Annotated in this window: 54 protein-coding genes and 5 tRNA genes; 37 read left to right on the top strand and 22 right to left on the bottom strand. The window is 35.9% G+C overall.

From position 1 onward, the window contains the following. The 5 genes from REB14_RS17850 to REB14_RS17830 form a co-directional block, all read right to left on the bottom strand. Window positions 1-251 (bottom strand): GIY-YIG nuclease family protein (locus REB14_RS17850; RefSeq protein ID WP_309522870.1); only part of this gene is annotated, 251 nt, incomplete at its 3' end. A gap of 85 nt (window positions 252-336) precedes the next feature. Next, window positions 337-600, bottom strand: coding sequence for a GIY-YIG nuclease family protein (locus tag REB14_RS17845; RefSeq protein ID WP_079240737.1), 264 nt, complete (start codon window positions 598-600; stop codon window positions 337-339). A 49-nt stretch (window positions 601-649) separates the two neighbouring features. Continuing rightward, window positions 650-723 (bottom strand) — tRNA-Arg (locus REB14_RS17840). Window positions 724-765: 42 nt separating this feature from the next. Next, a tRNA-Pro gene (locus REB14_RS17835) sits at window positions 766-840 on the bottom strand. Between the two features lie 15 nt (window positions 841-855). Then, window positions 856-940, bottom strand: a tRNA-Ser gene (locus REB14_RS17830). A gap of 136 nt (window positions 941-1,076) precedes the next feature. Between REB14_RS17830 and REB14_RS17825 the strand changes: the two genes are divergently transcribed. From REB14_RS17825 to REB14_RS17810, 4 genes are all read left to right on the top strand, one after another. Further along, window positions 1,077-2,102: an N-acetylmuramoyl-L-alanine amidase gene (locus REB14_RS17825; RefSeq protein ID WP_079240739.1), complete on the top strand. Its 1,026-nt coding sequence runs from the start codon at window positions 1,077-1,079 to the stop codon at window positions 2,100-2,102. Between the two features lie 72 nt (window positions 2,103-2,174). Further along, window positions 2,175-3,575 carry an aspartate ammonia-lyase gene (gene aspA, locus REB14_RS17820; RefSeq protein WP_079240740.1) on the top strand — a complete coding sequence of 467 codons (1,401 nt, stop codon included), beginning with the start codon at window positions 2,175-2,177 and terminating at the stop codon, window positions 3,573-3,575. Between the two features lie 86 nt (window positions 3,576-3,661). Then, a complete protein-coding gene (locus tag REB14_RS17815; RefSeq protein ID WP_309522869.1) occupies window positions 3,662-4,516 on the top strand; it encodes a glycosyltransferase family 2 protein in 855 nt (284 codons plus the stop codon). A 119-nt stretch (window positions 4,517-4,635) separates the two neighbouring features. After that, complete coding sequence (locus tag REB14_RS17810; RefSeq protein WP_309522868.1) at window positions 4,636-5,676, top strand: hypothetical protein; 1,041 nt, start codon at window positions 4,636-4,638, stop codon at window positions 5,674-5,676. Window positions 5,677-5,697: 21 nt separating this feature from the next. On the opposite strand, the gene REB14_RS17805 is transcribed toward REB14_RS17810, so the two are convergent. The 7 genes from REB14_RS17805 to REB14_RS17775 form a co-directional block, all read right to left on the bottom strand. After that, window positions 5,698-7,197 carry a lipopolysaccharide biosynthesis protein gene (locus tag REB14_RS17805; protein WP_079240743.1) on the bottom strand — a complete coding sequence of 500 codons (1,500 nt, stop codon included), beginning with the start codon at window positions 7,195-7,197 and terminating at the stop codon, window positions 5,698-5,700. Window positions 7,198-7,205: 8 nt separating this feature from the next. Next, window positions 7,206-8,000, bottom strand: a complete 795-nt coding sequence (locus REB14_RS17800; RefSeq protein WP_079240744.1) for an FkbM family methyltransferase — start codon at window positions 7,998-8,000, stop codon at window positions 7,206-7,208. A gap of 267 nt (window positions 8,001-8,267) precedes the next feature. Beyond that, entirely contained in the window at window positions 8,268-8,933 is a 666-nt protein-coding gene (locus tag REB14_RS17795; protein WP_079240745.1) for a DUF2461 domain-containing protein, read from the bottom strand. Window positions 8,934-9,080: 147 nt separating this feature from the next. Further along, window positions 9,081-10,310, bottom strand: coding sequence for an ABC transporter permease (locus tag REB14_RS17790; protein ID WP_309522867.1), 1,230 nt, complete (start codon window positions 10,308-10,310; stop codon window positions 9,081-9,083). Between the two features lie 23 nt (window positions 10,311-10,333). Next, on the bottom strand, window positions 10,334-11,083 hold the full coding sequence (locus REB14_RS17785; protein WP_079240747.1) for an ABC transporter ATP-binding protein: 750 nt from the start codon (window positions 11,081-11,083) through the stop codon (window positions 10,334-10,336). Window positions 11,084-11,131: 48 nt separating this feature from the next. Then, window positions 11,132-12,400, bottom strand: a complete 1,269-nt coding sequence (locus REB14_RS17780) for an efflux RND transporter periplasmic adaptor subunit (protein ID WP_309522866.1) — start codon at window positions 12,398-12,400, stop codon at window positions 11,132-11,134. A 3-nt stretch (window positions 12,401-12,403) separates the two neighbouring features. After that, entirely contained in the window at window positions 12,404-13,714 is a 1,311-nt protein-coding gene (locus REB14_RS17775; protein ID WP_079240749.1) for a TolC family protein, read from the bottom strand. A 227-nt stretch (window positions 13,715-13,941) separates the two neighbouring features. On the opposite strand from REB14_RS17775, the gene REB14_RS17770 reads away from it, so the two are divergent. The 8 genes from REB14_RS17770 to REB14_RS17735 all read left to right on the top strand — a co-directional run bounded on the left by REB14_RS17770 (window position 13,942) and on the right by REB14_RS17735 (window position 22,136). Then, window positions 13,942-15,648, top strand: coding sequence for a DEAD/DEAH box helicase (locus REB14_RS17770; protein WP_079240750.1), 1,707 nt, complete (start codon window positions 13,942-13,944; stop codon window positions 15,646-15,648). A gap of 151 nt (window positions 15,649-15,799) precedes the next feature. Continuing rightward, window positions 15,800-16,438: a DUF47 domain-containing protein gene (locus REB14_RS17765; protein WP_027374906.1), complete on the top strand. Its 639-nt coding sequence runs from the start codon at window positions 15,800-15,802 to the stop codon at window positions 16,436-16,438. Between the two features lie 13 nt (window positions 16,439-16,451). Then, window positions 16,452-17,594 carry an inorganic phosphate transporter gene (locus REB14_RS17760; RefSeq protein ID WP_079240751.1) on the top strand — a complete coding sequence of 381 codons (1,143 nt, stop codon included), beginning with the start codon at window positions 16,452-16,454 and terminating at the stop codon, window positions 17,592-17,594. A 102-nt stretch (window positions 17,595-17,696) separates the two neighbouring features. Then, window positions 17,697-18,668 (top strand): polyprenyl synthetase family protein, encoded by a 972-nt coding sequence (locus REB14_RS17755; protein WP_034697588.1) that lies wholly within the window; start codon window positions 17,697-17,699, stop codon window positions 18,666-18,668. 73 nt (window positions 18,669-18,741) lie between these two features. Then, a complete protein-coding gene (locus REB14_RS17750; RefSeq protein WP_079240752.1) occupies window positions 18,742-19,692 on the top strand; it encodes a GSCFA domain-containing protein in 951 nt (316 codons plus the stop codon). Then, window positions 19,693-20,214 carry a DUF4269 domain-containing protein gene (locus tag REB14_RS17745; protein ID WP_309522865.1) on the top strand — a complete coding sequence of 174 codons (522 nt, stop codon included), beginning with the start codon at window positions 19,693-19,695 and terminating at the stop codon, window positions 20,212-20,214. A gap of 5 nt (window positions 20,215-20,219) precedes the next feature. Continuing rightward, the gene (locus tag REB14_RS17740; RefSeq protein WP_079240754.1) at window positions 20,220-20,987 is read left to right on the top strand and encodes a TatD family hydrolase; all 768 of its coding nucleotides are present in this window, start codon (window positions 20,220-20,222) and stop codon (window positions 20,985-20,987) included. Between the two features lie 3 nt (window positions 20,988-20,990). Then, window positions 20,991-22,136: a hypothetical protein gene (locus REB14_RS17735; protein ID WP_309522864.1), complete on the top strand. Its 1,146-nt coding sequence runs from the start codon at window positions 20,991-20,993 to the stop codon at window positions 22,134-22,136. A 46-nt stretch (window positions 22,137-22,182) separates the two neighbouring features. Here the strand turns inward: REB14_RS17735 and REB14_RS17730 are convergent, their stop codons facing one another. After that, complete coding sequence (locus REB14_RS17730) at window positions 22,183-23,487, bottom strand: DEAD/DEAH box helicase (RefSeq protein WP_079240756.1); 1,305 nt, start codon at window positions 23,485-23,487, stop codon at window positions 22,183-22,185. Between the two features lie 634 nt (window positions 23,488-24,121). Between REB14_RS17730 and REB14_RS17725 the strand changes: the two genes are divergently transcribed. Together REB14_RS17725 and REB14_RS17720 are read left to right on the top strand one after the other, a co-directional pair. Continuing rightward, complete coding sequence (locus tag REB14_RS17725) at window positions 24,122-25,267, top strand: autotransporter outer membrane beta-barrel domain-containing protein (protein WP_309522863.1); 1,146 nt, start codon at window positions 24,122-24,124, stop codon at window positions 25,265-25,267. Window positions 25,268-25,279: 12 nt separating this feature from the next. Next, the gene (locus REB14_RS17720) at window positions 25,280-26,998 is read left to right on the top strand and encodes a T9SS type A sorting domain-containing protein (RefSeq protein WP_079240758.1); all 1,719 of its coding nucleotides are present in this window, start codon (window positions 25,280-25,282) and stop codon (window positions 26,996-26,998) included. Window positions 26,999-27,055: 57 nt separating this feature from the next. Here REB14_RS17720 and REB14_RS17715 read toward each other — a convergent pair whose 3' ends face one another. From REB14_RS17715 to REB14_RS17700, 4 genes are all read right to left on the bottom strand, one after another. Then, a complete protein-coding gene (locus tag REB14_RS17715) occupies window positions 27,056-27,547 on the bottom strand; it encodes a DUF6438 domain-containing protein (RefSeq protein ID WP_079240759.1) in 492 nt (163 codons plus the stop codon). A 342-nt stretch (window positions 27,548-27,889) separates the two neighbouring features. Continuing rightward, window positions 27,890-28,873 carry a GTPase ObgE gene (obgE, locus tag REB14_RS17710; RefSeq protein WP_079240760.1) on the bottom strand — a complete coding sequence of 328 codons (984 nt, stop codon included), beginning with the start codon at window positions 28,871-28,873 and terminating at the stop codon, window positions 27,890-27,892. 64 nt (window positions 28,874-28,937) lie between these two features. After that, complete coding sequence (locus REB14_RS17705) at window positions 28,938-29,516, bottom strand: adenylate kinase (RefSeq protein WP_079240761.1); 579 nt, start codon at window positions 29,514-29,516, stop codon at window positions 28,938-28,940. Between the two features lie 152 nt (window positions 29,517-29,668). Then, window positions 29,669-30,223 (bottom strand): phosphoribosyltransferase, encoded by a 555-nt coding sequence (locus REB14_RS17700; RefSeq protein WP_034697447.1) that lies wholly within the window; start codon window positions 30,221-30,223, stop codon window positions 29,669-29,671. A 213-nt stretch (window positions 30,224-30,436) separates the two neighbouring features. Between REB14_RS17700 and REB14_RS17695 the strand changes: the two genes are divergently transcribed. Further along, entirely contained in the window at window positions 30,437-30,571 is a 135-nt protein-coding gene (locus REB14_RS17695) for a hypothetical protein (protein WP_262487978.1), read from the top strand. Between the two features lie 50 nt (window positions 30,572-30,621). Then, on the top strand, window positions 30,622-32,211 hold the full coding sequence (locus REB14_RS17690; RefSeq protein ID WP_309522862.1) for an ABC-F family ATP-binding cassette domain-containing protein: 1,590 nt from the start codon (window positions 30,622-30,624) through the stop codon (window positions 32,209-32,211). A gap of 227 nt (window positions 32,212-32,438) precedes the next feature. Here REB14_RS17690 and REB14_RS17685 read toward each other — a convergent pair whose 3' ends face one another. The 5 genes from REB14_RS17685 to REB14_RS17665 form a co-directional block, all read right to left on the bottom strand. Further along, window positions 32,439-32,957, bottom strand: a complete 519-nt coding sequence (locus REB14_RS17685) for a hypothetical protein (RefSeq protein WP_309522861.1) — start codon at window positions 32,955-32,957, stop codon at window positions 32,439-32,441. A gap of 87 nt (window positions 32,958-33,044) precedes the next feature. Beyond that, window positions 33,045-33,590, bottom strand: a complete 546-nt coding sequence (locus REB14_RS17680) for an AAA family ATPase (RefSeq protein WP_309522860.1) — start codon at window positions 33,588-33,590, stop codon at window positions 33,045-33,047. Window positions 33,591-33,622: 32 nt separating this feature from the next. Next, window positions 33,623-34,549 carry an alpha/beta fold hydrolase gene (locus REB14_RS17675; RefSeq protein WP_309522859.1) on the bottom strand — a complete coding sequence of 309 codons (927 nt, stop codon included), beginning with the start codon at window positions 34,547-34,549 and terminating at the stop codon, window positions 33,623-33,625. 245 nt (window positions 34,550-34,794) lie between these two features. Next, window positions 34,795-35,244, bottom strand: a complete 450-nt coding sequence (locus tag REB14_RS17670; RefSeq protein ID WP_309522858.1) for a hypothetical protein — start codon at window positions 35,242-35,244, stop codon at window positions 34,795-34,797. Between the two features lie 14 nt (window positions 35,245-35,258). Continuing rightward, entirely contained in the window at window positions 35,259-36,047 is a 789-nt protein-coding gene (locus REB14_RS17665) for a hypothetical protein (RefSeq protein ID WP_309522857.1), read from the bottom strand. Between the two features lie 211 nt (window positions 36,048-36,258). Between REB14_RS17665 and REB14_RS17660 the strand changes: the two genes are divergently transcribed. The 21 genes from REB14_RS17660 to REB14_RS17560 all read left to right on the top strand — a co-directional run bounded on the left by REB14_RS17660 (window position 36,259) and on the right by REB14_RS17560 (window position 54,007). Next, window positions 36,259-37,545, top strand: a complete 1,287-nt coding sequence (locus REB14_RS17660; RefSeq protein ID WP_209785668.1) for an adenylosuccinate synthase — start codon at window positions 36,259-36,261, stop codon at window positions 37,543-37,545. Between the two features lie 203 nt (window positions 37,546-37,748). Next, the gene (locus tag REB14_RS17655) at window positions 37,749-38,036 is read left to right on the top strand and encodes a hypothetical protein (protein ID WP_309522856.1); all 288 of its coding nucleotides are present in this window, start codon (window positions 37,749-37,751) and stop codon (window positions 38,034-38,036) included. A gap of 255 nt (window positions 38,037-38,291) precedes the next feature. Beyond that, window positions 38,292-39,134, top strand: a complete 843-nt coding sequence (locus REB14_RS17650) for a hypothetical protein (protein WP_079240768.1) — start codon at window positions 38,292-38,294, stop codon at window positions 39,132-39,134. A gap of 164 nt (window positions 39,135-39,298) precedes the next feature. After that, the gene (locus tag REB14_RS17645) at window positions 39,299-40,072 is read left to right on the top strand and encodes a ParA family protein (protein WP_002981269.1); all 774 of its coding nucleotides are present in this window, start codon (window positions 39,299-39,301) and stop codon (window positions 40,070-40,072) included. 69 nt (window positions 40,073-40,141) lie between these two features. Next, on the top strand, window positions 40,142-41,032 hold the full coding sequence (locus REB14_RS17640) for a ParB/RepB/Spo0J family partition protein (RefSeq protein ID WP_034697457.1): 891 nt from the start codon (window positions 40,142-40,144) through the stop codon (window positions 41,030-41,032). Then, entirely contained in the window at window positions 41,033-41,671 is a 639-nt protein-coding gene (locus tag REB14_RS17635) for a DUF5683 domain-containing protein (protein ID WP_079240769.1), read from the top strand. It begins immediately after the preceding gene. Between the two features lie 63 nt (window positions 41,672-41,734). Then, the gene (dapB, locus tag REB14_RS17630; RefSeq protein ID WP_079240770.1) at window positions 41,735-42,436 is read left to right on the top strand and encodes a 4-hydroxy-tetrahydrodipicolinate reductase; all 702 of its coding nucleotides are present in this window, start codon (window positions 41,735-41,737) and stop codon (window positions 42,434-42,436) included. Between the two features lie 134 nt (window positions 42,437-42,570). Continuing rightward, on the top strand, window positions 42,571-44,217 hold the full coding sequence (lepB, locus tag REB14_RS17625) for a signal peptidase I (protein WP_309522855.1): 1,647 nt from the start codon (window positions 42,571-42,573) through the stop codon (window positions 44,215-44,217). A 59-nt stretch (window positions 44,218-44,276) separates the two neighbouring features. Next, window positions 44,277-44,900, top strand: coding sequence for a WbqC family protein (locus REB14_RS17620; protein WP_185103729.1), 624 nt, complete (start codon window positions 44,277-44,279; stop codon window positions 44,898-44,900). Between the two features lie 87 nt (window positions 44,901-44,987). Beyond that, window positions 44,988-46,670, top strand: coding sequence for a S8 family serine peptidase (locus tag REB14_RS17615; RefSeq protein ID WP_309522854.1), 1,683 nt, complete (start codon window positions 44,988-44,990; stop codon window positions 46,668-46,670). A gap of 124 nt (window positions 46,671-46,794) precedes the next feature. Then, the gene (locus REB14_RS17610) at window positions 46,795-47,286 is read left to right on the top strand and encodes a lipocalin family protein (protein WP_034697462.1); all 492 of its coding nucleotides are present in this window, start codon (window positions 46,795-46,797) and stop codon (window positions 47,284-47,286) included. 25 nt (window positions 47,287-47,311) lie between these two features. Continuing rightward, entirely contained in the window at window positions 47,312-48,001 is a 690-nt protein-coding gene (locus tag REB14_RS17605; protein ID WP_034697463.1) for a YiaD family glycine zipper/OmpA-like lipoprotein, read from the top strand. A 107-nt stretch (window positions 48,002-48,108) separates the two neighbouring features. Further along, window positions 48,109-48,996 (top strand): decaprenyl-phosphate phosphoribosyltransferase, encoded by an 888-nt coding sequence (locus REB14_RS17600; RefSeq protein ID WP_079240773.1) that lies wholly within the window; start codon window positions 48,109-48,111, stop codon window positions 48,994-48,996. After that, entirely contained in the window at window positions 48,993-50,312 is a 1,320-nt protein-coding gene (locus tag REB14_RS17595; protein WP_309522853.1) for an FAD-binding oxidoreductase, read from the top strand. Before REB14_RS17600 ends, REB14_RS17595 begins: the two co-directional genes overlap by 4 nt. Beyond that, entirely contained in the window at window positions 50,312-51,037 is a 726-nt protein-coding gene (locus REB14_RS17590; RefSeq protein WP_079240775.1) for an SDR family NAD(P)-dependent oxidoreductase, read from the top strand. The genes REB14_RS17595 and REB14_RS17590 overlap by 1 nt, the downstream gene beginning before the upstream one ends. A gap of 3 nt (window positions 51,038-51,040) precedes the next feature. Further along, the gene (locus REB14_RS17585) at window positions 51,041-51,628 is read left to right on the top strand and encodes an HAD-IB family hydrolase (RefSeq protein ID WP_079240776.1); all 588 of its coding nucleotides are present in this window, start codon (window positions 51,041-51,043) and stop codon (window positions 51,626-51,628) included. A 24-nt stretch (window positions 51,629-51,652) separates the two neighbouring features. Further along, a complete protein-coding gene (locus REB14_RS17580; protein ID WP_309522852.1) occupies window positions 51,653-52,120 on the top strand; it encodes a hypothetical protein in 468 nt (155 codons plus the stop codon). Window positions 52,121-52,122: 2 nt separating this feature from the next. Further along, the gene (locus REB14_RS17575; RefSeq protein ID WP_079240778.1) at window positions 52,123-53,298 is read left to right on the top strand and encodes a cysteine desulfurase family protein; all 1,176 of its coding nucleotides are present in this window, start codon (window positions 52,123-52,125) and stop codon (window positions 53,296-53,298) included. Between the two features lie 84 nt (window positions 53,299-53,382). Then, window positions 53,383-53,700 carry a thioredoxin gene (trxA, locus tag REB14_RS17570; RefSeq protein WP_027374941.1) on the top strand — a complete coding sequence of 106 codons (318 nt, stop codon included), beginning with the start codon at window positions 53,383-53,385 and terminating at the stop codon, window positions 53,698-53,700. A 126-nt stretch (window positions 53,701-53,826) separates the two neighbouring features. Continuing rightward, a tRNA-Asp gene (locus REB14_RS17565) sits at window positions 53,827-53,900 on the top strand. Between the two features lie 33 nt (window positions 53,901-53,933). Continuing rightward, window positions 53,934-54,007 (top strand) — tRNA-Asp (locus REB14_RS17560). The last annotated feature ends 18 nt before the right edge of the window (window positions 54,008-54,025 follow it).

The following is a 54,025-nucleotide window of genomic DNA, read 5'->3' as shown; positions in this document are numbered from 1 at the left end:
ATCCCTGTTATATTTATAAGTTTTTGAATTCTGGATTTACTTTTCCATGCTTTGATTTGTCTTTCTCTTTTATATGCTATTGATTTGGATTCGAAAGTTTCAAAATAAACAATAACCCAATCTTTAGCTTTTGATGTAAATCCTTTGTGATCAGATAAGTGTTTTCTCAATCTTTCCTGTAAAGATTCTGAAGAATGCCCAATGTAGAATTTTTCTAAGGTCTTGGAATGAAGTATATAGCAAAAATACATGGAACTAATATAAACAAAAAAGACTCACTGTTTCCAGTAAGTCTTTAAGTGAGCGCGAAAGGATTCGAACCTTTGACCGTCCCGATTACAAATCGGGATGCTCTATCCCTGTTATATTTATAAGTTTTTGAATTCTGGATTTACTTTTCCATGCTTTGATTTGTCTTTCTCTTTTATATGCTATTGATTTGGATTCGAAAGTTTCAAAATAAACAATAACCCAATCTTTAGCTTTTGATGTAAATCCTTTGTGATCAGATAAGTGTTTTCTTAATCTTTCCTGTAAAGATTCTGAAGAATGCCCAATGTAGAATTTTTCTAAGGTCTTGGAATGAAGTATATAATACATGGAACTAATATAAACAAAAAAGACTCACTGTTTCCAGTAAGTCTTTAAGTGAGCGCGAAAGGATTCGAACCTTTGACCGTCTGCTTAGAAGGCAGATGCTCTATCCAGCTGAGCTACGCACCCTTAGAAGTTGATTCTCGCTTAGTAAATAAGCACATTAAAAAGTCGGGGCGGCAGGATTCGAACCTGCGACCTCCTGGTCCCAAACCAGGCGCGATGACCGGACTACGCTACGCCCCGAATATATAAGAAGAGCGGAGGGTAAGGGATTCGAACCCTTGCGACACTTTCGCGTCGACAGTTTAGCAAACTGCTCCGTTAACCACTCCGGCAACCCTCCTTTTTTGTTTATTTTTTAATGATCGTTGTTCCGTTATTGCGAGTGCAAATATAGAACAGATTTCTTTATTTACCAAATAAAATTCAAGAAATTTTTGTGTATTTTTGAGGTAATAAATCATTCAAAAACCAAACTGATGCGTAAAACATTATATATCATCGGATTAAGCACTTTTGTTTTTTCATGTACTTCCCAACAAAATGTGAAAAAAAATACTTACAAACCGAAAACCCCAATAACACAGGCGAAACCAACGGTTCAAACAACTCCTCCGGTGGCTTCAAAACCAAAAGTTGTATCTGATCATGGAGTAGACTTTTTTACTACTAATATAGCAGACCCAACAAAAAATGATAATACGGCAAGTTATGGTTCTATTGTATCTGCAAAACCAGCCGGATATAAAGTGGTGAAAACTTATTTCCCTGCGGTAGCCCAGAATTTCAGACAACGTTATCTTATATTACATTATACAGCTCTTCCGGACGATAAATCTCTTACTGTTCTTACCCAACAGGCAGTGAGTGCCCATTATCTGGTAAATAATACAGGAGATAACGAGATCTATCAATTGGTAGATGAAAATAAGCGAGCCTATCATGCAGGAGTAAGCGCGTGGAGAAATGACAAAAATCTCAACGATAATTCTATTGGTATTGAAATTGTAAATACAGGCTATACCACAGATAGTACAGGTAAAAGAACTTTTGCTCCTTTTAGCGATGACCAGGTGAAAAAAGTGGCTGCCTTGGTTAAAGATATTGTGACAAGATATCAGATTCAACCTACAAATGTATTGGCACATGCCGATATTGCACCTACAAGAAAACAGGATCCGGGACCTATGTTCCCATGGAAAAAACTGTATGATGAGTACCAGGTTGGAATGTGGTATGATGAAGCAGCTAAACAGACTTATCTTGAGGCAGCACAGGCTGATATTACAGCAAGATATAATGAGGCCAGTTTTATCTTCCTTATTCAGACTTCATTGCAGAAATTTGGATATGCACTTGATCTTAGCGGAAAATGGGATGATGCTACGAAGAAAACAATTGAAGCTTTCCAGTATCATTTCCGTCCACAGAATTATGACGGAATTATGGATGGAGAAACATGGGCAATACTCCAAGCTTTAAATCAAAAATATCCAACAAAATAATTCAAATTAAAACGCATCGGTTAGATGCGTTTTTGCTATCTTTAAACGATCAAAAACAGTAAAATATCTGTAATGGAAAATTTCAGAAAAGAAAGTGATCTATTAGGCGAACTGAATGTGCCTTTAGATGCTTATTATGGGGTTCAGACACAAAGAGCTATTGACAATTTTAAAATCTCAGGACAGCTTTTGTCTTCATATCCGGATTTCATAAAAGGATTGGCGTTTGTAAAAAAAGCAGCTGCTAAAACCAATTATGAATTAGGACTACTAGACGAAAACCTGTATTTTAAAATAGCAGAAGCGTGTGATGAAATTGTAGAAGGGAAATATCATGAGCAGTTTCCGGTAGATATGATTCAGGGAGGAGCAGGAACTTCCATCAACATGAATGCGAATGAAGTGATCGCCAATATCGTGTTGGAAAAACTAGGGAAAAATAAAGGAGAGTACGAATTCTGTTCACCTAATGACCATATCAACCTTTCTCAGTCTACCAACGATGCTTACCCTACAGCAATCAAAATGGGATTGCTTCAGATGAATATCGGACTGGTAGAAAAGCTTGAAAGAATTATTACCGCTTTCCGTGCAAAAGGACAGGAGTTTCATGATGTTATCAAAATGGGTCGTACGCAGCTTCAGGATGCCGTTCCAATGACTTTGGGCCAGGAGTTTGAAGCTTATGCTGCTACTTTGGAAGAGGATATTTCCAAACTGAATAACAACGCCAACCTATTTGTAGAAGTGAATATGGGAGCAACGGCTATCGGAACAGGATTAAACGCTCCGGTAGGATATGCCACTCTTTGTGCTAAAAACTTAGCTCAGATTACAGGATTCCCGATTGTTTCAGCACCGGATTTGGTAGAAGCTACTCCTGACACAGGATCTTATGTCATCTACTCTTCAGCAACAAAACGTCTTGCCGTGAAATTATCAAAAATCTGTAACGATTTAAGATTACTTTCATCAGGTCCAAGAGCTGGTCTTTTTGAAATCAACCTGCCACCAATGCAGCCAGGATCTTCTATCATGCCAGGTAAAGTAAATCCGGTGATTCCGGAAGTAGTAAATCAGGTTTGTTTCAAAGTATTTGGAAATGATCTTACTGTAACTTTTGCTGCAGAAGCAGGACAGTTACAGCTGAATGTAATGGAACCGGTACTTTCTCATGCCATCATGGAAAATATCAACTTCCTTTGCAATGCCTTAGATACCCTTCGTGACAAGTGTGTAGTAGGAATTACTGCCAATAAAGAAATTTGCCTGAATATGGTGAAACACAGCATCGGTATTGTAACAGCATTGAACCCTTATATCGGGTACAAACAGTCTACACAGATTGCAAAAGAAGCATTGGAAACCGGAAAAAGCGTTTACAACCTTGTTCTTGAAAAAGGAATTCTTTCTCAGGAAAAGCTGGACGAAATCCTAGATCCGAAAAACATGCTGAAACCGCATAACAAATAAACTCTATAAACGATGAATGATCAATGGTAATTGATATCCTAAAGATTTCTTATCATTGATCACTCATCATTAATCAATTATAATTCGTGAGGTTTTTAATCATAATTCCTGCCCATAACGAAGAAGACAACCTCCCATTTACTCTTACTTCTCTGCAACAGCAAAGTAGCAAAGATTTTAAAGTGGTGGTAGTGAATGACGGTTCTACAGACAGAACAGCTGAGGTCATCAGAAATTATACAGAAACTGATTCACGTTTTGAAACAGTCACTCTTCAGAAATCTGAACATCAGCCAGGGTCTAAAGTCGTTCATGCTTTTAAAAACGGACTTCAGACTCAATCTATGGATGAATTTGATATCATCTGTAAATTTGATGCCGATATCATCCTTCCGGAAAACTATCTGACAGCAGTAGAAACCGCTTTCGCCAATACCCCTGAATATGGGCTGGTAGGAGGACTTCTGTACATTGAAAAAGACGGAAACTGGGTGTATGAAGGGAATTCCAATAAACATCATGTAAGAGGTCCTATGAAGGCGTATCGTAAAGAATGCTTTGTTCAGATTGGTGGTTTAAGGGAAACGTTGGGCTGGGATAATATTGATTCCATATTACTCGATAATCTGGGATGGAAAGAAGTGGTGATTCCGGAGCTCCATGTAAAACTGATTAAAGTAAAAGGAGCTGATTACACCATACGTCCGGCAGATTATTATGGAAGGTATTTTTATTTCCTGGGACTGAACAGGTTTCTGGCTTATATAGCCTCTTCAAAAGAAGCTATGAAAAGCAAATCTGCTTCATTTTTCTTCGATATTATAAACTCTTATGAAAGCTGCAGGTCAAAGAAACTTGAACTGAAAATTACCAAAGAAGAACAGAAAACTGTTAACGATCAACGTTGGAGAATGTTGAAAAAGAAATGGCTGAAAATGTAGAAGAAGATTTTTTAAACATTGTAAATGTTCATCAATAGAAACGGGTTTTAACCCGTTTAATAAAAAAATAAGATTCCATTGGCTTTAGCCAAAACTTAAGATATAACTCTCGCAAGCCTGTGAAAAAAATAGCTTACATAGAAATAGATACCCATGCAGAAATTGCTCAGGCTTTCATGGATATTATGGAAGGTTCTCAGGATTTTGCGGTAGACTATTATTTTTCAAAGAGAATCAAAGATCAAGTAAGTCACCGCCATGAAGCTGTGTTTTTATCAGATAGTTCTATGATTCTGGATCAATTAAAGGGAAAAGGATATGATCTTGTGGTAATAGGTACTGTACACCGTTATTTTAATACATTTTTAGCAATCACAAAAAAGTACAATGCGGCAGTTATTTCCCATAATCTTAATTTCATAAAAGCTTCTAAGCTGGATCTGATGAAAAGTGTTTTCAAAGGAGATGTTATTTTCAGATTAAAACTATGGCTGAAAGAAGGACTATTCTACAAAACTAAAGTTTATCAGACATCAAGATCTCTTTTCGTACTGGATGCTGCTTTGATTTCAGAGAGATATCAGCTTTTACCTCTGTTCTATACCAGAGATTTTGACAAGACAAAAAATGAAAATCTTGTCGTGGTAATCCCTGGTGGTGTTTCACAGAAAAGAAGAGATTATCATTATATTTTTGAAACGATTCAGAATCTGCATACGGATCAATCTTGTAAATTTATATTCCTGGGAAAAGCCAGCGGACATGAATTAAAACAACTACAACATTTATCTGAAAAACTGCCTGAAAATATTCATATTACCTATTTTTCCGAAAGAGTATCTTCCGAAGATTTTGAACAATGGATGAAGAAGGCAGATGTTTTATGGTGCCCGATTCAGCAGGATACAGAGTTTTTCAGCATGAAAGAAGCTTATGGGCAAACTAAAATGACAGGAAACCTTGGTGATGCCATAGCGTATGGAAAACTGGCAGTTTTTCCCAAGAATTACCCTTCAAAAACTGACTTTATTATTCCTGAAAAAGAAAATATTCTTGAGCAGTTAAAAGCTCTTTCAGACACTCCGTTTGATTTTTATACAACCTATAGGAAGAAAGAAGTTCAACAAAAAATGGAACAATTCTTACAGGGTCTAATCTGATTTTCTTTGCCTTAAAACACCTTATTTGATCTTAAATACACTCTTAATAAACCTCATATTCAGATAGTCTTCAATCGGGAATATTTTTGTGAAATAATTTCCTACATAAATGAGTATCAGAACAACAGCTGGTTTGTAAACGAGATTCAACAGATTGCTGTCGAAGTTCGGAAGGACAATAGCAACTGTAATGGCCAGCGTGCAGATGATAGAGACAAAAATCATTTCAATACTTAAAGGAGAAACTTTAAATACAATATAATTGAAAATGATTTTTACAACATTGTAAATGGTAAGGGAAATCGCTGTAGATAAAGCAATTCCAATCAATTTAAGATCTGTATTCTTAATGAAGTAATAGTTCAATCCAATAGTAAGTCCGGCCAGTAAAAGCATCACCAGAATATTGAATCTGTAATATTTTGAAAGTGAAATAATATTCCCGTTGAATCCTGTTGCAAGGTCTATCAATACTGCAGAGCCCCAGATCCAGACTACAGGTTCATATTCTCTGAGCATGGTTCCGTTCTTTGGCATAAATTGCGTCAGGTAAGGGAATCCCACCATGATACAGGAGAATAAAACGGCTCCAAGGAAATACAGGGTTAAAGATGTCTTTTTGTGGAATCTGTCCAGTTCCACCATATCTCCGTCTGCCAGCGTTTTGTTGATGATAGGTGCCGAAATATTAAATAATCCAAGCTGTGGAATAGAAATCAATGAGATCAGAGCATACAGAACAGAATAAATTCCTACTTCTTCCATTCCCATAAATTCTCCGATCATAAAACTGTTGATCGCCAGATAATTTCCAAAAGTTCCCAGGAATCCAAAGAAACTGTAATTGAAAAATTCTTTCCAGAAATTATTCTTTTTAAAATAATCGGTATTGAAATCCAGCTGAATTTTTTCCAATTTATTCGTATAATATATATACCCCAAAAGCATTAAAAAGAAGATTCCAAAAAAGAAAGCATATGCAATGGTCTGCGACGTAGAAGCTGTAATATTCTGCGATAAAGCAAAGAAAAAGAGACAAAACGCTCCCAGATTGGCTATTTTCGGAAACAGATTATCGAAAATATTGGAAACCACAATTCTTTTATAATTGGATGTATATTTATTGAAAATAGCGCAAAATGAAAGAATTAAAATCAGGGGTAGAATCATTTCCTTGATCTTCCATGCTTCTGAATGCCTGAATTTCGGATAAAAATAAGGAAGGATAAAAAATACAGCCGTGAAAATAACAAAGTTGATAAAAACCGTCAGTAATGACAGTGACAGCATATTCTGTTTTTTACCATCCTTTTCCACGGTGTGAAAAAACTTTACATTCGAATAGGAAATACCCAATACAACAAAGGGAACCAGCATCTCAGCTGTAGGAAGAATGTAGCGAAGCTTTCCGTAAAATTCAAAATCATTCGGAAATATAAATATTGCGGAAACGGTGCCCAGCAAAAAACCAATATAACCGATAATGGAATATTTGAAGCCTTGTCTCGCTACTACACTCATAAGTTGTTTTAAATGTTTTTAGGTATAAAAATAATATTGTTGATGTACTGAGTTTTATTTTTTTCGTCGTTTGTATTTTGTATTATGATATCTTCTGTAAGATCTTCCAGTGTAAAGCTGTTTCTGTTCAGATATCTGGCATCGTATCCCCAGCTCATCACTTTGGATATTTCATTCCATATAGGAGTTTCATGGTGTCTTTGCTCCATTTCAACCATTAGGGTCGGCTTGAACTGTCTGATGGTTTCTCTCGCTCCGGAAAGAGTCTTTATTTCGTTTCCTTCAACATCTATTTTGATAAAATCAAGTCTGTTGAAATGTTCCAGTGCTGCCCATTCGTCAAGTTTAATAACTTTTACTTGTTCCGTATAGCTTTTCTCTTCTCCTTTTTCTTTGTAAGAAGTGTTTAAAGTACCCCGGGAAGCAATAGTTTTTCCATTAATAATGGGTACTTTGAACTCTGCCATTCTGTTTTCATCCGAAAGAGCCAGAGGGAGAATGTGCATGTCAGAAAACAGTCTTTTCAGTCTTCTGTAAAGCTTTTTATTAGGTTCAAAACCATAAATATGCTCATGCTTCAAGGTGTTTTCCAGCTGAAAAAGGAAAGTTCCCACATTAGCACCAATATCCAGTATCACAGCATTTTTAGAAAGGTATTCTTTGATCCATACCAATTCCGGTTCTACATTACGTTCCGAAAAGTTATTTTTATTAAGATTATTTAAAGCTTTAAAATATCTTTTTTTGTAGAAATTCGGGCTTATGTATTGTAGTTTCTCTGCAATTTTTTGGTATAAAGACATCTTTGGCTTTTTGGCGAACAGCAAAGATACGTAAAAATGTAAAACTTTTCTTAAAAAATGTTAATTATAATGGTTTGATTTTCAGGATGGATTCCTGAAATTTGTTTTTGTAACCTGTTGGATTTTACTATATTTTTGATTTGTCACAGAGGCACCTGTATACCCTGAACATTTCTTTAAAACATTCTGTAGAAATAGAAATTCAGCCAAAATACACTCAATCATCTGCAAAAAACCGAGTGATCTGTAGTTGAAAAATAAAACTGTCTAAAGAAAAGGGGTATTCAGGAAATCATTGAAAGGTTTCATCAGTTTGAAAACTTTGGTCATGTTTTTCACTGCATTTTTGTCCAAGACTTCCTCATCTTTCAGAGAATAGACGACAATAAAGTTTTTAAGTTTGAGATATTCTCCCATAGGATCTTCTTTCTCAAAACCCTGAGGTATTTTCTTCAGTTTATCTTCCTGGTCAAGCTCCGGAAAATGTTTTTTGAAATCTTTATTATTGAGAATTTTTAGAAAATCATCTCCATATAAAGAAATCTCCTTGCGAACATCTTTCAGGACAGAAGATTCAGGCATGTAGATTCCTCCGGCTAAAAAGGACTTTCCTGGTTCCATGTGAAGATAATAACCTCCTTTCTGATTTCCCTTACCCATTCCCAGAGAAGCTCCGAAATTGGTTTTGTAAGGAGATTTGTCCTTGGAAAAACGGGTATCTCTGTAAATCCTGAATAAGGCCTTTTTACTGTCTATTTTAGCAAGTTCTTCATCGAAACCGGACATCTCTCTGATGAGTTCATCTAAGAATGAAACCACATTTTGCTGAGATTCTGTGTACAGGTTTTTATTTTCAGTAAACCAATCGCGGTTATTGTTTTTATTTAATTTGTTTAAAAAATCAAATGTATTGGAAGATATACTTGCAGACATATTGTAATAGGTGTTTTTTTGTTATTAAGTGATATTCAAAATGGTTTCTAAATCCGGAATCTTCGTACCTCGAATCCCGGATCAAAATCTCAAAGCCTCAAATCTCGCAACCCGAACCCCGGATCTCATAACTCAAATGTACAAAAACTATTCATATCTCAATGCTTCGATCGGATCTAGTTTTGAAGCTTTCAACGCCGGGTAATATCCGAAAAATACGCCTGTTACAGCACACACAATGAAGGAAACAATAATGGAAGATTCTGTAATAAAAGTAGGCCATGAAAGGAAAAAAGTAACCAGTTCCGAAGACAGGATGCCTAAAAGTACCCCAAGAATTCCACCGGTAATGCTGATCAGTACCGCTTCAATAAGAAACTGGTAGAGGATATCTTTTCCTCTTGCTCCGATAGACATTCTCAACCCAATTTCTTTGGTTCGTTCTGTGACAGAAACGTACATAATATTCATGATTCCGATTCCACCTACAATAAGGGAAATTCCGGCAATAGCAGATAAGAGTACAGTCAGAAGCTGACTGGTAGAACTCATGGTTGAGATAAGCTCCGCCTGAGTTCTTACGCTGAAATCATCATTATTTCCGTCTGCAGGCAGTTTATGCTGTTTTCTCAGAATTTCTGAAACCTGATCTGTAGCCTGTTGTGAAGTGTTTTCATTCGAAGAAGCGGCATAAATGGTCTGAACATAGGTAATTCCTAAAAATCTTCTCTGAACGGTATTGAACGGGGCGATTATTACATCATCCTGATCCTGCCCGAAGGCATTAGATCCTTTTGAAGCCAGAATTCCAATTACTTTCATCGGAACTTTATTGAATCTGATGATGCTTCCTACAGCATCTTCACCGTTGGGAAATAAATTATTGTAAACCGTCTGTCCGAGAAGACAAACTTTATTAGATGAAGTGACATCCTTTTTGGTGAAAAGATTGCCTTCTGCAATACTCCAGTCTCTGATGCTGAAATATTCCTCATTCACGCCCTGTAGTTGAGTAGGCCAGTTATTCGCTCCGTTGATGGATTGTCCGTTGGTTTGTACGGCAGGGGAGACGTAAGAAACATCAGGAGCTCCTTTTGAAATGGCGTCTGCGTCCTGTGGCCGCAGTGTTTGTAATCCGGAAGCTCCAATTCTGGCACCTCCTGAAACATTCACATTGCTGGACGGACGGATGGTAATCATATTAGAGCCCATCGAAGAAAGCTGGTCGCTGATGCTTTTTTTTGAACCTTCTCCAATGGCGGTCATTGCAATCACTGAAGCCACACCAATAATAATACCGAGCATGGTTAAAAATGCACGAAGCTTATTTCTTAAAAGGGCTTTCCAGGCAATCCTGAAGAGGTTTGAGAGGTTCATTGTAATAAATTTTCAGATTAAAATTATTTATAATCGTCGTTTACCGGAAGATTTTCTAAGGCTTCTCTGGCTGATTTTATATTATCGTTTTTAACATCTTTAATCACTTTTCCGTCCCGAAGCGTTACTGTTCTGCTGCTAAAAGTAGCAATATCAGGTTCGTGGGTTACAAAAACAATGGTTCGTCCCTGATGGTGAAGATCCTGCATAAGTGCCATGATTTCATAAGATGTTCTGGTATCCAGATTTCCTGTGGCTTCGTCTGCAAGAATCATCACAGGCTCATTTACCAAAGCTCTGGCTATAGCTACTCTCTGCTGTTGTCCTCCAGACATCTGATTGGGGAGGTGATCAATTCTGCTCTCTAGTTTTACTGCAGTCAAAGCATCTATGGCTCTTTTGTGGCGTTCTTCTGTAGATATTTTTGAATTATAAAGAAGTGGAAGTTCTACATTCTCCTTTGCCGTAGTTCTGGGAAGTAGATTGTAAGACTGAAATACAAACCCTATTTTCTGATTTCTGAGAACAGCTAGTTCATCACGATCAAGATTTTTAATGTTAACACCATCCAGAATATAATCTCCTCCTGAAGGTTTGTCCAGACAGCCAATAATATTCAGTAAGGTGGATTTTCCTGAGCCGCTGCTTCCCATAATGGTAACAAATTCGCCTCTTTCCACTGTAAATGTTACGCCTTTCAGTGCATGAACAACTTCTTCGCCCATCCTGAATTCTCTTTTCAGATCCATGATCTCCAGAATTTTTTCTGCCATGACTTTTTGTTTTAGGTTTGCTGGTTGATTAGGAGTATAAAATTCTTGTTATCTTGGTCCGCTGCCACCGCCACTGCTGTTTCTGTTGTTTCCACTACCTCTTCTTTGAGGCATGAAAGGGCTTTTGGCCTGTCCACCGGAAGATTTTTTCGACAGAACTTTATAGCCGGTGATGATATTGTCATTTTTATTTAACCCTGAAACAACCTGTATTTCGGTGTCATTATCCATTCCTGTTTTTATCTTTTTACGGGAAATGGTACTGTCTTTTGCAATCACCCATACCGCCGCTTCGTTTTTGTTTTCAGTTCCTTTGTTTTGATTTTTACCTTGTCTTTTTTCATGTTTTTTACCATAGGCAAACGAAGCATTTACTTTATATTTTTTAATCACCAGGCTGTCAGGTCTGAAACTCGTAGCCGCTACCGGAATTTTCATAATGTTGTCTAAAACCTGAGTGTAAATTGTGATATTGGCTGTCATTCCCGGCTTCAGTTTTAAGCTTGAATTATCTGCATTAATGATGGTGGTATAATTCACAACATTTGATGAAACGGTAGGATGAAGACGAACTTCCGAAACCTCACCGTCAAAAGTTTCATCCGGAAAAGCATCTACTGTAAATGTGGCTTTCTGGCCTACTTTTACATTTCCGATATCTGCTTCGTCCACTGATGCCCGAACTCGCATCTTGGTAAGATCCTTGGCAATACTGAAAAGGGTAGGAGTACTGAAGCTTGAAGCCACAGTTTGTCCTTCACTTACATTTCTGTTGAGTACCGTTCCGTCAATGGGAGAATAAATATTAGTTAACGACAGATTTTTATTGGCGGTGGAAAGCTGAGCATTCACTGAACCTACCTGCGCTTTTGCGGCATTGTACTGATTGGTGGCAACATCATAATCTGCCTTGCTGATAGCACCCACTTTGTACAGTTGTGACTGTCTGTTGATATTGATTTCATTGTAAGCAAGATTGCTTTTTGCATTTTGAAGGTTGGCTTTGATTTGCTCCGACTGAAACTGAAGCAGATCCGGATCTAAAGTGGCCAGTAATTGACCTTTTTTTACGGTTGAATTAAAGTCAACATAAATATTTTTAATGATTCCCGATACCTGAGTACCCACTGCAACCGTATCTACAGGCTGAATAGTTCCTGTAGCCGTAATGGAATTTGAAATTTCTCCCATTTCAGGCTTCACTGTTTCCATCTGAATTTTTATTTCTTTTTCCCGAATGAAGAAAAACCAGACTGCACCTGTTACAATGATGCCGCCCACAACCCAGTACAACCATTTTTTATTCTTTGTTTTCATAGCTTACTTTAGATTTATAGGGTTACCTGCGTAAAATTCGTAGATCTGTTTATTGAGGATTGCTGTATATTTTGCCTGAAGATAATTCTGAACAGACTGTATATAAAGCAATCGTTGTTGTTGAAGTTGTACATAATCAATGCTTCCGATTTTCATCTGAGCATTCACGATATCATAACTCTGCTTGCTGATATTCATTTGCTGGGAAGATGAATCGTATTGGGACAATGCATTCTGAAGATTGATATAAGACTGTTCTACCTGTTGATTCAGGATCGTTTTGGTGTTCTGTAAGTCAAGATTGGCTTGTTCAATGGCGATTTTTGATTTCTCAATCTGTGTTTTGTAAATTCTGTTGTTGTAAATCGGAATACCAAGGCTTAATCCGATGGGCATATAAAAGTTGTTTCCCAACTGGTTAAAATAATTTCCATTTCCGTTAGAATAATTGGTGGAAATGTTTCCAACTAAACTCAAAGTAGGTTGAATAGATGCCTTAGCCATCTTCAGATTGGTATTGGAGTTTTCTACATTCAGTTCACTGTATTTTACTTCCGGACGTTGATTTTGTGCCAGATTTTGAACATCTTGTAAGGGTTTCAATTGATCATCTACGATAATGCTGTCTGGCTTTACAATTTGAAAATCATAATTTGAAGGCAGCTGCAGGATTTGTTTTAAGTTAACAGTATTGGTCCGTAGATTGTTCTGGGCGGCTACCAGGTTGTACTGATCCTGGGCGACTTGAGATTGGATCTGAAGATAATTTAATTTGGAAAGGCTTCCGGCTTTATACAGCTGATCACCTTGTTTTAACTGAGTTTGGGTGGTTTTCAGAACATTTTCAAGGGAAATGATGTTTTCCTGGTTCATCAGAATATTCAGATAGGCCTGGGTGATATTGAGTGTGATATTATTTTCGGATTCCTGTACAGACAAATCTGCCATTTGCACGAGAAGATTCTTAGAAGTTTCATTGTTTTTAATATAGTTGGCATGATAAAGGGTCATGGAAGAATTGGCTCCGATACTTTGGGATTGTGCTCCGGTCATGTGAAGTCCTTCACTTCCATTGAGAGCAAAAAGTCCTTGTGAAACGGTTCCGCTTACATTAGGATATTTGGCGTCTTTTGCCTGAAGAAGATCCTGTTGGGCAGAATTTTTTGAAAGCCTGAGGGAATTGATGGAAATATTATTTTCTTTGGCATATTCAATACAATTTTCCAGAGTCCAGGCGGACGGATAATTGGGTGTTTGGGCAAATATTTCAACGAGTATACACGAGAATATCAAAAAGAAAAATTTGCTTTTCATGGCTTTATTTTTGAAAATTCATAAATAACACAGAAAAAATCAATCCAATTTAATAAAAAAAAATAATGTTTAACAACTTTTTAACCCAAACCTTGTTTTTTTAGATTTAATTTTCCAAAAATTAAAAATATATTAAAGGATTGTGAATTTAAGTTTGCATATTTAAAAATTTATTCAAAAACAAATCAAATATTTATTGTATCTTTGCAAAAATTTTAAAATAGTTAATGAATTTATTTACGGAAACCAATTTAAGTCCTGATATCCTTAAGGCAATTGGCGAACTGGGTTACGAAAGCCCAACAGAAATCCAAAAACAGACTATCCCTTTTATTCTTTCAGATATTCGCGACTTGATCGCACTTGCGCAGACAGGGACAGGCAAAACAGCAGCGTTTTCGCTTCCGATTTTGGATATGATTGACGATACGAGTCGCAAAATCCAATTATTGGTGCTTTGTCCGACACGGGAATTATGTCTTCAGATTTCGAAGGACATAAAGAATTACTCTAAGTATATGAAAGACATCAAGACAACTGCGGTTTATGGTGGAAGTAGTATTGTAGAGCAGATGAGATCTTTGAAGGATAAACCACAAATTATCGTGGGAACTCCGGGAAGAGTAATTGATCTTATCAACAGAAAAGCATTAGACTTTTCTGCGATTCATTGGTTAGTATTAGACGAAGCTGATGAAATGCTTTCTATGGGATTCAAGGATGAATTGGAAACCATTCTAAGCGAAACTCCGGAAACGAAACAAACTTTCTTATTCTCTGCAACGATGAATAAAGAAGTGGAGAGAATTTCCAAAAATTATCTTACAAAACCACACCGTATTTCAGTAGGTTCTATCAACGAAGTGAAGAAGAACATTACTCACGAATACTATGTTGTAGGATACCGTCAGAAAAAAGAAGCATTGAAGAGACTTATTGATGCAAACCCTAACCAGTACTCCATTATCTTCTGTAGAACGAGAATGGAAACTCAGGAGGTTGCTGATTTCTTAATGCAGAACGGATATGCAGCTGATGCTCTTCATGGTGATCTTTCTCAGGCACAGAGAGATACGGTGATGAAGAAATTCAGATTGAAAAACATTGATATTCTTGTAGCGACAGACGTGGCAGCAAGAGGATTGGATGTAAACTCTTTAACTCACGTTATTCACTTCTCTTTACCAGATGATCCTGAAGTATTCGTTCACAGAAGCGGTAGAACAGGTAGAGCTGGAAAAGATGGTATTTCTATGGCTTTAATCAAGCCTGAAGAAAGCAGAAAGCTGAAACAGATCAAATCTGCAACAAAAATTGAAATTAACGAAAGATTTATCCCTACAGGTGAAGATATTATCAAAGCTCAGGTAGGAGGTGTATTCGAAAAACTATTGACGGAGCACGAGGATCTTTTTGAATTTGATGATAGCTTAATCCCGGATCTGAGCAACTTTACAAAAGAAGAGCTGGTACACCAGCTTCTACAGTTCCAGTTGAAAGATCTTGCTTTATACTACAAAGACAAGCATGACCTTGTTGAGCAGAAATTAAGCAACAGAGATGACGACTACTCAAGAAGAGATCGTGGACGTGACAGAGACAGAGATAGAGATAGAGGTCGCGACAGAGATAGAGGAGAGCGTGGAAGAGACAGAGATCGTGGCGGAAAACCAAGAAGAAGAGATGAAAACATGGTAAGATTTTTCTTCAACCTTGGTAAAAAAGACCACTTGAAGAAGCTTGATGTTTTAGATATTATCAACAAGGCTACTGCTGGCGGAAAAAGCAAGAAAAGAGCTGAAATAGGTGATATCGAGATCCTTGAGAAATTCTCTTTCTTCGAAGTTGAAAAATCGTTCAAAGACAATGTTTTGAGCAATATTCAATCGATGAAGTTCAAAGGAAAAGATATGAGAGCTGAAGTAGCAAACTAATCTCTTCTTATACCATACAAAACCGGCATTAATGCCGGTTTTTTTATTTGATAATCAGTAGTTAAGCGAATGTTAACAAAACTTAATGTTATATAGTTTCACGTACAATCCTTTTTTAAGAAATTTGCACACGAATTATAAATACTAAACAATGGGAATTGGTAATATTTTCCACGCTTTTCAACCAAAAGATAAAATCTTCTTTGTACTTTTCGAAAAAGTAACTGAAAATCTAGTTGCAATGTCAGAAGAATTCAACACAGGAATCAAGGATTTCGATCTTAACGACGATTCAATGTTGAAGAAAATGAGCGACTTTGAACACAAGAATGATGAACTTACTCACGAAATTTTCGTAGAATTAGGGAAGAACTTCATTACACCTTTTGACCGTGAAGACATTCACACACTGGCAACAGGACTTGATGATATCGCTGATTATATCTACGCATCCACAAAATATATTTTCCTTTACAAATCACCTGAGATGAAGGCTTATTCAGACTTCTCTTTACTAATCCACAAAGCATGTCTTGAAATTCAGAATGCAATGAAAAACCTTAAAGGGTTCAAAAATATGGAACAGGTGAAAGAAGCTTGCATTAAGGTGAACTCTATTGAGAATATTGCTGACGATTTGCTTTCCAACTCAATGGTAGAATTATTTGAAACCAATGATGCCATCAACATTATTAAAGTTTCATCTGTATTGAACTACCTTGAAATTGTAACGGACAAAGCAGAAGACGTTGCCAATACGATTGAGAACATCATGATTAAATACGCCTAATACATAGCAAAAAATGGAATTTCCGATTTTACTTGTAGTTATTATTGCGCTGGCCCTGATCTTCGATTATATCAATGGTTTCCATGATGCTGCCAACTCAATTGCAACTATAGTTTCTACAAAAGTTTTAACTCCATTCCAGGCTGTACTTTGGGCGGCACTTTGGAACTTTGCAGCTTTCTTTATTGCTGCTTACATTATTGGAGAATTCAAAATTGGTAATACAATTGCCAAAACAGTTAATGAAAATTTTATCACTCTTGAGGTTATATTTTCCGGCCTTATTGCCGCAATTGCCTGGAACCTTTTGACATGGTGGTTCGGGATCCCTTCATCATCTTCACATACGCTGATCGGAGGTTTCTTAGGAGCGGCTCTTATGCACGCTTTCATGATGGATTATCATGATGTAGCTGCAGCACAACCCGGGCTTGGGATGTGGGATACCATTAAAGAAGCTTTCAGCCAGGTAACACAACAGGGTGTAGTAAAGTTTGATAAAGTAATTCCTATCTTCCTGTTCATTTTCATGGCACCGATCATAGGGATGATTATCTCGATCATCATTACCCTGATTATCGTACACCTTTATAAAAGATCAAACCCACACAAAGCAGATCAGTCTTTCAAAAGATTACAGCTGGCTTCATCAGCACTGTTTAGTTTAGGACACGGTTTGAACGATGCTCAGAAAGTAATGGGGATCATTGGTGCAGCAGTAATCTATTATCACGTTAATATGCTTCAGGATGCACAGTATTTGAATATTCCTTCTGCAGAACGTTTTGATTATTTTGCGCAGCATTATATCTGGGTTCCGTTGGTTTCTTTCCTTGCAATTGGTTTAGGTACCATGAGCGGTGGTTGGAAGATCATCAAAACAATGGGAACGAAGATTACTAAGGTAACTTCACTAGAAGGAGTAAGTGCAGAAACTGCAGGTGCTATTACCTTATTTATTACAGACCACTTCGGTATTCCTGTGTCTACTACACACACGATTACAGGTTCTATCATCGGGGTAGGATTAACGAAAAGAATTTCAGCGGTAAGATGGGGAATCACCGTAAGCTTACTTTGGGCTTGGGTTTTAACCATTCCAATCTCTGCAATAGTAGCTGCAATTACTTATCTTGTGGTAACCTTCGTTTTCTAAAAAAACAAATCATACAATTATATAAACTTTGTCCGTTTGGGCAAAGTTTTTTGTTTTATAAAGCCTTGAAAAATCGTATTTTTGTTCAAATTATAAGATTTTATGGAATTTTTAGACAGATACCAGCAAATTGTTGCAGATGCCATCACTAAATATACTTTTAAAGATAAACCTTCGGAGCTCTATGATCCGATGAACTATATTATTTCCCATGGAGGGAAACGCCTTCGTCCTATTATGGTGCTGATGGCATGTGATATGTTCGGAGGAGATCTTAAGCAGGCAATCAAGCCGGCATTGGCTATCGAATTTTTCCATAACTTCACTCTGATCCATGATGATATTATGGACGAAGCTCCTTTAAGAAGAAACAAACCTACCATTCATACTTTACACGGTCTTAACGTCGGGATTCTTTCCGGAGACGGACTGATGCTGAAAGCCTATAAGTTTTTTGAAGATCTTGAACCTGAGATTTTCAAAGCATGTATCAGAATATTTACCCACACAGGACTTCTTTTATGTGAAGGACAGCAGTATGATATCAATTTTGAAACTCAGAAAGATGTTACTTTTGATGATTATATCAGAATGATTACTTACAAAACCGGAGTTTTAAGTGCTTCTTCATTTGAGATCGGAGCTTTGATTGCAAGAGCTGATTTTAAAGATGCAAAAGCTATTTTCAATTTCGGAAAACATATCGGAATTGCTTTCCAGATCATGGATGATTATCTTGATGTATTTGGAGATCAGGCACAGTTTGGGAAAAAACATGCAGGAGATATTTATGAGAACAAGAAAACGGTTCTGTATCTGCTAGCAAGAGAGCATGCTACTGATGAAGAAAGAAAAGAACTGGACTACTGGTATTCTAAGAAGACTGAAAATGTTGATAAAGTATATGGAGTAGAAAAGATCTTCAGAAGAACAAAAGTAGATGAAAAAGCATTACGTCTGATTGAAAAACATAATGAGATCGGACAAAGCTATCTTCAGAAAATTGATGTTCCGGAAGAAAAGAAAAAACCTTTTATCGAACTGGCAAATTATTTGTTGAGAAGAGAAAGTTAAATAAGGTTATAGGTATTAGGGCTTAGGAATTAGATAGCCTGAGCCTTAATACCTAAATCCTAATCCCTTATAAATGAAATTCAGAACAGAAGTTGATATTCCTGCATCAGAAAAGAAAATTGAGATTGAAGATAAAATATTTTCAATAGGATCATGTTTTGCCTCTGAAATGACAGATTTGCTGCATGACGGACAACTTCAGACCCTCAACAACCCTTTTGGGACTATTTTTAATCCTTTTTCCATCAATAATGCAGTCAACAGATTACATGATTCTGCATTTTATGAAGAAGAGGAACTGATCACTTACAACGAAGAATATATTTCTCTGGATCATCACACCAGTTTTGATACCCGTTATATTCATCAGACCTTAGATAAGATTAATGGAGCGATTGAAGCGGGAAATGCCTTCCTTCAGGAAGCTGACTGGATTATTATCACCTACGGATCTTCATTTATCTATGAATTTCTTCCCAAGAAAAAACTGGTGGCCAACTGTCACAAGATTCCGCAAAAGTTTTTTGAAAAAGGACTGCTTTCCCATCAGGAGCTCACCACTTCAATTTACCAGACTATTCTGGACCTTAAGGATATTTGCAAAGAAGGAGTACAAATCCTGTTTACAGTTTCACCTGTAAGGCATACGAAAGACGGAATGGTGGAAAATCAATTGAGCAAATCCAAGCTGATTACTGCTATCCATGAGTCTATTTCAATGTTTGAAGACTGTCATTATCTACCTGTTTATGAGATTTTAATGGACGATCTCCGGGATTATCGTTTTTACAAAGAAGATATGATACATCCCAGTACACAGGCGGTTAATTATATTTTTGAGAAGTTTGGAAAATCTTATTTTTCAGAAGAAACCCAGAATTTTATCAAAGAAAACTTTAAGATTATGAGAGCTCTGGAACATAAAACCAGTGATAAGAAAGATCCTAAGTTTATCGAATTCAGAGAAAAACTGGATCAGAGAATTGAAGTACAGCGTAAAAAAGTAAAACATAAAATATTTTAAATGCTTGATTTCACCAGAATTGACTATCTGAAAGATGGTAATGAAAGACAGAAAAAAGCGTACGAAATTCTTACAAAGTATCGTGTCTTTGAGAAACTGAAAGATTATTCTCCAATTTTGGCAGGAACTGTTCCTATTGAGATTGATATCAAAGGAAGTGATCTGGATCTTATTTTCGAGGTGGATTTAAAATATGATCAGGATTTTCTGGACGATTTACTATTTTGTCAGCTTATTCCTCATGATGTAGAAGTGGAATATCCCATTGTAAACGGTGAGAAATGCATTACATTAAATTTTATGCTTGACGGGTTTCCTATTGAGATTTTTGGGCAAAATAAGCCTACAAAAGAGCAGAATGCATATCTTCATATGATTGCTGAATACAAAATATTACAGGAAAAAGGAGAAAAATTTAGACAAAAAATAATAGAACTTAAAAAACAGGGAATAAAAACGGAGCCGGCTTTCGGACTATTGCTGGGACTTGAAAACCCTTACGAAGATCTATTGAAATTTTAAATAAAATGATTGATACACATACACATCTATACGCAGAAGAATTTGATGAAGACAGAAAAGAAGCCATTCAGAGAGCTTTAGATAAGGGAATTACAGAATTTTATCTTCCTGCTATCGATTCTGAATCGCATGAAAAAATGCTGCAACTGGAAACAGAATATCCAGGACAGATTTTTTCAATGATGGGATTACATCCTTGTTATGTAAAGCCGGAATCGTGGGAAAAAGAACTTGAAATCGTAAAAAATTATCTTGATCAGAGACATTTTCCGGCAATAGGAGAGATCGGAATTGATCTGTATTGGGATAAAACAACACTGGATATCCAGGTAAAAGCTTTTGAACAGCAGATTGACTGGGCCATAGAAAGAGACCTTCCCATTGTTATTCATACAAGAGAAAGCTTCGATGAGACATTTGAAGTACTGGAAAGAAAGAAACATCCTAAACTAAGAGGTATTTTCCACTGTTTCTCAGGAAATCTGGAACAGGCAAAGCACGCTATTGACCTTAATTTTATTTTAGGGATCGGTGGAGTAGTAACCTTTAAAAACGGGAAAATAGATCAGTTTCTGAGTGAAATTCCATTGGATAAAATTGTTCTGGAAACAGATTCTCCATATTTGGCTCCGGTTCCGCACCGAGGAAAAAGAAATGAAAGCTCTTATCTTGATCTGGTTGCCGGAAAGCTGGTGAATATCTATGGAAAAGATTTTTCTGAGATAGACCGTATTACGACAGAAAATGCTAAAAACATTTTTCAAATCCCATAATTAATGAGTGCCCTGTTAAATTTTATTAGGAGCAACAGGTTGAATGGCATATTGCTGTTTGCTGTTTATTTCATCATTAATCTTTTATTTCTGACAAAATATGGAATCAGACAATCTTTTGTTCCTCTTACTATTTTAATTATTCTTTTTTCAGGGGGAAATTTATTGTTGTTTTCTTTAGGAAAATGGTCCTGGTTGAAAAAATTATGGACCAGGAAATCTGTATATCTTCTTATCGTTTTTATAACGATTGCTTACATTGCGATGTGCCATGTGATGAAAGATCCTTACAAAATGAATATTGACAGGTGGGCAACGTTAGAATTTTCTGTGCAACATTGGGTAAAAGGAGAATACATCTATGATACTCCAAATTTCATGGGGAATTTATCATCATATCTTCCCGGGCAATTGCTTTTGTCAAGTGTTTTTTATTTTTTAGGGAATGTCGGCTACCTTCAGGTTGCAATCTTTTTACTGTTTTCCTGTGTTATCTTTTTAGAATTTAGGAGCAATTTTCATAGATTTCTTGCGATAGGAATGTTAGGTATTTCCCTGGCTTATATTTATGAAGTGGTCTGTAAGAGTGATTTTATCTCTTCCTTTATTACAGTTGCAGCCTTTATTCTTTTTTGGAACAGAATGTTTAAAGATGATTATTTTAAAAGACCCTTTCTGCTGGGAATATGCATAGGAATTCTATGTCTTACAAGAAGCGTAGTGATCATTCCTTTGATTATCTTTTTATTACATCCTTTTTTGAAAACGTGCTGGAAAAATAAAATAAAATTTGGATTAAGTTTTTTATTAACGGTAGCAATCTTATTGGCATCCGTTCTGCTGCCTGCCAAAAGTATGGAGCATATGCTGCAATATAATCCTCTTAATCTTCAGGGACAAAGCAATAAATTTGTTATGCTGTTCTTTATGATACTGTCGGTCATCCTTTCCTTCTATGTTAAAAAAATAGAAACAGTATTTTACTTTTCAGCCTATATTCTTTTTTTGCTGATGTTGAGTTTTGTAAGTGAACAGTATTTCACTTTAGGGTTTTCTTACCAGAATAATTTCTTTTCTACCACCTATCTGGCTGCTTGTTTACCATTTTGTATTATAGGTTACTGCTATACAAAACAAAGAATAGAATAATAAACGATCAATAAAAAAGTCCTTTTCAAAGAAAAGGACTTTTATTTTATTTTTTTCTGGTGAAATTCTTATTTTTAGGTTTTTTAAACCCTACCGAAGCTCCCGCAGAAGGTTTTTTACGGTTGTTATTTGGTCTTGAAGTGTTACCATTACCTGTTTTAGGTTTTCCACCCCCTGCAGCTACAGGTTTGTTATTGGAATCCCTTTTCTGTGCTACCAGATCATCAGTATGGAACGGATGATCCTTGATCACAGGAATTTTCTTTCCAATTAGCTTTTCGGTATTCTTTAAATTCAAAAGATCAAGTCCGTCTACAAAAGATATAGAATTACCTTCAGCTCCGGCTCTTCCTGTTCTTCCGATTCTGTGTACATAGGTTTCAGAAACATCAGAAAGCTCAAAATTGATAACGAATTTCAGTTCATCAATATCAATTCCTCTTGCTGCAATATCTGTCGCAACAAGAACTCTTGTTTTTCCGGATTTAAAGTTGTTCAACGCGTTCTGTCTCGCATTCTGAGATTTATTACCATGAATAGCTTCTGCGGAGATATTATCCTTCTGAAGTTTTCTGGAAATCTTATCTGCACCATGTTTCGTTCTTGCAAAAACCAATACAGAGTCTGAAATATCATTTTGCAGAATATGAGAAAGCAAGTTCAGTTTGTTGTCTTTTTCTACAAAATATACAGATTGTTTGATGGTATCTGCGGTAGAAGAAACAGGTGTTACTTCCACTTTCACAGGATTATTTAGGATAGAATTAGCCAGTTTTTGAATCTCACCAGGCATTGTTGCTGAAAAGAATAAAGTCTGTCTTCTCTGAGGTAAAAGTTTAATGATTCTTTTTACATCATGTACGAATCCCATATCCAGCATTCTGTCTGCTTCATCAAGAACAAAAATCTCAAGGTTTTTCAGGCTGATGATTCCCTGGGCAATAAAGTCCAGAAGTCTTCCCGGAGTTGCCACCAGAATATCAACGCCTTTTCTCAAGGCTGCCTCTTGATTTCCTTGTTTTACTCCTCCGAAAATAACAAGTTGCTTTAATGGAAGATATTTACCGTAAGCATTAATATTTTCCTCAATCTGAATAGCCAGTTCTCTGGTTGGAGTAAGGATTAACGCTTTTATATGTTTATTGGGAATTTTATTTTTGGATAAATTCTGTAGAATAGGGATGGAAAAAGCTGCTGTCTTTCCTGTTCCTGTCTGCGCACAACCTAAAAAGTCTCTGCCTTCCAAAATATCAGGAATAGATCTTTCCTGGATAGGAGTAGGAGTCGTGTATCCCTGCTCCTGGATTGCTTTTGCAATAGGTTCTATTAAGTTTAAGTCTGTAAAATTCAAATGAATTATTTTAAAATTTAAATAAAAATTCCTTCAGTCTGAAAGAATTACATTTTGCAAAGGTAGTTTAAAAAAAATTAAGATATTCTTGTTCTCTTAAACTGGTAGTCTTTACCAAATAAAGAAGTAAAGATAATCCCCTGCACCGATGCATTGAAGGTTTTTTAGAATATTATCTATTTCATTAGAATTATATTGTCAGATAGTACTACAAATCTATAAATATGTAATGTTTCAGGATAATTATATAATAGACAATACTTATTTGTTATCTATATTTGGAATATCATAAAACTAAAACCATGAGAAAAATAACCATTTTACCTGCAGATATTGCAGGTTTAGAAGCCAGTATTCTATTACGGCATATACCGGAGACATAAAACCAGTATCCGGAATCTAGTCCAAATACTTTTCTGATTTTATTGAAATTTAAACTAATATGAATTTGGTTTAAAAATACATGTCCTTCAAAATGAAATTGAACAGGCTAGGAAAAAGTATATCTATATTGGAGTAAGATATTTATATTTCGGATGTGATTGACCTAAAAAATCTTTAACACTAAAATCATAAAAGATCTGGTAATCTGCCGGATCGTTTTTTACTATTAATTTTTACAAAACTATTAAACATGAAAAAAACAATCATTTTACTTGCAGCTGTTGTAGGTATCCAAGCGAGTGCGCAATCCTGGAATCTTACTGGAAATACAGGAACCAATCCAACCACCAACTTTATCGGAACAACGGACAACCAGTCATTAATCTTTAAAACCAATAATGCTGAAAAAATGAGAATTACTCCGGGTGGAAGATTTATTTTTCACGGAGTAACAGCAGCAGGACAGATCTGGGATAAAAATTTATTCTTTGGAGGTGGAATGGATGTTACAAGTACTGCTAACAATGCTGTATTTGGCATGGGTGCTCTTACTCAGCTTGCCGAGGGAGGTGGAAATACTGCAGTGGGAACGAATGCACTATCCTTATTTTCCAATGGAACCATGAATGTTGCCATAGGATTTAATTCCATGAGAGGCACGGTATCCGGCAACAGCAATACAGCTCTGGGAATGAATGCTCTGGAGTCATTTAAAACAGGAGACTATAATATAGGAATAGGGCAGGCTGCAATGGCATCAGGTTCTTTGACAGGAAATTTTAATGTAGCGCTGGGCGTAAGTGCATTACGGTACATTAATAGCGGAAATAATAATACAGTTGTAGGCGCAGAATCTTTCAGGTCTATTGTCAATGGATCTCATAATATCAATCTTGGCTTTTCTAATGCTAAATTAATTACCTCGGGAAGTAATAACATTTTCATAGGAAACTATATAACACCGTATAATATGGCTGATCCCCAAAATGAACTGAATATTGGAAACTGGATCGTAGGAAACAATGGTACTATAGGAATTGGTGAATTTACCAATCAGCTCCCTGCTGATGGAGTTGCTCCGGATGGAGAGAAATATAAGCTTTTTGTAAAAGATGGCATCAGAACTGAAAAAGTGAAAGTAGATATTGCTGATAATAACGGTTGGGCAGATTATGTTTTTGAAAAAGATTACAAGTTGATGCCATTGAATGACTTAGCTAAATTTATTGATAAAAATGGTCACTTACCTGAAGTTCCTACTACAGAACAAGCTATTAAAAATGGAATTGAACTTAAAGAAATGAACATTCTTTTGCTTAAAAAGATTGAAGAACTGACATTATATACCCTTGAGCAACAAAAAAGAATAGAAGCTCTTGAACAAAAAGTGAAATAATAAAATAAATATATGAAACGATTTTATATAGTTTTTATATTGGTTATACCTTTGTTTTTATTTTCTCAGAAAGAAAATGATAATTGGTATTTTGGAAATAAGGCGGCTGTTAATTTCTCAGCTTCTGCTGCTGTAGGTTTAAGCAACAGTGAGATGGAAGCTTCTGAAGCATGCGGTACTATAAGTGATAGCAGCGGGAAACTGCTTTTCTATATGAATGGACAAACAGTATGGAATAGGGAACACCAAATTATGTCTAACGGTACTTTAGCTCCTAGTAATAATAATAGTGCACAGCAGCTGGCTATTGTTAAAAATCCGGCAGACAGTAATCAGTATTATGTTTTTATTACGGGTGAAAACGCGTTCGGACAGTTTGCGATTAATTATTCAATTGTTGATATGACTTTAGGAGGTATCGGCGCTGATGGAGCGCCGTTAGGTGATGTTGTAAAGGATAAAAAAAATATTTCAGTCCTGAATCCATCCGGAAATGAGTTGTTCTCGGAAGCGGTAACTGTTGTGGCTCATTCCAATAAAGAAGACTTTTGGGTTTTAATACCTAATGGTTCGGATATTTATGCCTACAAGATTGATAGTAATGGATTTAGTAATGGACAGCCTATTGTAAGTAACCTGAGTCTTCCGTTAAATTTAGGGTCTGGTAGATATTACAGTATTAAAGCTTCTCCTAAGATTAACAATCCAATTTATTCTAACCTTGTAGGTATTTCTTTTTGGGGAGATTTTAATGCGGGAAATGTTCCGGACACTTATTTCTTTAATCAGGTATATTCATTCAATGCATCTACCGGATTGATTACAAATGATTTTTTTCTGCATGTAAAAGGACTGAAAGCCTACCTGCCTGAATTTAATAGAGATGCATCCGTATTATTTCTTGGTTATGGACATATATATGCAGTAGACCTCGTTAATTCAACCTCTTCGAACGTTCAATATATGAAAATTTTTCATGATCCATCTAGTATTACTTCTTCTTCAGCTACTGGGATTCAGAGGAATATCTACGGGGATGTTTATATTAGCCGACAGTCTAAATCATATCTTGGAAAAGTCATAAATCCTGATGTGTATACTTCGTTTATGAGTGTAGATATGAATGCCGTAAGCTTACTGAAAGCATCTGCAAGTTATGGGCTGCCTCAAATCGTTCCTATACATGATAAATCCGGATTTGAAGGATATTATCCCTGCGTAGGAAACCTGACCCTTTTCTCGGAACCGAATATGTCTTTTTACTACAAAATAGCAGAAACAATAACGACAAAAGATAAATATATTTTACAAGGGAAACATAATATAACCATGCAGGCTGGAGAAAGTATTAATCTTTTACCAGGTACTTTTATTGATAATGATGCCTCATATTATGGTTTTATAGCTCCTTGTAGCAAAGAAGAGGATAAGTTATCGAGGTCAGCATATAGAAAACCATCTCCTGTAAAAATGTTTTTAGAGTTGGATAAGAAAGAGAGAGTGGAAACTAACAGTGATATCAAAGTATATCCAAACCCTGTATCTGATTTCCTGACTATTACTGCTGCTGCAAAAATAAATAATGTTGAAGTATATGATATTTCTGGAAAAAGAATTGAAGTCAGTTTAAAAGATAATAAAGTAGATGTAAGAAACCTTTCTGGAGGTGTATATCTTATTATCATTGAAACGAAAAACGGAAAAATGACCAAACAGTTTATTAAGAAATAAAATCTGTTAAAAATAAATGGCTGCCTATCAGGCAGCCATTTTTATAATTGAGCAAAATTACTTCACTTTAGTCCATTCCTGGTTCTTTCTTAAATTCTCAAAAAACTGATACACTTCCGAAAGTTTTTCACTACCACGTTTTCCGTAATCTTCCACATTTTTTGAAGTTCCATTAGCGAATTTTATTCTTAAATATGACGTTGGAAGATCGGTAATATTGTGTTCACCGTATTTATCATTCAAACCTTTTACATTTAAGCCATCAAGTAAACTGATTAATTTATTGTAATCTTCTTCTTTAATGGTTCCTTTAAAAGTTCCTTCACGGGGTTTGGAAAATTCATCTTTTGAAGGTTTATCGTTAAAATTAAAATGTTCTGCTTCAAAAACTGCAGTTCTGTCCGGATTGATTGTCATTTTAAAAACTGGACAGAATCCAAAGCAGGGAGTTGCTTCATATTCAATTGTAGTATATTTTGAATTGACTTTTTGAGAAGTTGTACAGGATGTCAAAAACACAAATGCACAAATGGCTAGCAAATATTTCATAGTTTTTTTCAATTTAAGAAGGTCTCCCAATAATTGTTCCAAAAGTATTCATCTTACTATGTTTTTATGTTAAATATAAAAAAGGAAACTTGTTTAATCCCTTGCTTTTTTAACCATTAAGATTGTATTAAGATGTTAGAATATAAAGGTAAGCTTCGCCTTATGCTTAAGAAATCAGAATGATTCATCTTAACTATACTTTATTTCTTACATCTTTCTTAATGGTTTAAAATATTGAGTGGAAGAAATTGTATAAATAAAAACAGTCTCAGAGTAAATCTGAGACTGTTTCTTTATGATGCAGTTCTATTTTCAAAATAAAACTGATAAATCAATGTATTTCTATCCGTGCAATTGTTTCCAGATGGCATCTTTCAGCTCCATAAGACCTTCTCCTGTAACACCTGAGAAGAACAGAGGCTGTTTGTTTTCCGGGAACTCTGCTGCAATTTCTTTTTTCAGTTCATCATCCAAAAGGTCAGATTTTGAAACAGAAACAATGAAATCTTTATCCAGTAATTCTGGGTTATATTCTTTCAATTCATTTTCAAGAATTTTAAACTCCTGGAAATGATTTTCAGAATCAGCCGGAATTAAGAATAAAAGGATAGAGTTTCTTTCAATATGTCTCAGGAATCTGTGTCCTAAGCCTTTTCCTTCTGCAGCTCCTTCAATAATCCCGGGAATATCAGCCATTACAAATGATTTGTAATTTCTGTAATCTACAATCCCAAGGTTAGGAGTTAAAGTGGTAAAAGCGTAGTTGGCAATTTTTGGTTTTGCCGCAGAAACAGATGCTAAAAGTGTAGATTTTCCTGCATTTGGAAATCCAACAAGTCCTACATCGGCCAAAATTTTAAGTTCGAAGACCACAAAGCCTTCTTCACCATCCATTCCGGGTTGAGCATATCTTGGAGTCTGGTTGGTAGAGGATTTGAAATGTTCGTTTCCTTTTCCACCTTTTCCTCCCTGCATCAAAATGATTTCCTGCTTGTCATCAAGAATTTCCCCGATAATTTCACCTTCTTCATTTTTAGCGATAGTCCCAATTGGAACATCAATATAAATATCAGAACCGTCAGCTCCTGTCAGCTGGTTTTTCGCTCCGTTTTCACCTCGTTCTGCTTTTATGTGACGGGTGTATCGGAGTGGAAGCAAAGTCCATTCATTAGCATTTCCTCTCATGATGACGTGTCCGCCACGACCTCCGTCGCCACCGTCAGGACCACCTTTAGGAATATACTTTTCACGGCGAAGGTGGGCAGAACCAGCACCTCCGTGTCCGCTTTTACAATGGATCTTTACGTAATCTACAAAGTTAGACATATAGTATTTGTTACGAGTTGCGAGCTACGGGACGAAAATACGAATCCCGTATCCCGAATCTCGATTATTTAATTTTCTCTACCTCAGCGAAAAGTTTTTGGGAAATCTCATCAATTTCTCCAACACCGTTTACCTCTACATATTTACCCTGCTGCTTATAAAGCTCGGCAACTTCTGCTGTTTTGGTATAATATTCTTTAATTCTGTTTTCGATGATCTCTACATTGCTGTCGTCTGATCTTCCGCTGGTTTCACCTCTTTTCAGAAGTCTTTCAACCAAAATATTGTCCTCTACTACCAATGAAAGACAGATGTCAATCTCATCATTCAGTACTTCTTTAACGATTGTTTCCAAAGCTTCTGTCTGAGCAGTTGTTCTTGGATATCCGTCAAAAATAAAACCGTTGGTATCAGTAGGTTTTTTGATCTCGTCGATCAGCATATCTGTTGTTACCTGATCCGGAACCAATTCTCCCTTATCGATGTATGACTTAGCCAATTTACCAAGTTCAGTGTCATTTTTCATATTGTATCTGAAAAGATCACCTGTTGAAACCTGTTTTAAATTGAATTTCTCGATTAGATTCTGAGCTTGTGTTCCTTTTCCACTTCCTGGAGGGCCGAACAGAACAATGTTTATCATAATGTTGATACGCTTCCAGCAATGGGCATTTTGCTTCTGGCTTGTGGCTTTTGGCGGCTTGCTTTTTTGCTTTCAGCTTTTTTAAGTTATTATTAAATTTATTTCTTTATATAATTTTAAGCTAAAAGCTATCAGCTAATAGCCAACAGCATTTAATGGTTGATTTGTCCGTCTTCCAACTGATATAAATTCGGTAGGTTTCTTCCTAACTCATCATAATCCAGTCCGTATCCAAGTACAAACTTATTAGGAATTTCTTTTCCGATATAATCCAGTTTGAAATCTTTCTTATAAATCTCAGGTTTCAATAAGAAACTAGCCAGCTTTATAGATTTAGGACGTTGTGTTTCCTTGAAATATTTGAAAAGACTTTCAACCGTATTTCCTGTATCTACAATGTCTTCTACAAGAATGATGTGACGGTCTTTTACTTCTTTAGTAAGCTCCATTTTCTGATAAACGATCCCTGTAGATTCAGTTCCTACATAAGAACTCATTTGAATGAAGGCAATTTCGCATTCTCCCGGGTAATATTTTAAAAGATCAGAGAAGAACATCACCACTCCATTTAAAACCCCAATGAAAACAGGAACTTCATCCTTGTAATCTTCATAAATTCTTAGCGCTGTCTCTTTTACAATTTCCTGAATTTCGGCATCCTTTAAATAAGGAACGAAAGTTTTGTCGTGAACTTTAATGCTTTCCATAAAATTTTTAGTAGTTGGCAAAGTTACGGATTTTTGATTAAAATACTTTCCTGTTTTTATCAGTTTGAAAGTTTAAGGGGTTCGGGATCGCAAAATTGAATCTCCTGATGAAGTCTGTTTAAATAATAATAACAATAAGCTTTTTAGCGGGATAGAATGGTATAGCCTTAAAAAAAGGATTCAGGAAAGTATTTTAAAAAGCAGGTGTTTGAAATGATGAATAAGGTAAGGATGATAAATGTCCTGATTATCGATGAAAAAGCAGATATTCAGAAAAATGACTATCTTTGTTCTTTCAAAACCCAAAAATACAGACATGTAGGATATCATTTCTTTCAGACTCAATAAAACGGTAACGAAGATGTTACCGGTGTTCAACCTTTATTAAGAAAGAAATCATGATTTTACTGCAAAATATATCCTTTGGGTTTCCGGGAGGAAATCTTCTATTTAATCATATCAATTTAACAATACAATCTCACACCAGATCAGCTTTGGTGGGAAGCAACGGCATGGGGAAATCAACCCTGTTGAAAATGATTGCTGGCGAAATACAGCCTTTAAACGGCAATATCAATATCCATGGTGATATTTTTTATGTTCCTCAGATGTTCGGGAATTGTAATCATCTTAGCATTGCTGAATGTCTGAAAATAGATCAGAAACTTCACGCTCTCCAAAAAATCATCGAAGGAGAGGTGGACGAAATGTATTTTGAAATGCTCAATGACGACTGGGATATTGAAGAACGATGTCAGCATGCTTTGGAACATTGGGGACTCGATAATTTTGAATTAACTCAAAAACTGGAAGGCCTGAGTGGAGGGCAGAAGACCAAAGTTTTTCTTGCCGGAATTCAGATCAGCCAACCTGATAGTATCATATTGGATGAACCTACCAATCATCTAGATCTTGAGGGAAGGAAGCTCCTGTATGATCTTATTGACAAAACAGATGCAACAGTGGTTATCGTAAGCCACGACCGTACTTTGCTCAATCTTGTGGAATCCATATTCGAATTAAGCAATCAGGGAATTGCAACTTATGGTGGAAACTATGATTTTTATGCCGAACAGAAAGAAGTGGAGGAAGAAGCACTGCATAATGATATCCATTCAAAAGAAAGAGCTTTGAAAAAGGCAAAAGAAAAGGAAAGGGAAACCTTGGAACGAAAGCAAAAGCTGGATGCAAGAGGTAAAGGAAAGCAGGAAAAATCAGGAGTAGCGAGAATTATGATGAATACGCTTCGGAATAATGCTGAAAAAAACAGTTCAAAACTTAAAGGTGTACATGCTGAGAAGATCAGTGGGATTTCCGATGATTTGAGAGACCTGCGTTACTCTTTAAAAAATTCGGATCAGATGAAAGTGAATTTTAATGATTCCAATCTGCATTCAGGAAAAATTCTTGTGGCTGCTGAAGCTATTAACTTCAATTATGGAAAGGAAAAACTCTGGAAAGAAAATATCAGCCTTGAGTTGCGAAGCGGCGATAGAATCTCAGTTAAAGGTTCCAATGGCTCCGGAAAAACTACGCTGATCAAGCTTTTGTTGGGAAGTATTCAACCTTCGGAGGGGAAAATAACAAGGGCAGAATTCAACAGTATCTATATCGATCAGGAGTATTCTCTGATTGATAATGATTCAACTCTCTATGATTTTGTTCAGACTTTCAATGACAGTGCATTACAGGAATCTGAAGTGAAAACATTATTGTCAAGATTCTTGTTTTGGAAAGATACCTGGGACAAAAAATGTGGAATACTGAGTGGAGGTGAACGTTTGCGGTTGCTTCTTTGCGGACTTTCAATCAGCAATAAGACACCTGATATGATTATTCTTGATGAACCAACCAATAACTTAGATCTGCAAAATGTAGAAATTCTCACCAGTTCTATCAAAAATTATCACGGAACTCTGCTGGTGATTTCGCATGATGAAGTTTTCCTGAAAGAGATTGGTGTGAATAGTGAGGTTTTGTTGGATTAAGAACTATATTCATACTTTGTCATTCCGTAGGAATCTAAATATTATGAGGTTTCTGCGAAATGCTAATTATTTATTTTCTGCGAATGAATAATGTAGTTGGTATTCAATAGGGATAGGCTTTAGCCCGTCTTTAAATACAGAATAAGAATCCATTGACATTAGCCAAAACCTATCATAAAAAAACCTGGAAATTGATTTCCGGGTTTTTTATTTTATATGAAAAAAGATTATTTCTTCGTTTTCTTAATCGCATCCAGATAAATCTTTTTAATACTGTTTTTCTCTTCTTTTTCACTGATGTTTTCAAGAGCTGGAAGTAGAGTCGTATTATGCTTAGTCTTCAGTTTCAAAATTTCTCCCAAGGCAAATGCTGCACTCCAGCGTACCACAGTTCCTTCATGTTCTGTGTTGCCCAAAAGGTTGCTGATAGCTTGATCCAGATTTTCAGGGAATAAATGAGCGGTATTTCCTATTACTTTAGCACTTTCCCATTTTATTCTGGCTGCTTTTTCAGTAAGCGTTTGGGTAACAAATAAAAATAAGGTTTCATCTGCAAGGTTGGGATTTTGTTTTGTAGCATATTCCATGGCTTCTATGCAGGTGGCTTTTGCTGGATCTTTTGATTTCTCTGCGAAAGCAATCAGTTCATCGGCAGGCAAAGAAGAATCAATAATCCATTGGCTGATGATTTCTACTTTTTCCTTTGATTTTACAGTTTTGTCTTTTATAAGTTCTTCTATAGTCACAGGTATTGATTTTTTTCAGTGTCCTAAATTAATAATTCTGCTGAAAGTAACATAACCTTTGTCATTACGAGCAAAGCGAAGCAATCTCTATATAGGCTGTTTTATTTTATCCAGAATAATATCCATCTTCTGGTGCAGTTCATAATCACCTGAAAGCTCAATCAGAGGAGTATTCATCCCGGACAGCCATTCCAAATGGGCTTTTAAAGTTCTGTTCGCAATACCGGTATTGTAATCGTAATCTTTAGCCCAATCCATAAACTCCTGGAACTTTTTGGCTCTTTCCGGGCTGGTAATCATTTCATCACCATATCTTTCGTATTCCCTTTTTCTCAGTCTTTCCATCCTGAGTTCAGAAGGCAGATAGAGAAATATAATCAGATCGAATGCCGGAAATACATTTTCACCCCAATGAATGATCGAACCTCCAAGAATCCAGCTGTCTGTGGAGTGAAGTTTATCTGAAACAGCTGCGTTTCTTATTTCCGGATCTTGTCTTTCTGTAAAGGGGTTTGATGTGGTAAGCCAGAAAAAATCATCACTGTCGAAGTATTCAATATGGAGTTCCTCAGACAATGCTTTCCCTAATGTTGTAACTCCGGAACCGGAAGCTCCGAAAATATGTATTCTCATGGTTTTTAATTTTATAAAATCTGCGGGAATTTTTAATGTTTTGAAATCCAATGATCAATTTCATCCAACACCTGCTCCCGTATTTCCTCATTCAAAATCTCATGACGCATTTCCGGATAGATCTTCACGTCCACATGCTGAAAACCGTCAGCCTTTAAGTTGTTCACGGTATGCATTACCCCTTTTCCAAAATCGCCAATCGGATCATTCTGACCACTTACAAATAAAAAAGGAAATGACTTTGAAATAGAAGATGCCCAGTTTCTCGCTGTAGCCTTTTTATAAATAGTAAACAAAGTATAAAAAGCATTATGAGTAAACGGAATCCCACAAAGTTCATCCTGCTCAAAAGCTTTTCTGTTGTTAGAGTTTACACTTAGCCAGCTGGTGTCACTGAAATCTTTATCTTTTTTAAAGTGCTTGTTATTGACACTTGTAAAAACAGAATTCAAAAAAGTACGATGACGTGGGGCGATGGCATTGGTTAATGATAAATAAGCTCTCAATAGATCTATTCCTGGTAAAGGTCCGCCGGTTCCCGTAATGACAGCTCCTGCAAACTTATTGCTAGCCTTTTGAAGGAGACAACGGGTGATAAAAGATCCCATCGAATGTCCCATAATAAAATGAGGAACCTCCGGAAACTGCTCTGCAAGATGATCTGCCATCATTTCTGCATCTGAAACAAGTCTTTCATCTGGTTTTTCAAGCTGGAAAAAACCAATATCTTTTTTCTCTTTGACAGATTTTCCGTGTCCCAAATGATCATACGTCAATACAGCAATCCCATGAGCTGCAAAATATTCTGCAATCTCTGTGTACCTTCCACTGTGCTCCTGCATGCCGTGAACGATGAGAAGGGTAGATTTTGCTGTTTCCGGAGAAAACAAGGTGTAGAAAAGTTGTGAGCTGCTGTCTATTTTTGAGGAAAGGTATGCTGATTTTTGGGATATGGGCATAAGAACTTGTTTAGATGCTAATCAAAGATAGGGAATAAGTAAAGAAATTGAAATAATGTTATTTATTTGTATAGGACTTCCATTTACAATATTATTTTAATTATCATTATTTTTAACGGATTAACAAATGATTTAAATCTTCAAAATAGAGGAATTTAACCAATGTTATCAATGATTATTATATTATTTTCATTATCTTGAATGATCAATTCTTTGGATGAGCTATGAGATTTTTTATATATTATTTAGAATGGTAAACTATCTTCTTCATTTTTTTTTGACAAACTAGAAATTTTCATTAGTCCTTCAACAATCTCTTCAAATCTTTTAGTTGTAAATACTTTTTCAAGTATTATTCTTAACTTGCTTTCAGTGTCAAGAACCATAGGTTCATAAAATCTTTCTTTTAATTCTTCAGTTATACCTCTCTCTAACAGTAATGAACAAGGGTATAATGTTGCATCAAATGATAACTCAAATACGTCAAATTTATAGCTTTTCATAAATTTACTGTGAAGAATTAAATCATATTGAAAACTATAAGGATCTTGATTTCTCATTTTTTCAACATTAGACTTTTCAAATAGTGATAAATTTAGTAATCCACCAGTAGCTTTATTAAAGCCTTGAAGAGTTTCATCTACCACCTCTATTGGTGTCTTTTTAGTTTCTAAACTAAAGTTTTTCCATTCCATTTTTTATATATATTTTATAATTGAAATTCATATTTTATAGGAAGATGATCAGAATGTATAATTTTGTTTAATGTTAAGTCAAAAATATTAAATTCTGTTGTCTGTAAAACTGTATTTATTTGTTCATTATTTATTCTTTTGAGGAATTTATGGCTAATAATAACTTGATCTAAATAATGATGATCAATTACATCAAAAGAAGAATTAGAGGGTCTAGTTTTTCTAAATGTCCCAGGAAAATTGATATTTGTATATAATTTCCATGTAGGATTGTAATATATATGATTTTCTTGACCTCTAAATACTTTAATGGCACTAAAATTAGTGGTATTGGTAGCAGATAATCCATCGTAATTTACAATTGGAGATTCAAATGGATTAACATTAAAATCACCTATGAGTAATATACTCTTTTGTTCTGAATTTCCAATATGATTTTCAAATTGAAATTTAAATTCAGATAAATTATGTTTTAATGCATCTAAACCATAGTTAAGTTGTGAAGGCATGTGGACAGATATAATATATATATCGATTGATTTAATATAAATTGCTGAATAATCAGTATGTTGTAATGATAAATCAATATCTACTATTTCTTTTTTTTTAATAATTAAAATTTTATCACAGCCTGGATTTAAAAAATGTTCATAATTAATTGAATTTAATTCAGAAATGTAAGGATTTAGTTCATTATAATTGAATTCTGCAAGAAATAAGAAGTCTGGAGATTCATCATTTAAAATGCTCATAATTATTCTGAAATTATTTATTTTTTTTGTATTCCAAAATATTAATTTCATAGTTTAATCGATATTATAGTTTTAAAATGTTATGGTTATCAGGCTAATCAGATTATATCCAAATTCTAACTTACAAATAATCTTTTAAATTTATCTAATTTATTTAAAAATGGTTATAAACTTTTTATATCTCAAAATAAAATCCACCTAGAATTTGCTCACCCAATTTTTTAAAAGTAATTTTGCACGAATCTAAAAACAAAAGTAAAATATGTCAACTTATGTAGTTGTAGGTCTTCAGTACGGAGATGAAGGCAAAGGAAAAATCACGGATGTTTTATCAGCAAAATCGGACTATGTAGTACGTTTCCAGGGTGGAGACAACGCTGGTCACACGGTTTATGTGGGTGAAGAAAAATTCGTTTTGCACCTTCTTCCTTCAGGAGTTCTTCAATGCAAAGGGAAATGTATCATTGCGAACGGAGTAGTGGTAAACCCTAAATCTTTTATTAGAGAAGTTGGTCAGATCGAGAGCAAAGGCTTGAGAACGGATCATATCTTTATCAGCAGAAGAGCGCATGTCATCATGCCTTACCACATCCTTTTGGATACTTACCGTGAAGAGGAACACGGAGGAACTCAGATCGGAACTACCAAAAAAGGAATCGGACCTTGTTATGAAGATAAAATTGCAAGAGTCGGGATCAGAATGGTAGACCTTTTAAATCCTGAAATTTTAAGAGATAAAATCGAGAAAAACTTAAAAGTTAAAAATTCTCTTTTTGAAAAATATTACGGAAAACCAACTTTAGACGTTGAAGAAATCTACAATGAATATTTAGAAATCGGAAAACAACTTCAGGATAGAATCGTTGATACTGAATTAGAGCTGAACGAAGCAATCAGAGACGGTAAAAACGTTTTATTCGAGGGAGCACAGGCATTAATGCTTGATATCGACTTCGGAACGTATCCATATGTAACTTCATCTTCTCCATCTACAGGAGGTGTTTGTTCAGGAGCTGGTGTTCCGCCAACTGCACTTCAGAACTTAATTGGTGTGGCAAAAGCATACTGTACAAGAGTAGGAAACGGACCTTTCCCTTCCGAATTGGATAACGAACTGGGTGAAAAAATCAGACAGATCGGTGGTGAATTCGGAGCGACTACAGGTAGACCAAGAAGAACAGGTTGGTTAGACCTTGTTTCTTTAAAGCATGCTTGTATGATCAATGGTATCAACAACCTTGTAATCACTAAGCTTGACGTTCTTACAGGAATTGAAAACCTAAAAGTGGTAACACACTACAAAACTGAAGACGGAAAAATCATCGATTATTTCACTTCTTCAACAGAAAAATTATACAACTACGAGCCAATCTATCAGGATTTACCAGGTTGGAGCGAAGATATTACTAAAGCAAGAAGCTATGATGAACTTCCTGACACTGCTCAGAAATACATCGAGTTTATTGAGAAATATTTAGGAATCAATGTATACTTAGTTTCTGTAGGTCCTGAAAGAAGTCAGAACATCATCAGAAAAGAATTATTCTAATATTTTTAGACTTAAAATAACAAAGAGATCATCATAGGATGGTCTCTTTTTTTGTTTAAAGTTTACTTTACCGGTTTGTTAATCAATCCTTGTCAAGGTTTTAAACCTTGACAAGGATGTTAGACTTCCTGTTATTTAATAGACAATTCCAATCTTAAATTTTTATATACTTTTGTCTTAAAACAAAGTGCAAATAAGAAATTATGGAAGAAAATAAAATACCACAACGCTTTCTGGACAATATTGTGATCAGCTTATATTTTACCATTGCCTATGCTGTTTTAATTATTGTTTATTTAGGCTTGCCACTAAATGTAAGTGCAGATTTTTTACTGATTCTGTTTATTGCCTGCAGTTTGCTTTTTAGCATAGGAGCAATCTATTTTGCCGCTAAAAGCTATTCGAAAACTAAGATCAGTTCTGTTATTCTCATTATTATTAATGGTTTGGGGCTATTAATACCGCTTACGCTTCTTCTGCTGCTTATTTAATCTTCTTTACAATAGTTTAATAATCTGTTATTTGTGTTCTTTTTTTCTTATTTGTTTTTATGAAAAAGTAAGAGTGTTTTTCTGGAGAAATTTTCTATTTATAAATGTTAAAATTTAAACATTGTCATAAAATTTTCTAATATTATGTTGTTTTGGTAAAATTTTGGCAAATGTTTTGATATTACAACAGTGCTTATCGATAAGAGCTAACAAAACTAATAATCACAATTTTTAACAGTTTAAATAGTAGTAGTGATGAAACAACATAACCAAAATCAGGAATTTCGTTTTAACGAAGTTCTGTTCGAGCACCGCAATAAAGACTATGGTGCCTATGCATTAAGAAACGAATCAGATAGAATATTAACCAAAGCACTTTTTATAGGAGCAAGTTTAATGGCTGCAGTATCAATTACACCATTTGTAATTTCTGCATTTAAAACTCCGGAAGTGATTACTGATGGTGGATTTGTACTTCCTCCTCCGATGATTATTCCAGAGGATGATAAACCCAAAGATCCTCCTGCGCAGATTGTAAAACCCACTCCGCCAGCTCCTGCTGTAAAGACATATGATAACACATTGCCGGAACCTAAAGCAATAGTTACCAATGAAAAACAAGTAGAGGATAAAATAAACGCGGTAGCAAGCACGCAAACATCAGAAGGTAAGGAAACTCCAAATACCACCTATATTCCGATTGTTCCAAGAGTTATCGGAGGTGATGGGCCGCCTGCAGTAAAGGCTGATCCTGTAGTTGAAAAAACTGACCCTTCAGTAATTGATAGAGATCCTAGCGTAGAAGCCAGCTTTGCAGGAGGAATAGACTCCTTCAGAAATAAAGTAATGAACAGCTTTGACGGTTCAGGATTTGAATCAGAAGATGTTGTAAAGACGACAGTTACCTTTATTGTAGAAATGGACGGAACCATCTCAGGGGTAAAAGCTAACGGAACCAACGCCGATTTTAATAATGAGGCAATGAGAACAATTAAAATGATTTCCAATAAAGGAAAATGGGTTCCCGCCAAAAACAAAAAAGGAGAATACGTAAGAAGTTATTTCAAATTTCCTATCTCCATGAAATTTGAGAATTAATACGAAAAAGTAAATTTCAAATAGTTATCCACAAAGAATTTTTTTTGTGGATAATTTTTTTTATCGTTAAATTGCTTATTAACAATATTTTAACTCAATTTTGATTTTCCCCACTCACCGAGAGCAAAGAAAAAAGTGTATTTTTGAAACTTAAAGTTCTAATAATGGCAAAAATCATAGGTATTGCTAATCAAAAAGGAGGTGTTGGTAAAACTACCACCGCTGTAAATTTGGCAGCAGCATTAGGAGTATTGGAAAAAAGAATATTAATCATTGATGCTGACCCTCAGGCGAATGCAACATCCGGTCTGGGTGTTGAGGATGTTCAGTATTCTACCTATAATCTACTGGAGCACAGTGCGGATACAAGAGTTTGTATCAAAAGAACGGCAACTCCAAACCTTGATATTATTCCGTCACATATCGATTTGGTAGCTGCGGAAATCGAATTGGTAGACAAGGAAGACCGTGAGTATATGCTGAAAAAAGCATTGGCAAGTGTGAGAGATGATTATGATTATATTATCATCGACTGTGCACCGAGTTTAGGTCTTATTACCGTCAATGCGCTTACAGCAGCAGACTCTGTCATCATTCCTATCCAGTGTGAGTACTTTGCATTAGAAGGGCTTGGGAAACTTTTGAATACCGTTAAAAATGTTCAGAAGATCCACAATAAAGATCTTGGAATTGAAGGTCTTCTTTTAACCATGTATGACAGCCGATTGAGATTATCCAATCAGGTTGTTGAAGAAGTAAATCTTCATTTCCCTGAAATGGTTTTTGAAACTATTATCAGCAGAAACGTAAGATTGAGTGAAGCACCAAGTTTTGGAGAAAGTATCCTGAACTATGATGCAGAAAGTAAAGGAGCGGTTCAGTATATTCAGTTAGCTGAAGAAGTTCTTTTGAAGAATGAAAACTTAATAAAGAATTAAATTAATAATAAATGGCCAACAAGTGAATGCCCGGCATCACTTTTCAAACATCATTTATCAATTATATCTATGAAGGACAAAAAAAGAGCTATGGGACGCGGCTTGGGCGCCATTTTAAGTGCAGAATCCAAAGCAACTATCAATTCCGCTACTGATGAAGGAGCAGATAAGTTTGTGGGAAATATTGTGGAAGTTGCGCTTGAAGATATCTATCCGAACCCAACGCAGCCGAGAACTTATTTTGATGAAAAAGCATTAAACGAACTTGCACAGTCCATTAAAAACTTAGGCGTAATCCAGCCGATTACCCTAAGAAAAGACGGTGAAAAGTTTGAAATCATTTCCGGGGAAAGACGTTACAGGGCAACTAAAATTGCAGGGTTAACGACTATTCCTGCCTATATCCGTTTAGTAAATGACCAGGAGCTTCTTGAGATGGCTCTTGTTGAAAATATCCAGAGAGAAGATCTTGATGCTATCGAAATAGCATTAACCTATCACAGGCTTTTAGAGGAAATCGGTCTTACTCAGGAAAACCTGAGCCAGAGAATAGGAAAGGACAGAAGTACCATTACCAATTCTATCAGGCTGCTAAGATTAAACCCGGATATTCAGAATGCCATCAGAAGCGGGGAAATTTCTGCAGGACACGGAAGAGCGATTATCAGTCTTGAAAGTGAAGAAGATCAGCAGGTTTTATTTGATCTTATTATCAAAGAAAAATTAAATGTTCGTCAGGCTGAACAGGCTGCTGCTGCATTGAAGAACCCGAAGTCTCCTGCTGCCAAAAAGGCAAAAGTGGAGCTTTCCAATAACTATAAAAAAGCCCAGAAGACCATTGCAGATATCTTAGATGTAAAAGTGGAGATCAAATCTTCTGGAAATGGTAAAAAAGGTAAGATTGTTCTGGACTTCAAAAATGAAGAAGAGCTGGAATATATTTTATCCCATATTAAATAAATGAAGAAAATATTTTTCACATTTTTCTTGTGTATTGCTGCACTGGCTTACTCACAAGTAAAACCTATCGATACCGTTCGGATGCAGACTCTTCCGAAAGAAGAATCTCGTGTGGTAAAACCAAGCAAAACAGAAGCAAAGATTATTGAAGACCTTGAAAAAGCCAATGGTCCCACAGCAAAAACCATAAAGCTAAACCCTACCAGAGCCGGATTATACTCTGCAGTTTTACCTGGATTAGGACAGTTTTATAACAAAAAATACTGGAAGATTCCCATTGTTTGGGGAGCGGTAGGTGCAGGAGTTGGTATTGCCGTATGGAATGATAACCAATACAAAAAATACCGTGAGTATTACGTGGCAAAACTGAATGGTACTCCTAATGAATTTGTAGACAGTCACCCGTGGCTGGACAAAAAAGCTTTGGGTAATGCACAGGACAGAGCCAAAAGGCAAAGGGATTATGCCATTGCCATTACAGGTTTGATCTATATTCTGAATATTGTAGATGCTGTAGTAGATGCCCATCTTTATGAAAGCCGTCATGATCCGGATTTGGTTTTTAAACCATCGGTTATTCAGGATCAGTATGGGTACAGCGCACCAAAAACAGGATTCAGTTTAAGTTACAGATTTTAAAAGACAATAGACCTGCAGGAGTTCTGAGGATTGAATGCAGAGTAAAAAAAATAAAAAGATTATATGAAAATAGCATTAGTCGGTTACGGTAAAATGGGTAAGATCATTGATGAGATCGCACAGAAGAGAGGTCATGAAGTAGTTGCCCGTCTGAAGGAAACCCCAACTGCTGAGAATCTTAACAATCCGGACGTTGTGATTGAATTTTCACTACCGGAAGTTGCATTTGAAAACATCAAAGCTTGTCTTGAAAATAAAATTCCGGTGATCTGCGGAACAACAGGATGGCTTGATCAAAAAGCTGAAATTGAAAAACTGGCGGTAGATAACAATACTGCTTTCCTATATGGTTCTAACTTTAGTTTAGGCGTGAATTTATTCTTTGCTCTCAACGAAAAGTTGGCGGATCTGATGAAAAACGTTGATGAATATTCTTGCCAGCTGGAAGAAATTCACCACATCCATAAAAAAGATGCTCCAAGTGGAACAGCAATTTCCATTGCAGAAGGAATCATTCAAAACAATCCGAAATTCGATGCCTGGAAGCTGGAAGAAACAGAAGGCAAGCAGCTTGGAATTTTTGCGGTACGTGAAGACGAAGTTCCGGGAACACACAGCGTGTATTACAGAAGTGAAGTAGACGAAATCGAGATCAAACATACCGCTTTCAACAGAAACGGTTTTGCACTGGGAGCTGTAGTCGCTGCCGAGTGGATTAAAGATAAAAAAGGAAACTTCGCAATGAAAGACGTTTTGGGGCTTTAATTTGTAACAAATTCTGTAAATTGCAGACCAATAAGCAGAAAATGATGAATAGTGAATTGTAAACAGCGGATGCTTTTATCATTTATTACTCATCATTTTTATTATTTATATCATAAGAATAGGCACAAAAATTTATGAATTATTTTTTAACTTATACAGTATATGTCCTCATACTATCCATATTGATGGGGATTTCATCTTGGAAACTGTTCAAAAAAATGGGGTATAGCCCTTTATTTGCTTTTATCCCTTTCTACAACTATTTCATTATTCTTAAAGAAACAAAACATCCGAAATGGTGGGCAATCCTTTCTTATCTTCCGATAGTAGGGCCAATCATGATGTCTGTTTTCCACCTTTACTTAGTGAAGAAGTTCGGGAAAACTCTCTTCAAAGATCAGATTCTTACCGTGATTCTGCCGTTTATTTATATGGCGGTTATCAACTATTCTAAAGATGTAGAGTTAGAAGATGAAAATGCAAACGATCTGTTTCTTACAGACGAAGAGAAAAATGATAAGAAGAAAGATACATTCATTGGTTCTATTACCTTTGCTGTAGTCTTCGCTACTATTATTCACGTTTTTGTAACACAGCCTTTCGGGATCCCTACAGGATCTATGGAAAGAACATTATTGGTAGGTGACTTCCTTTTTGTAAACAAATGGAGCTACGGGTACAGACTTCCAATGCGTCCGGTAGCAATACCTTTCCTTCAGGGAACTATTATGGATACAGGACAGAAAGGTAATCCTAAAGATGATCCTAAATCTTATGTAGATGGGGTAAAGCTTCCTTACACAAGAATTTTACAATTCAATAAACCACAGAAAAATGATGTAGTTGTGTTCAACTATCCTCAGGATTCAGTACATACTGCTATTGACAGAAAAGATCCTTATGTAAAAAGATGTGTGGCTACAGCGGGAGATACTTTTGAAATGAGAGCCGGAAGACTTTTCGTGAACGGAAAGCCGGAGACTGTTTTAGGAGATCAGGAAGTACAGCACAGATACCTTGTAACAACAGATGCGCAATTAGATATCCCTACTTTATATAAAGCTTATGGATTTTTACCAGTTCAGGAAGTGCAGCAGAATAACGGAGGTTTCCTTTATGGATTCCAGGGTTTAACGGATAAAACGGCTAAAGAAATTAAAGAACTTCCTCACGTTATTGATATGAAGGAAGAAGTTTCACCAAAAGGAGAAGCTGCAGTATATTACAGAGACGAAGCTAAAACTAAAATCGATACAACGCAATCCATTTTCCCAATAAACAAACCTTGGAATCAGGATTGGTACGGACCTGTCAGAATTCCTAAAAAAGGAGATGTAGTAGCGATCAATCAGGAGACACTTCCAATGTATCAATGGATTATTTCTGAATATGAACACAACAGTTTAGAGAAAAAGAACGGAGAGATCTTTATTAATGGTAAAGAAGCGAGTCAGTATACTATTCAGCAGGATTATTATATGATGATTGGTGACAACAGAGACGCTTCATTAGATGCAAGATTCTTTGGTTTCGTTCCGGAAGAAAATATTGTCGGAAAACCAATGTTTACCTGGATGAGTCTTCAGGGTGCATTCTCTGACAGCAGCTCTACTTATCAGGCACCATTTAAAATCCGTTGGGAAAGAATGTTTAAAGCTACCAACACAGGAGAAGCCAATAAAACTTCTTACTGGTGGGTTGCAGCGATGATCCTGATTTTATTCTTCGGATGGGAGTATTTCATGAAATTATTCGGAAAGAAAAAAACTGAAGACGAATAATAGAAAAATTAAACTTAAAATAGAATGAAGTATTTGAAAAAATACTTCATTTTTGCATTATGAATATGACGAATGTATTATTGCCGGCATTTTATATGCCCCCAATCTCATGGTTCTCAGTGTTTTTGAACCCTGAGAATGAAATTGTATTTGAACAGTTTGAAAACTTCCCGAAGCAGACATACAGAAACAGAGCCAATATTTACGGAGCTAACGGAAAATTGTCATTAATAATTCCTATCAACCATAACGGAAAAAGAGAATTTAAAGATGTTGAAATCTCTTACCGCGAAGACTGGAGAACACTTCACTGGAAATCTATTAAGACCGCATACCAGAGCTCTCCTTATTTCGAATATTATGAAGATAAGTTCAGAAAAATATTTGACCTTAAAGAAAAGTTTCTTCTGGATTTTAACCTTAAAGGAATAGAAGTAATCCAACAGATACTGAAAACAGAAAAGGCACACTCTTTGAATGAAGAATATATCAAAAATCCGGAGAGTATTAATTTCAGAGAAAAGTTTTCGGCAAAACTTCCTTCAGAATTTCAGATGGAAGAATATTACCAGACATTTTCTGATAAATTAGGATTTTTGGAAGATCTTTCGGTTCTTGACCTTATTTGTAATAAAGGCCCGGAATCATTGGTATATATAAAAAATATAAAACAATCATATTAGCATACAATCGCTTTTGATAAAATTTTCAGGATAAAAAACATGAAGGTGGCGATTGGAATATGTCTTTAAAAAATTAAATATCAACATATGAAAAAGGTATTATTAGCTGCAGTTTTTTTAGCAGGTTTTAGTTTCTCTTTTGCACAGGAATCTAAAGCTAAAAGTATTGATCCCAACGAAGATAAAGATTTGATGACATGGTATCATAAAGATTTTGCATCTTCAAAAGTATATGGAGTAAATACAGCAAATGCTTATAAATACTTGGAATCTAAAGGCCTGAAGCCTAAAACCGTAGTGGTGGGTGTATTAGACAGTGGAGTACAGGTAGATCACCCCGGATTGGTAAAGAACCTATGGTCAAACCCTAATGAAGTTCCTGGAAATGGTAAAGATGACGATGGAAACGGATATATTGATGACGTACACGGATGGAATTTTATAGGAGGTAAAAACGGTGATATTGATATCGATAACATGGAGGTAACGAGAGTAGTTGCCAAATATAAGCCTGTTTTCGAAGGAGATGATTCCACAAAGAATAAAGCCAACCAAGCTAAAATGAAGGAGGAGTTTGAGATGTACATGAAGGCCAAAGATATGTTCAATAAAAAAAGTATCGAGGCGAAACAAAATTTTCAGACCTATTCTATGTTGAATGAGCTGATTCCTAATATGGTAAAACTATTAGGAGGTAAGCCTGTAACCGCTGAAACTATTGCAGCTATCAAAGCTCCAACAGATCAGAGAGATGCTATTGCCCTGGATTTCTTAGGCCAGATTTCACAAAGCCCGGAATTCAAAGGAAAATCAGCAGAGGAATTTGAAAAAAAGATGAAGGAGGAAATGAAAGAAGCCATCGATCATTTTGCTCCTGCAGCAAAACAATATGACCTTTCATACGATCCGAGAAAAGAGATTGTAGGGGATAACTACGATGATTATTCTGAAAAAATCTACGGAAATAATCACTATGAAGGACCGGATGCAGAACATGGAACTCACGTAGCAGGTATTATTGCCGGACTTCCGCAAGGAAAAGAAGTTCAGTACGGAGTCGCTTCCAAAGTGGCTAAGATCATGTCTGTTAGAACAGTGCCTAATGGTGATGAAAGAGATAAAGATGTTGCTAATGCGATCAGATATGCAGTAGATAACGGAGCGAAAGTATTAAATATGAGCTTTGGAAAACCTGTTTCTCCTGGTAAAAATGTGGTTTGGGATGCTTTCAAATATGCTGAAGATAAAGGAGTTCTTTTAATAAAGGCTGCAGGTAACGAAAATGAAGATGTAGCAGAGCATCTGGCATATCCTACCAACTTTAAAAACGTTACGGACGAAAAACCGTTTGTAAGTAATGTTCTTGTGGTAGGTGCAAGTACCAATAAAAACAATGCGCTGAGAGCAGATTTTTCTAATTACAATAAAAAGATGGTGAACGTTTTTGCTCCTGGAGAAGAAATCTATTCTACCGTTCCTAAAAACGAATATAAATATCTTCAGGGTACTTCTATGGCTTCACCTGTTGTAGCCGGAGGAGCAGCTGTTTTACTGGCTTATATGCCAGACCTGAAACCTTATCAGATCATTGAAGCTCTTGTGAAAAGCAGCAATCCAAGTACAGCAGATGGGTTTGGAGACCAATCTCAGGCTGGTGGAGTTATAGACCTTAAAAAAGCTGCAGAATATGCGTATACGAATTTCTACAAAGGGAAACCTTCAGGCACTGTCAAGCCTTCGAAATCCGTAAAAAAGGCTGTTAAAAAATAATTTATCTCCCTCTGTTTAAGGAGAAACCATAAAGAGTCCGAATTTTTTCGGACTTTTTATTTTTTATTTTAAATTTTGGCACGGTTTTTTGTAACTTTATAGTAACAAAATAATAAACAACAAAATGAAAAAGTTACTACTTGCAGGGATGTTGGGAACATCACTTTTTGCAGTTTCGTGTTCCTCTGTTAACAAAGCAGCTACATCTCAAAATCAAAGAGCCGACTTCCTTAAAATGAAAGGAGACTGGCAGATTGTGAGCATAGATTATGATAAAGGCTATAAAATTAAACCTTTTGACGAAGGTGCAGACGCACAGTGCTTCGTAGGAAGTCACTGGAGATTGATTCCTAATAACTGGACAGGAGCGTATACTTTAAACGGTGGTGGAGATTGCCCGGCAATTACACAACCTATCAAATTTGAAGTAAAAGGCGGTAATACGTTTATGTTTAAAAAGATTGCTACAGGTACAAAAGCAAAACAAAATACAGCTGGTTACAGCCTTACAATGATCAATCAGACTACAGATCAGTTTTCACTTGAGCAAGATGTTCCTTTTGAAGGAGGTAATGTAAAAGTAGTTTACAACTTCCAAAGAACAGGAATGAAATAATTTATCAACATAAAAGATCAAAAAAATGAAATTTACAAAAACATACGTAGGAGCCCTTTTCTTGTCATCAGCATTATTATTGACAAGCTGTGAAGCGGTTCAGAATTCAAATCACCAACAAAGAGGTACAGCAGTAGGTGTTGCTTCAGGAGCAGTACTTGGAGGTATCCTTGGAAATAATGTAGGTAAAGGAGGAAACGGTGCTATCGGAGCTGTATTAGGAGGTATTATCGGTGGTGTTGCAGGTAACGTTATCGGTAACAAAATGGATAAGCAGGCTAAAGATATTAAAGAAACTTTACCAGGAGCTCAGGTAGAAAGAGTAGGAGATGGTATTAAAGTAACCATGAATGAAAGTATTGTTAACTTCGCTTTCGACTCTTCAAACCTTACTTCTGTAGCACAGACAAACCTTGATAAATTAGCTGAAGTACTGGTTAACAATCCAGATACCAATATCAACATCTATGGTCACACAGACAGCAAAGGTTCGGATGAGTACAATCTTAAACTTTCTCAAAGAAGAGCAGACGCTGTGAAAGCATATTTATCAGGAAAAGGAATTGCATCAAGCAGAATGTTTACAAAAGGTGAAGGTGAAGCAATGCCTGTAGCAAGCAATGATACCGATGAAGGAAGAGCTAAAAACAGAAGAGTAGAGTTTGCTATTACTGCCAATGAAAAAATGATTAACGACGCCAAACAAGGCCAATAGTTAATTTAATATATAAATATTTTCGTAAAAGACCGCCCCGGCGGTTTTTTTTGTATTTTTATGCTAGAAATTTTGAATTTATTATTTTTGTATTTGAAATAACATAAATGAAGAAATATTTAAAGCTGCTCCGTGTGGAGCAATGGGTGAAAAACCTTTTTGTATTTGTCCCTCTGTTCTTTTCAGGTAATATTACCAATATAGATCTGCTTCTCAAAAGCATTTTTGCATTTGTTATATTTTCCCTTGCAGCAAGTGTGGTCTATATCCTGAATGATTATAATGATATTGAAGCAGACAGAAAGCACCCGGAAAAAAGAAGAAGACCATTAGCAAGCGGAGCTATTTCAAAATCAAAAGCGATAGGAATTCTTATAAGCCTCATCGTGGTTGATATAGTTCTTGTATTTTTTACTCAACTTTATTTCCATGAATTTCTTTGGAAATTTGCAATCATCATAGGGTTTTATGTGGTGATGAATCTTGCCTATACTTTCAGGCTGAAGCATGTTCCTATCATTGATATCTTTATCATTGCCATAGGATTCGTATTGCGTGTACTGGCTGGAGGTTATATTACCGGAATCAGTATCTCACAATGGGCGATCCTGTTGACGTTTGTATTGGCTTTGGTACTGGCTATAGGAAAAAGAAGGGGAGAACTTATCAATGCCCAGGTTTCAGGAAAAACAAGAAAGGCACTGGATGGATATAATGTTCAGTTTGCAGATATTGCTTTATCCATTTCTATTACACTGGCTATTGTTTGCTACCTGATGTTTACCCTTTCTCCCGAAGTTCAGGAGAGATTTCACGAAAGAGTTTTTTATACTGTAATTTTCGTTGTTTTCGCGTTGTTAAGATATCTTCAGCAGACACTGGTTTATAACAGAACGGAATCTCCTACAAAAATTGTATACAGAGACCGTTACATACAGGTTACTTTATTACTTTGGGTAGTGGCATTTTTAATTCAAATTTATTTTAAGAAATGAAACCGAATTTCATACAGAAAGTTACAAACTGGGGAAATTTCCCAATAGTAGAGAAGGAAATGAGATCTGAGGACAGTTTCAGAAGAATAAAAGAATTTGTACTCAGTCACAACGAGGTTATTGCGAGAGGAAACGGGAGATGCTATGGAGATGCTTCGTTGGGAGAATCTATATTTTCAACTAAAAAATTAAATAAATTCATCAATTTTGACCGATTGAACGGAATCATAGAATGTGAATCCGGAGTACTGCTTTCAGATGTACTGGAGATAGCGGTTCCACAGGGATATTTTCTATACGTTACTCCAGGGACAAAATTTGTATCAGTAGGAGGAGCTATAGCTTCCGATGTTCATGGAAAAAACCATCACGCAGAAGGATGTTTTTCAGAATATGTGATCGAGTTTAAGTTAATGACTGAGAAAGGTGAAATTATTACCTGTTCCAGAGAAGAGAATGCAGAAAAGTTCTGGGCTACCATTGGAGGAATGGGACTTACAGGAATTATTCTTACCGCAAAATTTAAACTCAAAAATATAGAGTCTGCATACATTCGTCAGGAAAGTATAAAAGCAGACAATCTTGATGAGATATTTAAGCTCTTTGATGAAAGTGAAAACTGGACCTACACTGTTGCATGGATTGATTGTCTTCAGAAAGGAAAAAATATCGGAAGAAGTATTCTCATGAGAGGAGAACATGCGTTTCAGCATGAACTTCCCCAGAGTTTTTCAAAAACACCTTTAAGACTAAAGAAAAAATTACAACCTACCGTTCCTTTTTATTTTCCGGGATTTGTACTGAATGCCTTTACCGTAAAAATATTCAACTGGCTGTACTATAAAAAACAGTCTAAAAAAGAAGTGAAAAACTTTATCGACTATGAGACGTTTTTCTATCCTTTGGATGCCATCACAGATTGGAATAAAATCTACGGTAAATCCGGTTTTATACAGTATCAGATGGTAATTCCTAAAGAAGCAGGAAAAGAAGGAATGAAAAGAATTCTTGAAACGATTGCCAAAAGCGGGAACGGTTCATTCTTAGCGGTTTTAAAACTTTTTGGAAAAAACAATCCCCAGGCCTACAACTCATTCCCTGTGGAAGGGTATACGTTGGCTCTTGATTTTAAAGTTAATTCAAAACTGAAAGAACTGGTAGATCAGCTGGATGCTATTGTTCAGGAGTTTGGAGGAAGAATTTATCTTACCAAAGACAGCATGAGCAGATCATCCCTTACCAATTACCTGAAAAATATTCAAAATCCTAAATTTGTGTCTTTACAGCACAAAAGAATCATAAATAATAACTCATAATGATAGTTCTGGGAAGTACATCTGAAGTGGCACAGGCTTTTGTGGAAAAGGCACTTCAGGAAGGAGAGAAGTTTGAAAAAATCTATCTTTTTACCTCAAATAAAGAAACTACAGAGCGTTTTGCAAGACACCTCGATGTGAAGTTTCTACAACAGGCGGAAGTCATTGAACTGGATCTGACTAAAGAAATTGATTACAATAGATTTGATAATATCAATTCAAATGTATTATTTTGTGCCGTAGGATATTTAGGAGAAGGAACCGAAGAAGGATTGTATGATAACAGAAATACAGAACGTATCATTGATATCAATTATTCAAAACTGGTTCCTGTGATAAATTATTTTGCTCATAAGTTTGAAAGCAGAAGATCCGGAACGATTATCGGGCTTTCATCTGTGGCAGGAGACCGGGGAAGGCAGAGCAATTTTATCTATGGAAGTGCAAAAGCAGCTTTTACTGCTTATCTGAGTGGGTTGAGAAACTACCTTTTTGAAAAAAAAGTACACGTTCTTACCATAAAACCGGGGTTTATGGAAACTAAAATGACAGAAGGTCTGCCTTTAAATCCGAAACTGACAGCAAGTCCCAAACAGGCTGCTTCCTGTATTTACAATGCCTTCAAAAAGAGGAGAAATGTGGCATATGTTTTGCCGGTTTGGAGTATTATTATGATGATTATCAGGAATATCCCTGAGTTTATATTCAAGAAATTAAAGCTTTAAAAAATGAAAAAATTGTATTGTTTTGATTTTGACGGAACCCTTACCTATAAAGATACAATGTTTATGTATCTTAAATTTTACGATTCTACAAAATATCGTATACAATTTTTAAGACATGTACCTCTCTTTATTCTGCTGAAGCTGAAACTTGCTGAAACAGAAAAAGTGAAAAAAAGCTTTATAGGCTCTATTTTAAGAGGCCAGACTCAGGAAAAAATTGAACAGAAATCTAAACAGTTTTTTGAACACCATTATCCTAAAATAGTGAGGGAGAATGCATTAGACTTTATAAAAAATATCGATAGGAATAATACACAAAGTTTATTGGTAACCGCTTCATTAGATATCTGGGTGAAACCTTTCGCTGATGAGCTGAAAATGGAACTTGTTTCTACGCGGGCAGAGTTTAAGAACGGAGTTTTCACAGGAAATTTTGTAGGAAAAAACTGTAATGGGAAAGAAAAACTGGTAAGAATTAAAGAAGAAATTAACGATTCTAAATACGATAAGATTATTGCATTTGGTGATACTTCAGGAGATCGGCCAATGTTGAAATGGGCAAATGAGGGACATTACCAATTTTTTCACTAATTTTGGGAGATAAAATTGTAAAAAATGAAAAGCCTGTTAATCGCATGTGCAGCAATTTTCATGAGCTGTGCAAGCACTTCATCTCAGAAGTCTTCTCCTGCGCAGGGAAATGCTGAACTTATTGTCTCTGAATCCCAGGGAGGAGCAGATACTCCCGGCTTTAGAATTATTAAGGAAGAAAAAGATTTCCGCAATATTATCAGCGGAAGTTTTGGTATTTCAGAAATAGGAAAAGAATCTTATATCAAATATCCGCAGTTTCCGAAAAATAAAAAAGTCGTTTTATACAATTTGGGAACCTTCAGATCAGGGAGCCACAAAATTGAAGAGATTAAAAGTATATCTGTGAAAAATCAGATTCTGTATGTAGAAGTTCCGGCTGGAGAACGTTCCGGTGGAATGGAAATTCAGGTGATCTCAAGCCCTTGGTTTATATTTACTGTTCCCACAGATTATAAATTTACCTCTGTAGAATTAAAATATTCAAAATAATAATGGATAAAGTATATTTAGATAATGCCGCAACCACTCCGCTTGCAGAAGAAGTTATAGATGCAATGGTTGGCACTATGAAAATGAATTTCGGAAACCCGTCTTCAACACACAGTTTTGGTCAGGAAGCAAAAATCCTTATTGAAAATGTAAGACGACAGGTTGCAGACTATCTTCATGTAACTCCTGCTGAAATCATTTTTACGTCCTGTGGTACCGAATCAAACAATATGATCATCAAATCCTCGGTAGAACACCTTGGAGTAGAAAGAATCATCAGTTCTCCTCTGGAACATAAATGCGTTTCTGAAAGTATTCTGGATATGAAAAGCAGAAAAGGAGTAGAAGTAAACTACATCCGCCCGAATGAAAAAGGAGATATTGATCTTGCTAAATTAGAAGAACTTTTAAAAGCTTCAGATAAAAAAACATTGGTTAGCTTAATGCATGCCAACAACGAAATTGGGAATATCATCAACCTTAAACAGGTTGCCCAGCTGTGCAAAGAACACCATGCACTTTTCCACTCAGATACGGTACAGACAATGGCTCATATGAACCTTGACTTCTCTGATATTCCTGTAGATTTTGCATCCTGCAGTGCCCATAAATTTCATGGTCCAAAAGGAGCTGGATTTGCGTTTATCAGAAAAGCAACAGGTTTAAAAGGAATTATTACCGGAGGACCTCAGGAAAGAAGCCTTAGAGCAGGAACTGAAAATGTTTGTGGTATCGTAGGATTAGGAAAAGCATTAGAACTTTCTCTGAATCATATCGAGGAATATACCAACCATATGCAGAGTATAAAGGATTATGCAATTGAAAGACTTTCTGCCGAAATAGAAGGAATTAAATTCAATGGAAGAAGTGCTGAAAAGGAAAACAGTCTTTATACAGTTTTAAGTGCTTTATTACCTTATAAAAATCCACTGATAGGACTTCAATTAGATATGAAAGGGATTGCTATCTCTCAGGGAAGTGCATGCTCATCAGGAGCCTCAAAACCTTCAATGGTAATGATGATGGTACTTTCTGAGGACGAAATGGATCATTGTACTCCATTACGTATCTCGTTCAGCCATATGACGACCAAAGCGGAGATTGATACATTGGTCAATGCATTAAAGGAAATTTCAAGCGATTACACTATAGAAAAAACTAATGTTGAGCATAGATAGGCTTGTGCTCTAAAAAGCGTAATTTTGAACATCCAATAAAGGATTAAAAGAAAAATAATATTAATTAAAATAAAAGAAACAAAAATGGCTTTAGAAATTACAGACAGCTCATTTCAGGATACGGTTTTAAAATCAGACAAACCGGTATTAGTAGACTTCTGGGCAGTATGGTGCGGACCTTGTAGAACTTTAGGACCAATCATCGAAGAAGTAGCATCAGATTTTGAAGGTAAAGCAGTAGTTGGAAAAGTAGATGTAGACAACAACCAGGAGATTTCTATGCAGTATGGTATCAGAAATATTCCTACAGTTCTTATTTTTAAGAATGGAGAAGTAGTAGATAAATTAGTAGGTGTAGCTCCAAAAGAGGTAATTGCTGAAAAATTAAGCGCTCACTTATAAAAAAAATAAGTTTGATAATGAACGCCTTCCAGTATTGGAAGGCATTTTTTTTGAAAAAATTTGCAGATAACAAAAAAAGTTGTAATTTTGCAACCACGAAAAAGAAACGACGTTCTTTCAAATAATGATCCGGTAGTTCAGCTGGTTAGAATGCCGCCCTGTCACGGCGGAGGTCGCGGGTTCGAGTCCCGTCCGGATCGCAGAAGTTTTCTCAATTTCTTTTAAAAAAAATTGATCCGGTAGTTCAGCTGGTTAGAATGCCGCCCTGTCACGGCGGAGGTCGCGGGTTCGAGTCCCGTCCGGATCGCAACTGCGATATCAAAGT

The sequence above is a fragment of the Chryseobacterium metallicongregator genome (genome assembly GCF_031324065.1).
Classification (GTDB): domain Bacteria; phylum Bacteroidota; class Bacteroidia; order Flavobacteriales; family Weeksellaceae; genus Chryseobacterium; species Chryseobacterium metallicongregator.
The sequence above is the reverse complement of the archived record's forward strand: the minus strand, read 5'-3'. Positions and strand labels throughout refer to the sequence as shown.

Bases quoted from the DNA above. Each gene is read 5' to 3' on its own strand.
- REB14_RS17605 (WP_034697463.1), top strand. From the start codon at position 47,312: ATGAAATTTACAAAAACATACGTAGGAGCCCTTTTCTTGTCATCAGCA.
- REB14_RS17770 (WP_079240750.1), top strand. From the start codon at position 13,942: ATGAATTTATTTACGGAAACCAATTTAAGTCCTGATATCCTTAAGGCA.
- REB14_RS17715 (WP_079240759.1), bottom strand. From the start codon at position 27,547: ATGAAATATTTGCTAGCCATTTGTGCATTTGTGTTTTTGACATCCTGT.
- REB14_RS17765 (WP_027374906.1), top strand. From the start codon at position 15,800: ATGGGAATTGGTAATATTTTCCACGCTTTTCAACCAAAAGATAAAATC.
- REB14_RS17665 (WP_309522857.1), bottom strand. From the start codon at position 36,047: ATGAAATTAATATTTTGGAATACAAAAAAAATAAATAATTTCAGAATA.
- REB14_RS17735 (WP_309522864.1), top strand. From the start codon at position 20,991: ATGAGTGCCCTGTTAAATTTTATTAGGAGCAACAGGTTGAATGGCATA.
- REB14_RS17825 (WP_079240739.1), top strand. From the start codon at position 1,077: ATGCGTAAAACATTATATATCATCGGATTAAGCACTTTTGTTTTTTCA.
- REB14_RS17700 (WP_034697447.1), bottom strand. From the start codon at position 30,223: ATGGAAAGCATTAAAGTTCACGACAAAACTTTCGTTCCTTATTTAAAG.
- REB14_RS17595 (WP_309522853.1), top strand. From the start codon at position 48,993: ATGAAACCGAATTTCATACAGAAAGTTACAAACTGGGGAAATTTCCCA.
- REB14_RS17695 (WP_262487978.1), top strand. From the start codon at position 30,437: ATGATGAATAAGGTAAGGATGATAAATGTCCTGATTATCGATGAAAAA.
- REB14_RS17615 (WP_309522854.1), top strand. From the start codon at position 44,988: ATGAAAAAGGTATTATTAGCTGCAGTTTTTTTAGCAGGTTTTAGTTTC.
- REB14_RS17780 (WP_309522866.1), bottom strand. From the start codon at position 12,400: ATGAAAACAAAGAATAAAAAATGGTTGTACTGGGTTGTGGGCGGCATC.
- REB14_RS17705 (WP_079240761.1), bottom strand. From the start codon at position 29,516: ATGATAAACATTGTTCTGTTCGGCCCTCCAGGAAGTGGAAAAGGAACA.
- trxA (WP_027374941.1), top strand. From the start codon at position 53,383: ATGGCTTTAGAAATTACAGACAGCTCATTTCAGGATACGGTTTTAAAA.
- REB14_RS17620 (WP_185103729.1), top strand. From the start codon at position 44,277: ATGAATATGACGAATGTATTATTGCCGGCATTTTATATGCCCCCAATC.
- REB14_RS17795 (WP_079240745.1), bottom strand. From the start codon at position 8,933: ATGTCTGCAAGTATATCTTCCAATACATTTGATTTTTTAAACAAATTA.
- REB14_RS17645 (WP_002981269.1), top strand. From the start codon at position 39,299: ATGGCAAAAATCATAGGTATTGCTAATCAAAAAGGAGGTGTTGGTAAA.
- REB14_RS17690 (WP_309522862.1), top strand. From the start codon at position 30,622: ATGATTTTACTGCAAAATATATCCTTTGGGTTTCCGGGAGGAAATCTT.
- REB14_RS17800 (WP_079240744.1), bottom strand. From the start codon at position 8,000: ATGTCTTTATACCAAAAAATTGCAGAGAAACTACAATACATAAGCCCG.
- lepB (WP_309522855.1), top strand. From the start codon at position 42,571: ATGAATTATTTTTTAACTTATACAGTATATGTCCTCATACTATCCATA.
- REB14_RS17575 (WP_079240778.1), top strand. From the start codon at position 52,123: ATGGATAAAGTATATTTAGATAATGCCGCAACCACTCCGCTTGCAGAA.
- dapB (WP_079240770.1), top strand. From the start codon at position 41,735: ATGAAAATAGCATTAGTCGGTTACGGTAAAATGGGTAAGATCATTGAT.
- REB14_RS17720 (WP_079240758.1), top strand. From the start codon at position 25,280: ATGAAACGATTTTATATAGTTTTTATATTGGTTATACCTTTGTTTTTA.
- REB14_RS17600 (WP_079240773.1), top strand. From the start codon at position 48,109: ATGAAGAAATATTTAAAGCTGCTCCGTGTGGAGCAATGGGTGAAAAAC.
- REB14_RS17775 (WP_079240749.1), bottom strand. From the start codon at position 13,714: ATGAAAAGCAAATTTTTCTTTTTGATATTCTCGTGTATACTCGTTGAA.
- REB14_RS17805 (WP_079240743.1), bottom strand. From the start codon at position 7,197: ATGAGTGTAGTAGCGAGACAAGGCTTCAAATATTCCATTATCGGTTAT.
- REB14_RS17670 (WP_309522858.1), bottom strand. From the start codon at position 35,244: ATGGAATGGAAAAACTTTAGTTTAGAAACTAAAAAGACACCAATAGAG.
- REB14_RS17655 (WP_309522856.1), top strand. From the start codon at position 37,749: ATGGAAGAAAATAAAATACCACAACGCTTTCTGGACAATATTGTGATC.
- REB14_RS17725 (WP_309522863.1), top strand. From the start codon at position 24,122: ATGAAAAAAACAATCATTTTACTTGCAGCTGTTGTAGGTATCCAAGCG.
- REB14_RS17675 (WP_309522859.1), bottom strand. From the start codon at position 34,549: ATGCCCATATCCCAAAAATCAGCATACCTTTCCTCAAAAATAGACAGC.
- REB14_RS17585 (WP_079240776.1), top strand. From the start codon at position 51,041: ATGAAAAAATTGTATTGTTTTGATTTTGACGGAACCCTTACCTATAAA.
- REB14_RS17845 (WP_079240737.1), bottom strand. From the start codon at position 600: ATGTATTATATACTTCATTCCAAGACCTTAGAAAAATTCTACATTGGG.
- REB14_RS17650 (WP_079240768.1), top strand. From the start codon at position 38,292: ATGAAACAACATAACCAAAATCAGGAATTTCGTTTTAACGAAGTTCTG.
- obgE (WP_079240760.1), bottom strand. From the start codon at position 28,873: ATGTCTAACTTTGTAGATTACGTAAAGATCCATTGTAAAAGCGGACAC.
- REB14_RS17580 (WP_309522852.1), top strand. From the start codon at position 51,653: ATGAAAAGCCTGTTAATCGCATGTGCAGCAATTTTCATGAGCTGTGCA.
- REB14_RS17760 (WP_079240751.1), top strand. From the start codon at position 16,452: ATGGAATTTCCGATTTTACTTGTAGTTATTATTGCGCTGGCCCTGATC.
- REB14_RS17755 (WP_034697588.1), top strand. From the start codon at position 17,697: ATGGAATTTTTAGACAGATACCAGCAAATTGTTGCAGATGCCATCACT.
- REB14_RS17790 (WP_309522867.1), bottom strand. From the start codon at position 10,310: ATGAACCTCTCAAACCTCTTCAGGATTGCCTGGAAAGCCCTTTTAAGA.
- REB14_RS17740 (WP_079240754.1), top strand. From the start codon at position 20,220: ATGATTGATACACATACACATCTATACGCAGAAGAATTTGATGAAGAC.
- REB14_RS17785 (WP_079240747.1), bottom strand. From the start codon at position 11,083: ATGGCAGAAAAAATTCTGGAGATCATGGATCTGAAAAGAGAATTCAGG.
- REB14_RS17610 (WP_034697462.1), top strand. From the start codon at position 46,795: ATGAAAAAGTTACTACTTGCAGGGATGTTGGGAACATCACTTTTTGCA.
- aspA (WP_079240740.1), top strand. From the start codon at position 2,175: ATGGAAAATTTCAGAAAAGAAAGTGATCTATTAGGCGAACTGAATGTG.
- REB14_RS17660 (WP_209785668.1), top strand. From the start codon at position 36,259: ATGTCAACTTATGTAGTTGTAGGTCTTCAGTACGGAGATGAAGGCAAA.
- REB14_RS17680 (WP_309522860.1), bottom strand. From the start codon at position 33,590: ATGAGAATACATATTTTCGGAGCTTCCGGTTCCGGAGTTACAACATTA.
- REB14_RS17640 (WP_034697457.1), top strand. From the start codon at position 40,142: ATGAAGGACAAAAAAAGAGCTATGGGACGCGGCTTGGGCGCCATTTTA.
- REB14_RS17750 (WP_079240752.1), top strand. From the start codon at position 18,742: ATGAAATTCAGAACAGAAGTTGATATTCCTGCATCAGAAAAGAAAATT.
- REB14_RS17590 (WP_079240775.1), top strand. From the start codon at position 50,312: ATGATAGTTCTGGGAAGTACATCTGAAGTGGCACAGGCTTTTGTGGAA.
- REB14_RS17635 (WP_079240769.1), top strand. From the start codon at position 41,033: ATGAAGAAAATATTTTTCACATTTTTCTTGTGTATTGCTGCACTGGCT.
- REB14_RS17745 (WP_309522865.1), top strand. From the start codon at position 19,693: ATGCTTGATTTCACCAGAATTGACTATCTGAAAGATGGTAATGAAAGA.